This window comes from Martinezella lusitana (assembly GCF_900094565.1).
Lineage (GTDB): Bacteria > Pseudomonadota > Alphaproteobacteria > Rhizobiales > Rhizobiaceae > Rhizobium > Rhizobium lusitanum.
The window spans coordinates 1-56,709 of the sequence record NZ_FMAF01000034.1; the positions used below are offsets into that span (position 1 = coordinate 1).

The 56,709-nt window shown below is 58.6% G+C and carries 53 protein-coding genes and 4 pseudogenes (1 of these 57 only partly in view); 30 read left to right on the plus strand and 27 right to left on the minus strand.

Annotated features, from left to right (window positions below; all coding sequences use genetic code 11):
* Positions 1-241 (minus strand): IS5 family transposase (locus tag GA0061101_RS33635; RefSeq protein ID WP_047558138.1); only part of this gene is annotated, 241 nt, incomplete at its 3' end.
* Between the two features lie 342 nt (positions 242-583).
* On the opposite strand from GA0061101_RS33635, the gene ligA reads away from it, so the two are divergent.
* A complete protein-coding gene (gene ligA, locus GA0061101_RS33640; RefSeq protein WP_245297625.1) occupies positions 584-2,722 on the plus strand; it encodes an NAD-dependent DNA ligase LigA in 2,139 nt (712 codons plus the stop codon).
* A 217-nt stretch (positions 2,723-2,939) separates the two neighbouring features.
* Here ligA and GA0061101_RS33645 read toward each other — a convergent pair whose 3' ends face one another.
* Both GA0061101_RS33645 and GA0061101_RS33650 read right to left on the minus strand, forming a co-directional pair.
* Positions 2,940-3,272, minus strand: coding sequence for a hypothetical protein (locus GA0061101_RS33645; RefSeq protein ID WP_092576718.1), 333 nt, complete (start codon positions 3,270-3,272; stop codon positions 2,940-2,942).
* A 69-nt stretch (positions 3,273-3,341) separates the two neighbouring features.
* Complete coding sequence (locus GA0061101_RS33650) at positions 3,342-3,788, minus strand: pyridoxamine 5'-phosphate oxidase family protein (protein ID WP_037200539.1); 447 nt, start codon at positions 3,786-3,788, stop codon at positions 3,342-3,344.
* 732 nt (positions 3,789-4,520) lie between these two features.
* Between GA0061101_RS33650 and GA0061101_RS41190 the strand changes: the two are divergent.
* Together GA0061101_RS41190 and GA0061101_RS40540 are read left to right on the plus strand one after the other, a co-directional pair.
* A pseudogene (locus GA0061101_RS41190) lies at positions 4,521-4,658 on the plus strand (IS256 family transposase); the annotation flags it as partial.
* Positions 4,653-4,924, plus strand: a pseudogene (locus tag GA0061101_RS40540) (transposase); the annotation flags it as partial. The pseudogenes GA0061101_RS41190 and GA0061101_RS40540, both read left to right, overlap by 6 nt.
* Positions 4,925-4,996: 72 nt before the next feature.
* On the opposite strand, the gene GA0061101_RS33665 reads toward GA0061101_RS40540, so the two are convergent.
* The gene (locus GA0061101_RS33665; protein WP_245297626.1) at positions 4,997-7,588 is read right to left on the minus strand and encodes an erythromycin esterase family protein; all 2,592 of its coding nucleotides are present in this window, start codon (positions 7,586-7,588) and stop codon (positions 4,997-4,999) included.
* A gap of 424 nt (positions 7,589-8,012) precedes the next feature.
* On the opposite strand from GA0061101_RS33665, the gene GA0061101_RS33670 reads away from it, so the two are divergent.
* Together GA0061101_RS33670 and GA0061101_RS33675 are read left to right on the plus strand one after the other, a co-directional pair.
* On the plus strand, positions 8,013-8,336 hold the full coding sequence (locus tag GA0061101_RS33670) for a DUF5335 family protein (RefSeq protein WP_245297627.1): 324 nt from the start codon (positions 8,013-8,015) through the stop codon (positions 8,334-8,336).
* 66 nt (positions 8,337-8,402) lie between these two features.
* Positions 8,403-8,597, plus strand: a complete 195-nt coding sequence (locus GA0061101_RS33675) for a LysR substrate-binding domain-containing protein (protein ID WP_092576729.1) — start codon at positions 8,403-8,405, stop codon at positions 8,595-8,597.
* A gap of 241 nt (positions 8,598-8,838) precedes the next feature.
* Here the strand turns inward: GA0061101_RS33675 and GA0061101_RS33680 are convergent, their stop codons facing one another.
* Positions 8,839-9,969, minus strand: a complete 1,131-nt coding sequence (locus tag GA0061101_RS33680) for an alpha/beta fold hydrolase (protein ID WP_244655240.1) — start codon at positions 9,967-9,969, stop codon at positions 8,839-8,841.
* 511 nt (positions 9,970-10,480) lie between these two features.
* Between GA0061101_RS33680 and GA0061101_RS33685 the strand changes: the two genes are divergently transcribed.
* From GA0061101_RS33685 to GA0061101_RS33700, 4 genes are all read left to right on the plus strand, one after another.
* Positions 10,481-11,116: an NADPH-dependent F420 reductase gene (locus tag GA0061101_RS33685; protein WP_037200544.1), complete on the plus strand. Its 636-nt coding sequence runs from the start codon at positions 10,481-10,483 to the stop codon at positions 11,114-11,116.
* Between the two features lie 37 nt (positions 11,117-11,153).
* Complete coding sequence (locus GA0061101_RS33690) at positions 11,154-12,125, plus strand: SDR family oxidoreductase (RefSeq protein WP_047640280.1); 972 nt, start codon at positions 11,154-11,156, stop codon at positions 12,123-12,125.
* A gap of 116 nt (positions 12,126-12,241) precedes the next feature.
* The gene (locus GA0061101_RS33695) at positions 12,242-13,186 is read left to right on the plus strand and encodes an SDR family oxidoreductase (protein WP_047640281.1); all 945 of its coding nucleotides are present in this window, start codon (positions 12,242-12,244) and stop codon (positions 13,184-13,186) included.
* Positions 13,187-13,297: 111 nt separating this feature from the next.
* Positions 13,298-13,918 carry an NADPH-dependent F420 reductase gene (locus tag GA0061101_RS33700; protein WP_092576732.1) on the plus strand — a complete coding sequence of 207 codons (621 nt, stop codon included), beginning with the start codon at positions 13,298-13,300 and terminating at the stop codon, positions 13,916-13,918.
* A gap of 18 nt (positions 13,919-13,936) precedes the next feature.
* Here GA0061101_RS33700 and GA0061101_RS39655 read toward each other — a convergent pair whose 3' ends face one another.
* The 4 genes and pseudogenes from GA0061101_RS39655 to GA0061101_RS33715 form a co-directional block, all read right to left on the minus strand.
* The gene (locus GA0061101_RS39655; protein ID WP_156151555.1) at positions 13,937-14,104 is read right to left on the minus strand and encodes a hypothetical protein; all 168 of its coding nucleotides are present in this window, start codon (positions 14,102-14,104) and stop codon (positions 13,937-13,939) included.
* 66 nt (positions 14,105-14,170) lie between these two features.
* Positions 14,171-14,525: pseudogene (locus GA0061101_RS33705) on the minus strand (nuclear transport factor 2 family protein); the annotation flags it as partial.
* Positions 14,526-14,597: 72 nt separating this feature from the next.
* On the minus strand, positions 14,598-15,203 hold the full coding sequence (locus GA0061101_RS33710; RefSeq protein WP_280951448.1) for an NADPH-dependent F420 reductase: 606 nt from the start codon (positions 15,201-15,203) through the stop codon (positions 14,598-14,600).
* A gap of 72 nt (positions 15,204-15,275) precedes the next feature.
* Complete coding sequence (locus GA0061101_RS33715; RefSeq protein WP_037200552.1) at positions 15,276-16,010, minus strand: SDR family NAD(P)-dependent oxidoreductase; 735 nt, start codon at positions 16,008-16,010, stop codon at positions 15,276-15,278.
* A gap of 218 nt (positions 16,011-16,228) precedes the next feature.
* Here GA0061101_RS33715 and GA0061101_RS33720 point away from each other — a divergent pair, with 218 nt between their 5' ends.
* Entirely contained in the window at positions 16,229-17,182 is a 954-nt protein-coding gene (locus GA0061101_RS33720; RefSeq protein ID WP_047640284.1) for a LysR family transcriptional regulator, read from the plus strand.
* 21 nt (positions 17,183-17,203) lie between these two features.
* Here the strand turns inward: GA0061101_RS33720 and GA0061101_RS39660 are convergent, their stop codons facing one another.
* Positions 17,204-17,359, minus strand: coding sequence for a hypothetical protein (locus GA0061101_RS39660; protein ID WP_156151556.1), 156 nt, complete (start codon positions 17,357-17,359; stop codon positions 17,204-17,206).
* Positions 17,360-17,589: 230 nt separating this feature from the next.
* Between GA0061101_RS39660 and GA0061101_RS33725 the strand changes: the two genes are divergently transcribed.
* Both GA0061101_RS33725 and GA0061101_RS33730 read left to right on the plus strand, forming a co-directional pair.
* On the plus strand, positions 17,590-18,168 hold the full coding sequence (locus GA0061101_RS33725; protein WP_037200555.1) for a TetR/AcrR family transcriptional regulator: 579 nt from the start codon (positions 17,590-17,592) through the stop codon (positions 18,166-18,168).
* A 130-nt stretch (positions 18,169-18,298) separates the two neighbouring features.
* Entirely contained in the window at positions 18,299-18,721 is a 423-nt protein-coding gene (locus GA0061101_RS33730; protein WP_047640304.1) for a GFA family protein, read from the plus strand.
* 106 nt (positions 18,722-18,827) lie between these two features.
* Here GA0061101_RS33730 and GA0061101_RS40545 read toward each other — a convergent pair.
* A pseudogene (locus GA0061101_RS40545) lies at positions 18,828-18,932 on the minus strand (nuclear transport factor 2 family protein); the annotation flags it as partial.
* Between the two features lie 401 nt (positions 18,933-19,333).
* On the opposite strand from GA0061101_RS40545, the gene GA0061101_RS41195 reads away from it, so the two are divergent.
* Positions 19,334-19,714: a helix-turn-helix domain-containing protein gene (locus GA0061101_RS41195; RefSeq protein ID WP_162732698.1), complete on the plus strand. Its 381-nt coding sequence runs from the start codon at positions 19,334-19,336 to the stop codon at positions 19,712-19,714.
* 197 nt (positions 19,715-19,911) lie between these two features.
* Here the strand turns inward: GA0061101_RS41195 and GA0061101_RS33745 are convergent, their stop codons facing one another.
* The 4 genes from GA0061101_RS33745 to GA0061101_RS33760 all read right to left on the minus strand — a co-directional run bounded on the left by GA0061101_RS33745 (position 19,912) and on the right by GA0061101_RS33760 (position 25,609).
* Complete coding sequence (locus GA0061101_RS33745) at positions 19,912-20,280, minus strand: SPW repeat domain-containing protein (protein ID WP_037200560.1); 369 nt, start codon at positions 20,278-20,280, stop codon at positions 19,912-19,914.
* A 258-nt stretch (positions 20,281-20,538) separates the two neighbouring features.
* Positions 20,539-22,158, minus strand: a complete 1,620-nt coding sequence (groL, locus tag GA0061101_RS33750) for a chaperonin GroEL (protein ID WP_037200561.1) — start codon at positions 22,156-22,158, stop codon at positions 20,539-20,541.
* A 501-nt stretch (positions 22,159-22,659) separates the two neighbouring features.
* Positions 22,660-23,976, minus strand: coding sequence for an MgtC/SapB family protein (locus tag GA0061101_RS33755; protein WP_092576750.1), 1,317 nt, complete (start codon positions 23,974-23,976; stop codon positions 22,660-22,662).
* A 127-nt stretch (positions 23,977-24,103) separates the two neighbouring features.
* Positions 24,104-25,609: a trypsin-like peptidase domain-containing protein gene (locus tag GA0061101_RS33760; RefSeq protein WP_162693747.1), complete on the minus strand. Its 1,506-nt coding sequence runs from the start codon at positions 25,607-25,609 to the stop codon at positions 24,104-24,106.
* A gap of 136 nt (positions 25,610-25,745) precedes the next feature.
* On the opposite strand from GA0061101_RS33760, the gene GA0061101_RS33765 reads away from it, so the two are divergent.
* Positions 25,746-26,270: a universal stress protein gene (locus GA0061101_RS33765; protein WP_037200564.1), complete on the plus strand. Its 525-nt coding sequence runs from the start codon at positions 25,746-25,748 to the stop codon at positions 26,268-26,270.
* Positions 26,271-26,355: 85 nt separating this feature from the next.
* On the opposite strand, the gene GA0061101_RS33770 is transcribed toward GA0061101_RS33765, so the two are convergent.
* The 7 genes from GA0061101_RS33770 to GA0061101_RS33800 form a co-directional block, all read right to left on the minus strand.
* Positions 26,356-28,143 (minus strand): ABC transporter ATP-binding protein, encoded by a 1,788-nt coding sequence (locus tag GA0061101_RS33770; protein ID WP_037200565.1) that lies wholly within the window; start codon positions 28,141-28,143, stop codon positions 26,356-26,358.
* A gap of 6 nt (positions 28,144-28,149) precedes the next feature.
* Entirely contained in the window at positions 28,150-29,175 is a 1,026-nt protein-coding gene (locus tag GA0061101_RS33775) for a glycosyltransferase family 2 protein (RefSeq protein WP_092576734.1), read from the minus strand.
* A gap of 1 nt (position 29,176) precedes the next feature.
* Positions 29,177-30,280, minus strand: a complete 1,104-nt coding sequence (locus GA0061101_RS33780) for a glycosyltransferase family 2 protein (RefSeq protein ID WP_037200568.1) — start codon at positions 30,278-30,280, stop codon at positions 29,177-29,179.
* A gap of 16 nt (positions 30,281-30,296) precedes the next feature.
* Positions 30,297-31,478, minus strand: a complete 1,182-nt coding sequence (locus GA0061101_RS33785) for an acyltransferase family protein (protein WP_037200569.1) — start codon at positions 31,476-31,478, stop codon at positions 30,297-30,299.
* 531 nt (positions 31,479-32,009) lie between these two features.
* Positions 32,010-32,423 (minus strand): curlin, encoded by a 414-nt coding sequence (locus tag GA0061101_RS33790; protein WP_037200594.1) that lies wholly within the window; start codon positions 32,421-32,423, stop codon positions 32,010-32,012.
* Between the two features lie 172 nt (positions 32,424-32,595).
* Positions 32,596-32,994 carry a curli-like amyloid fiber formation chaperone CsgH gene (csgH, locus tag GA0061101_RS33795; protein ID WP_037200571.1) on the minus strand — a complete coding sequence of 133 codons (399 nt, stop codon included), beginning with the start codon at positions 32,992-32,994 and terminating at the stop codon, positions 32,596-32,598.
* 64 nt (positions 32,995-33,058) lie between these two features.
* Positions 33,059-33,496 (minus strand): curlin, encoded by a 438-nt coding sequence (locus GA0061101_RS33800; protein ID WP_037200572.1) that lies wholly within the window; start codon positions 33,494-33,496, stop codon positions 33,059-33,061.
* Between the two features lie 281 nt (positions 33,497-33,777).
* Here GA0061101_RS33800 and GA0061101_RS33805 point away from each other — a divergent pair, with 281 nt between their 5' ends.
* Positions 33,778-34,185 carry a transposase gene (locus GA0061101_RS33805; RefSeq protein WP_245297629.1) on the plus strand — a complete coding sequence of 136 codons (408 nt, stop codon included), beginning with the start codon at positions 33,778-33,780 and terminating at the stop codon, positions 34,183-34,185.
* On the opposite strand, the gene GA0061101_RS33810 is transcribed toward GA0061101_RS33805, so the two are convergent.
* A complete protein-coding gene (locus tag GA0061101_RS33810; protein WP_092576737.1) occupies positions 34,166-34,444 on the minus strand; it encodes a c-type cytochrome in 279 nt (92 codons plus the stop codon). The two genes, GA0061101_RS33805 and GA0061101_RS33810, sit on opposite strands and share 20 nt — an antisense overlap.
* A gap of 731 nt (positions 34,445-35,175) precedes the next feature.
* Here GA0061101_RS33810 and GA0061101_RS33815 point away from each other — a divergent pair.
* Both GA0061101_RS33815 and GA0061101_RS33820 read left to right on the plus strand, forming a co-directional pair.
* Positions 35,176-35,568 carry a hypothetical protein gene (locus GA0061101_RS33815; protein WP_037200574.1) on the plus strand — a complete coding sequence of 131 codons (393 nt, stop codon included), beginning with the start codon at positions 35,176-35,178 and terminating at the stop codon, positions 35,566-35,568.
* Between the two features lie 236 nt (positions 35,569-35,804).
* The gene (locus GA0061101_RS33820; RefSeq protein ID WP_037200596.1) at positions 35,805-36,740 is read left to right on the plus strand and encodes a bifunctional enoyl-CoA hydratase/phosphate acetyltransferase; all 936 of its coding nucleotides are present in this window, start codon (positions 35,805-35,807) and stop codon (positions 36,738-36,740) included.
* Between the two features lie 333 nt (positions 36,741-37,073).
* On the opposite strand, the gene GA0061101_RS33825 is transcribed toward GA0061101_RS33820, so the two are convergent.
* The gene (locus GA0061101_RS33825) at positions 37,074-38,630 is read right to left on the minus strand and encodes a bifunctional aminoglycoside phosphotransferase/ATP-binding protein (protein WP_037200575.1); all 1,557 of its coding nucleotides are present in this window, start codon (positions 38,628-38,630) and stop codon (positions 37,074-37,076) included.
* Between the two features lie 140 nt (positions 38,631-38,770).
* Between GA0061101_RS33825 and GA0061101_RS33830 the strand changes: the two genes are divergently transcribed.
* The 4 genes from GA0061101_RS33830 (at position 38,771) to GA0061101_RS33845 (ending at position 41,743) form a co-directional block, all read left to right on the plus strand.
* Positions 38,771-39,583 carry a 3'(2'),5'-bisphosphate nucleotidase CysQ family protein gene (locus GA0061101_RS33830; protein WP_037200577.1) on the plus strand — a complete coding sequence of 271 codons (813 nt, stop codon included), beginning with the start codon at positions 38,771-38,773 and terminating at the stop codon, positions 39,581-39,583.
* Between the two features lie 100 nt (positions 39,584-39,683).
* Positions 39,684-40,334, plus strand: a complete 651-nt coding sequence (locus tag GA0061101_RS33835) for a BON domain-containing protein (protein WP_037200578.1) — start codon at positions 39,684-39,686, stop codon at positions 40,332-40,334.
* Between the two features lie 76 nt (positions 40,335-40,410).
* Positions 40,411-40,848, plus strand: a complete 438-nt coding sequence (locus GA0061101_RS33840; protein WP_037200580.1) for a DUF3775 domain-containing protein — start codon at positions 40,411-40,413, stop codon at positions 40,846-40,848.
* 247 nt (positions 40,849-41,095) lie between these two features.
* Positions 41,096-41,743: a BON domain-containing protein gene (locus GA0061101_RS33845; RefSeq protein WP_037200582.1), complete on the plus strand. Its 648-nt coding sequence runs from the start codon at positions 41,096-41,098 to the stop codon at positions 41,741-41,743.
* A 98-nt stretch (positions 41,744-41,841) separates the two neighbouring features.
* Here GA0061101_RS33845 and GA0061101_RS33850 read toward each other — a convergent pair whose 3' ends face one another.
* A complete protein-coding gene (locus GA0061101_RS33850) occupies positions 41,842-42,348 on the minus strand; it encodes an Hsp20/alpha crystallin family protein (protein WP_037201058.1) in 507 nt (168 codons plus the stop codon).
* Positions 42,349-42,763: 415 nt separating this feature from the next.
* On the opposite strand from GA0061101_RS33850, the gene GA0061101_RS33855 reads away from it, so the two are divergent.
* Positions 42,764-43,912 (plus strand): GGDEF domain-containing protein, encoded by a 1,149-nt coding sequence (locus GA0061101_RS33855; protein ID WP_245297630.1) that lies wholly within the window; start codon positions 42,764-42,766, stop codon positions 43,910-43,912.
* A 478-nt stretch (positions 43,913-44,390) separates the two neighbouring features.
* Here the strand turns inward: GA0061101_RS33855 and GA0061101_RS33860 are convergent, their stop codons facing one another.
* Both GA0061101_RS33860 and GA0061101_RS33865 read right to left on the minus strand, forming a co-directional pair.
* On the minus strand, positions 44,391-45,383 hold the full coding sequence (locus GA0061101_RS33860; RefSeq protein ID WP_037201355.1) for an MDR family oxidoreductase: 993 nt from the start codon (positions 45,381-45,383) through the stop codon (positions 44,391-44,393).
* 48 nt (positions 45,384-45,431) lie between these two features.
* On the minus strand, positions 45,432-46,187 hold the full coding sequence (locus GA0061101_RS33865) for a FadR/GntR family transcriptional regulator (protein ID WP_037201354.1): 756 nt from the start codon (positions 46,185-46,187) through the stop codon (positions 45,432-45,434).
* Between the two features lie 132 nt (positions 46,188-46,319).
* Here GA0061101_RS33865 and GA0061101_RS33870 point away from each other — a divergent pair, with 132 nt between their 5' ends.
* From GA0061101_RS33870 to GA0061101_RS33905, 8 genes are all read left to right on the plus strand, one after another.
* Positions 46,320-47,777: an FAD-binding oxidoreductase gene (locus GA0061101_RS33870; RefSeq protein WP_092576743.1), complete on the plus strand. Its 1,458-nt coding sequence runs from the start codon at positions 46,320-46,322 to the stop codon at positions 47,775-47,777.
* Positions 47,778-51,296, plus strand: coding sequence for an indolepyruvate ferredoxin oxidoreductase family protein (locus GA0061101_RS33875; protein ID WP_092576745.1), 3,519 nt, complete (start codon positions 47,778-47,780; stop codon positions 51,294-51,296).
* Positions 51,293-52,114, plus strand: a complete 822-nt coding sequence (locus GA0061101_RS33880; RefSeq protein WP_037201350.1) for an enoyl-CoA hydratase/isomerase family protein — start codon at positions 51,293-51,295, stop codon at positions 52,112-52,114. The genes GA0061101_RS33875 and GA0061101_RS33880 overlap by 4 nt, the downstream gene beginning before the upstream one ends.
* Before the next feature lie 76 nt (positions 52,115-52,190).
* Positions 52,191-53,156: an isopenicillin N synthase family dioxygenase gene (locus tag GA0061101_RS33885; RefSeq protein ID WP_092576747.1), complete on the plus strand. Its 966-nt coding sequence runs from the start codon at positions 52,191-52,193 to the stop codon at positions 53,154-53,156.
* Positions 53,157-53,225: 69 nt separating this feature from the next.
* Positions 53,226-54,263 (plus strand): ABC transporter substrate-binding protein, encoded by a 1,038-nt coding sequence (locus GA0061101_RS33890; protein ID WP_037201347.1) that lies wholly within the window; start codon positions 53,226-53,228, stop codon positions 54,261-54,263.
* A 114-nt stretch (positions 54,264-54,377) separates the two neighbouring features.
* Positions 54,378-55,442 (plus strand): ABC transporter ATP-binding protein, encoded by a 1,065-nt coding sequence (locus GA0061101_RS33895; protein WP_037201344.1) that lies wholly within the window; start codon positions 54,378-54,380, stop codon positions 55,440-55,442.
* A complete protein-coding gene (locus GA0061101_RS33900; RefSeq protein WP_037201341.1) occupies positions 55,439-56,296 on the plus strand; it encodes an ABC transporter permease in 858 nt (285 codons plus the stop codon). Before GA0061101_RS33895 ends, GA0061101_RS33900 begins: the two co-directional genes overlap by 4 nt.
* A protein-coding gene (locus GA0061101_RS33905) for an ABC transporter permease (protein WP_037201338.1) crosses the window boundary here: on the plus strand, positions 56,296-56,709 show its 5' portion. The gene runs 369 nt beyond the window's last position; 414 of the gene's 783 nt are visible here — the first part of the coding sequence; its start codon is at positions 56,296-56,298; its stop codon lies off the right edge, out of view. The genes GA0061101_RS33900 and GA0061101_RS33905 overlap by 1 nt, the downstream gene beginning before the upstream one ends.

A 56,709-nucleotide genomic window follows, 5' to 3' on the forward strand; every position in this document is an offset into this window, starting at 1 on the left:
ATATTGCGTTGAGAATACGCTCCCAGTGCCCAGCATGGCGCCACCGGTTGAAGCGATTTACGCAGGTGGTATAGGGACCATATCGAGCCGGGATATCCGCCCAGGGCGCACCCGTTCTCAGTCGCCAGAAGATACCATTCAGCACCCGCCGATCATCAACCCTCGCCTTGCCGCGTACCTTCGTTGGAAGAAGCGGTTCAATCACCGACCATTCGAAATCCGTCAAATCAAAGCGAGCCATCACTGCCTCCAAATCAACGGAAGCAGTGAATCACAATCCATTAAAAACAAAAACTATTTTATGGGTATGTGACCTAAAGTATTCTGAACGAGCAGCCTTGGCAGCGCATTGCGCGCAATCAAACTGCGAAGACGGCGAATTTGGCGCCAGATCGACGGTGATTGATCAAGATCATCGTGTCGATTGCTCCAGCTGTTACAAATGAGGTGCGGCCTGGAGCCCCCCATGCCTTCGCGGATTTAAGCCTGAAGGCAAGAGTTGATGCCTCGGCGGCATCTACAACCGGGAATCGGATTGGGTCTGACATGCTTACCTCCGGCAACACCAGGGCTGAGTTCGACAGTGAAAAACACCAACGACATTGCTGCTGACGACCTCACCACCGCACAAGCCGCTGCTGAACTCGAACGGCTTGCAAAGGAAATCGCCGCTCACGATCAGCGCTATTATCAAGAGGATCGGCCAACAATCACCGACGCGGAATACGATGCGCTTCGCGCCCGCAACGCTGCGATCGAACAACGATTTCCACAATTGCTACGCGCCGACTCCCCGTCCTTGAGGGTTGGCGCCGCATCGGCGACCGAATTCCGCAAAGTCCACCATGTCGTGCCGGTTCTTTCCCTTGAAAATGCCATGTCCGATGAAGAAGTCAGCGATTTCTTCGACCGGATCTGCAGGTCGCTCAAAATTCGGGGAACGGAAGCCATCGCCTTCAGCGCGGAACCAAAGATCGATGGTCTTTCGATATCGCTGCGATACGAGAAGGGTGCCCTTGTCACTGGCGCCACACGTGGTGACGGCGCCGAAGGTGAAGATGTTACTGCCAACATCAAAACGGTGACAGAAATACCCCAGCGGCTGCGTGGCGGCAACGTGCCGGATATTTGTGAGGTGCGGGGAGAGGTTTATATGACCAAGACCGATTTCCTGAAACTCAACGCAGCTCAGGTGGCGGCCGGCAGGCAAACCTTCGCCAATCCGCGCAATTCGGCAGCCGGCTCCTTGCGCCAGAGGGATCCGCGGATTACCGCCTCTCGTCCCCTCGGTTTCTTCGCATATGCCTGGGGCGAAATGAGCCGGATGCCGGCGGCTACTCAATCCGACATGATGCGCTGGTTTGCTTCCTGCGGATTTAAAACGAACCCTCTGACCAGGACTTGTCATTCGGATCGAGAATTGCTCGCGTTTCATCAAGAAGTCGAGGAGATGCGGGCGAAACTCGACTACGATGTCGACGGCGTCGTCTATAAGGTGGACAGGATCGACTGGCAAAACAAGCTCGGTTCGATCGCACGTAGCCCACGCTGGGCGATCGCTCACAAATTTCCACCGGAACGCGCCGTAACCGTCCTGACGGATATAGAGATGCAGGTGGGGCGCACGGGCGTCCTGACGCCAGTTGCTAAACTTGAGCCAATCAATATTGGGGGCGTCGTCGTTAGAAGGGCCACGCTTCATAACAAGGATTACATCGCAGGCATCAGCGCAAACCGACAGGTTATTCGCGGGGGACGCGACATTCGCATCAATGATACAGTCGTCATCGAACGCGCCGGTGACGTGATCCCGCAAGTTGTTGACGTCTTGCCGGAAAAACGATCAAAAACCTCCCGACCCTACGATTTTCCAACGACATGCCCGTGCTTCCTGCGGACGGAGGTCGCACGAGAGCTGACACATTCCGGGGAGCAAGGCGCCCATCTGCGCTGTTCGGGAGAATTGGCCTGCCCCTACCAAAAGATCGAACATCTCAAGCTGCTGGCATCCCGTCACGCCTTCAATATCGAAGGTCTCGGAGAACAGAAAATCGAATTCCTCTTCAAACATGGTTGGATTTGCGAGCCCGCCGATATCTTCACATTGGCAGGGCGCGCCAGCGACATCGGACTCGCAGCCCAGCAGGGTTTCGGCAAAAAGTCCGCTCAAAATCTGTTTCGCGCGATTGAGATGCGCCGCCGTATTGCCCTTGATCGCTTCATCTATGCGCTGGGCATTCGCCATGTGGGCGAGACGACAGCCTTAGTCCTTGCCAGAACCTATCGCTCATGGAGCCAATTTGAAGCCGCATGTTTGAAAATCGCGGCGGGCGATGCGGGAGCGAGACAGGAAATGAATGCGCTCGACAAAATCGGCGACACCGTCATCGACAGCATCGCGTCCTATTTTGGCGAGACTCACAATCTCGACATCGTCCGGCGCCTCATCGGGCAAGTAGTTATCCTTGACATGCCTCAATCCGACATTCTGTCGCCCGTGGCAGGACGGATCGTCGTCTTTACAGGATCGCTGACATCGATGACGCGCGAAGAGGCGGAAGAGCAGGCGGAACGGCTTGGCGCCAGAGCCGCAACTTCGGTCTCGGGGAAAACCGACTTTGTCGTTGCCGGCCCAGGCGCCGGATCGAAGCTTGCCGAGGCAAAAAGGCTCGGGGTCACGGTTCTGTCTGAAGCGGAATGGCTGAGGATGGCGCGCGGGTAGGTGTCAGGGCTCAACAACGCAGCTTGTCAGCACACATATTCCTCCAATCGGTCCGACAATCATGCAAATCGTGATGAGTGTGTGAACCACCTGGATAGCAGTCCGCCCGCTTCGTACCTGTTTGACCATCTGCTGGCATCAATGCCCGCAAAGCATCGACCTGCATGTGATGCCGGACTCACCATAAAGCGATGGGGAGCCCACTACCCGCTAGCATTTACTCATCCCTATCTGATTTCAGGAATGCATGCTTAATGTCATCGAGACCGTCCGCTTGAGCTTGAGCGTCCCTCAATAAATCTTCGGCGTAGCTTTGCGCGTCGATTATATCTCGAAAATGAAGTCCACAATCGCGACCTTTAACTTCGATATCGTGCCGTATCTCTGCAATTAGGTCTGCTTTTTCCTGTTCGTCGTGGAGACGAAGCAATCTTGTCATGGAACTCAAAGCGACAAGCTCAAGAACAAGAAAACGACCTTCAATTTCCCCAATCGTTGGCGCTACTGCATTGCCTTTGTCACTTGAATTTTTACCGTCGATTTTTGGCATGGCGAAAATCCTTATGAGGAGACGAAAGCGACTTTTTGCTCTCCTCGCACCTTGGAAGTTCCTGGTTTCCTAGCTCGCCGTGGCGCGCCCACTTACGTCAATCATATCGAGAGCAAAGAAAGTGTGTGTTTTGGGGGTTGCATCCGCCAATCTGGAGGATGGTTTCAAAGCACCAGGCTCCCACCAATCAAGGTGTTGCGCTAGCAGGGACCAGGCCCGATGCTTTTCTTCGCGACTTTCATCGCCATCAAGCTCGACGAATCTCGCATCGATAATTACACTTTTCCAAGAGTGCTTGCTTTTAAGCTGGTCAATTTGAACGCATACATTGGGGTTCGCTCTCATGATATCCAGCTTCTTACCTGGCAAAGTAAATGCGTATAACCTGTCACCGGCGCACGCATATTGAACAGGGACGACATACGGGATATTTGCGTTCGCGCAGGCCAATCTCGCAAGCCATTGTTTTTTTACGAGGGCAATACAATCCTCGTATGCCATCTCTTGGATGTTCATTGCTACTCCTCACTGGTATAGCGGATCTTCCATCAACAACACGATAACGTCGCCGCACCTTCCATTTCGGCAATCGAATGCGCGCATGGAGATCACGAAGGCATGCCGCTGCGAATGCAAATAGTTGCCGAGGCGAAGGACCGTCGCTCTGGATCTCATTGCCCTATAACTGGAGTTTTCCCCGCCCGCTCCATTGCGTCTTTAAACAACTCTTGAGCATATTCCGACGCAGCCGCAATCTGAGCTTCGGGCAGGTTTGCCTCGCGACATTTCCTTTCGATTGCGCGCCGAAGTGCTTCTATGTGTTCGGTTTGACCATCTGCAGCACAGTGCCTCAAAAGCCTCGTTAAAGCGGTGGTCGCCACAGCTTCAAGAACGAAGACTCGCCCCCCAATTTCACCCAACGACGGCACAGCGTTACCAGCCGGGCCTCCGAAACTATCGCGCTTTACTCTCAGCATAGCATCGCTCCTGAATGAGCATACATTATCGAACAATCTTACGATAGTTCTGCTGTGGCGTTAGTGCATTGAGGCAAATCAATATGAGCGGCAAAAGGGCAAAAAATTCCGCCCGACTGTGCGCCGGCAGGTGCTGTACGCGACGGCAGACAGCAACGCTGAATGCCCGCGCGTTTCATGGTGAAGAGCGGGTGGTCGGCTTTGCGGGAGGCCTTCAGTGCTTTCCAGTAGGGTCATGTTGTCGAAGACCAAGCTGATGGAAAGATCACCAGTGAACAATGACATAATGAACCTGCGCTTGCTTGTTGGGAACGGCGTGCATGCAGATTTGTTGCGCGAGATGATCGGCTTTGCTGCTGGGCAGCTATGGAGCCGTAGGTCCGCCACGGTAGCCGGATTCGGCGAGAAAATCAGCCATGCGGTCGATAAAGGTTCTCACGCTGTGCTCATTCTCGATCAGGCGACCCGATCATCCTTCCACCGAGATCGCCGGAATTGAACCCGGTCGAGAATGGCTGGCGGCTTATGAGGGCAACTGGCTGTCAAACCGCACCTTAAGGACTGCGACGACATTGCCGCCCATTGCTGTGTCGCCTGAAACTTGTCGATCAGTCCTGGAGAATGATGTCCATCGCACTGCGCGAACGGGTGCAGGTGATGATCAGCGCTCGTTGATGCAAGATGGCAATGACCGCTGACCTATTCTGACATGCGGAACAACTTGGACAACGGTTGCGTGCTTCTGGATCAGAGGCCGAATGGATAAGTCTCATCCTCGCCGGTAGCCACCTGCGTCGGCAAGGGGACCACGGCACTTGTTTTGTCGAACCAGACGAAAGCATCGTACTGATCGGCCAGCGATGCGTAGCTGTAATGGCTCCAGCGCTCTGTTTCCGGGCGATAGACGACGCCGATGTAGCGCTCGAGTCGCGGCTCAGCCATGCCGCGACGGAGATCCTCGTGCTGTCCGGCGCGAAGGTCCAACAGGAAACGTTCAGTACCGACGTCGTGGCATAAGGCCTCGTAACTATCGGGACGAGATGGCCGTACCGCCTTGATCTCCATTGGCGCGTCCCATTCCGAGGCCGCCGCAACGGTCCCGGTATGGGTGCCGAAGCCGACCAGGGCAGCATCGTGTCCATAGGCCTGTCTGCACAACTGGCCAATGTTCAGTTCGCCGTGCTCCATGCCCATATCGGTGAATCGCGCGTCCCCGATATGGGAATTGTGAGCCCAGACGACAGCCTTTGTCTTTGGACCTGCCCATGCGAGGATATTCCGGAGGGTATTGAACATATGCTGGTCACGCTGATTCCACGATTCGTGAGCGCCGTAATACATGGCCCGATAGTAGCGTTCCGCATCGGCTACAAGACGAGCATTCTGCATGGCGTCGAAGAACTCAGCGCCATCCTTTTTGGCGTATTGGAACTCCTTTTGCAGGAGATCGACGAGAATGCGCGTCACCGGCCGCTCGCATAGCGCATAACCTTCAGTCAGTGATGCACGACCATAGGCGGCCGGCTCCCGCGACCACGGCGACAAACAGGCATAGCGCCCGCGCGCCACCGCCGCAGCCTCTGGATCGACGCGGTCAAGGTAGGCGAGCACCGCGGCGATCGATGCCGTCATGTTGTAGAGGTCGAGGCCATAGAAGCCGACCTTGTCGTTGGGCAATTTTGTGGCGTTGTGATTGCGCAGGAAGCTGACGAATGCATCGACGTCCTTGTTGCGCCACATCCAGGTCGGGAATCGGGCGAACGGCGTTGAATTCATCGGCTGATGTGGGCTTTGTCGCACATAACGGTCAACCGCGGCGGCATCTGGCCAATCGGCCTCGACTGCAACGATCGTGAAACCATGTTTCTCAATCAGCCGACGCGTAATAGCGGCGCGGGCCTGGTAAAATTCCGAGGTGCCGTGAGAGGCCTCGCCAAGCAACACCACGCGTGCATCAGCAAACCGGTCGAAGGCAGTGGGGAAGGCAGGGTCATCCAGCGAAGGCAACGGTTCAGCTGCGGCCCGCAGCAAGGCCGCCACCGACATCGGCGATATTGGCTGAACTCCTGCAGGCGTCGGCACGTGGCTTTGCACCGGCGGAGACAGATAATGCTGGAACCAGGCGCTTGCCATGTCGGTCACCGCCTCAAGTGCGCCAGGCTCCTCGAACAGATGGGTGGCGTTGGGGACGATCCTCAGCAGCTTGTCACATTTGAGGGCAGCCAGTGCCTTGCGGTTCAGTGCAAGAACCTGCTGGTCGTCGCCGCCGACAATGAACAGTGTCGGCGCTTCCACCTCGCCGAGCCGTGGGCTGGCCAGATCGGGGCGACCACCACGCGAGACCACCGCCGCCACGCGGCCCCGAAGCTCCGCTGCCGCCAACATTGCTGCCCCGGCCCCGGTGCTCGCGCCAAACAGGCCAAGCGGCAGATCGGCGATGTCCGGCTCCGCCCCGATCCAGATCGCGGCCTCAAGCAAACGCTCCGCGAGCAACGGAATGTCGAAGACATTGCGGCGGTCTCTTGCCTCATCCGCCGTCAGCAGATCCAGAAGAAGTGTCGCGAAGCCCTCGGCATTCAGCCGGTCGGCAACGGCAATATTGCGCGGACTGAGCCGGCTCGACCCGCTGCCATGGGCGAAAAGGATGATGCCTCGTGGATCCGGCGGTACGCTTAGATCGCCGACCAGACCGAGCGGGGGAACTGCGACCCGGCGCCTGGAGTGATCGGGCGCAGCATCAGCGCCTTCGGCCCACCCTTGTCTCAGCAGCCCGATCGTCTCTTCATCGGTGAGCTGGTGGAAATCGCGATAGAATCCGCCTACCCCTTGAAAATTCCTGGCGGGATTCAGACACACGACAACGTCGGCGTGCTGACGCATTTCGGCCAGCGTTTCTTCCGGTGCGACGGGGATGGCGAGGATGGTCTTGGCCGCACCTTGGCTCTTAATCGCGATGAGCGCGGCTTTGGCTGTAGCCCCTGTGGCAAGTCCATCATCGACGATGATAGCGGTATGTCCGGTCGGCTCCAGTCGCGCGCGGTTACCAAGGTAGAGTGCGCGGCGGCGCTCGAGTTCGGTGAGTTCCCGCTGCCGCGCGCGCTCGAGATAGGCGTCATCGACACCGGTCGCCAGTCGCACGTCCTCGTTGATGACTGTCTGAGGGCTTTCGCCTTCGACAACGGCACCGAGCGCCACTTCGGGAGCACCCGGCGCACCGATCTTGCGCACTAGAACGAGATCGAGCGGCGCACGAAGCGCGCATGCGATTTCCAGCGCCACCGGCACGCCACCGCGCGGCAAGGCGTAAACGACCGGACGATCAGGGGCGAGCGTGATCAATCTGGCCGCCAACTGACGGCCTGCATCGGACCTGTCGCTAAACTGGTAATGTGATTTGACCATAAAAACACTATGTCTAGTCAGTGATCTGCCACATTGATGCAGATCAAATCCTCGCTATGGCCGCATATAGAACGGCAACTAGATCACAGTTCATGGCCGCATTGGATCGGCTGTCGGAAGCTAAAAATGGGAACCGGTTATTTTCCCCGATCTATTTGCGACGAGGGGCTGGTTAGAGGGAGAACTCTAGAATGATCGCGCGGAATTCGCGTGTTTTCTACTGCGCACTTACGACGGCAGCCATGCAACAATCTCGTGGTTCTGACCATTTCTGAAGAAATAAGGATATCCTTGATTCAGATCATATCATTCCAGCGATACCTGGTCTTAGTTTAATGCTTTCAAAAGGACGAAGACCATGATGAGCAAGACCATCGCTCCAGCAGAATGGCAAGCCTATTTCAAAAGCCTTGTAAAGACCCTCAGCGGTAAGCACGTTCGGGTTGAAGTGGTCGGGATTACCTTGGGCGATCAGGTCCTTACCTCGTCATCGCCACTGTTGGGAATGACCTACGAACCGAAGAAGAATACGCTTGAGATCTCCTTGGACGGCCTCGAACACATCATCAATCGCCCCAAGACGATTTCCATCAGGGAAGATGATGGGACCTTGGTGGCGTTGGATATCGTCGATCAAGACGATCGGCATCAGATCGTGACGCTGCTGCCATCGCGGCAGCCGTAATGGGATTGGTGACAGCGAAGCGGATTAAGAGGCGCAACGGATAAATCGGATTTGGCTGCGCGATTGATGGCCTGGTTGCCCCATTGGCTCGTTCGGAAACGTATCGAGTCCGGAGAACTCGTAAGAGTAATGCGCCAGATGTCTTCTCACGCATCGGAAGTGTGGGCCGTCTGGCCCGAGGGACCTCATCTGCCCACCCGCGTGCGGTCCGCTATCGACGCACTTGCAGGGGCATTGCCCAAGGTCGCGTCACCTCTTTGAGTTCTGACGCCGTATGGCGTGTTATTGGAACGCCTGAATCCGCGAGGCTTCGAAAACTCTCGGTGGGTCAGCTCATCGGCGGTCAGTCTCGATGAAGGTTCGTATCCAACACAGGATAGACTTTATAGGTGGTTAAAGTCGCACTGCATCTTGATTGGCCTATTCAACGCGAAACCTGGCGTGGTTGATCCATCGTAGGCCGACCGCTCCACCTTGGAGACTCCCCTTTTCCATCCCGTCATCAGAGCTTCTTGCTCTGAAGCCAGCTGCGGATGACCTGGATAAGTTCCGCCTTGCATTCAAGCGGGAGCCAATGTCCGGCGGGCAGGCTCGTCACGGTAAGGTCTGTGCAGGCCGCGCGCATCGGGTCGCCTTGGCGATTTCCAGCGATGGTGCAGATTTGATCAAAATCGCCGTTAACGAAAAGGATCGGCTGCGAGAGGCGCCCGCCATTGGCCGCTTCGCGGGCGTAGGCGATGTTGGCGTCATCGTTTGTATACAGCGCGCAGGGGCCGCGGAAGCCATGAGCCTTGAACGACTGTACCAGCACCTCGAAGTCCGCTGGGAGCCACAGCGCGGGATTTGGTTTAGTCGGCGGGGCACGATGTGCAGCGCCGAAGCGTCCTCCGTTGCGCGTTACGATCGACATCGGCGAAACCTTTCCAACGACGTCAGGACTGCCGGGTTGATAGGCCGAGGCAAGATATGCTGCATGGTCTGCTTCAAGATCAGCGACTGCCCCATCAAAATTCGTCATGTAGTAGCGGACGTAGTCCCACTGGCCATCCGGATACTGGTCAGCCGGATAGATCGTTCGATCAACCAGCGACACGAGCGTGGGCAGGCTGTTCGCCTCAGGAAAATACGCCCACGACGCCAGCACAACGCCACGGCTGCGCTCAGGCTCATGCGCGGCCAATGCCCCAGCCACGATACTGCCCCAGTCGTGGCCAACCCAGATCGCAGGTTTGCCGCCAAGGTGGTCGTGAAGCTCCGTCATATCCGCCACGATTTCCTTTATGGAGTAAGCGTCTTTGGCTGCCGGGGCAGAAGAGCCGCCGAAGCCGCGCAGATCGGGAGCGACGCAGCGCCAGCCGCCGCCGGCGAACGCCTCCATCTGGGCCCGCCATATCAAACTGATGCTCGGGAACCCATGCAGGAAGAACATCAACGGTCCGTCGGCCGGTCCGCACTCGAGGTAGTGCGTTGTGTGACGCGGCGTATTGAAAATGCGCGACACCAGCGTTGGCGCGGAGCTAGGCGCACCCCATGCTGCGCTGGAGATCGCGTCCGCGGACATTCGCAGGAGAATGGAACGTCGGTCCGGCATTGGCCCGACAGCAACATCGATCGATTGAAGTACGGCTGTCATCGTCAAATACTCCGGTTGGTCCAATGGTCCTTTAGTGTGTGACCCGGAGCCGAAGATCGACCCCGCTGGAATCCGCGACAACGATCTGAAAACGTTGAAGATATTGAAAAAGTAGCGGGGGTCAAGACTTACGCCGGTCGTGGCCGACGCTACATCAATTTACGAATGAAAATCAATAAGTTGCGCCCTGTCGAAAAGGGGGCAAACTTCTCCTTCCACCTGTCATATCGATGCGCGCCGTCCCCTCGGCCTGAGCCGCGCATCGATACATCGGTCCCGTGCTCGGCAACGACGTCACGCGCGACTGCGAGGGGGTGGCTGTAATTTTTTTGCGTCGGCCCTCATGAAGCACCTTGATAAATGGATCGGCGGTCCGTATATTTGGATCAGTGATCCGAATAATAAATGGATCGGCGATCCAGTAGACGCAACGCTTGCGCGTGAACGGCAACGGACACCCCGCCCGACGCGTAACGAGATGTCATTAAGAAAACCGGCAAGGAACACGAACATGAGCACTGTCAGTATAATCGGCTCAGGCGGCATGGCTGCAGCGATCGCGAGCCTTGCCGTCAAGGCCGGACACACGGTCGAATTGATGGCTCGCGACACCGCCAAAGCGCGGACGTTGGCCGATGCGCTCGGCGCCGGTGCAACGACAGGAACGTTCGCCGCCATCCCGGCCGGGGACATCGTCATCCTCGCCGTTCCCTACACGACGGTTCTGGACATCGTGAAGCACTATGGCGAGAAGCTTTCTGACAAAATCCTCATCGACATCACCAACCCCATTAAATCCGATTTCTCGGGCTTCTTGACCCCTGACGACAGCTTTGGCGCGCAGGAGATCGCCAAGGCCGCGCCTGCCGATACGGAAATCGTAAAGGCGTTCAACACCCTGAATGCCCACGTCCTCGCCGCTGGCCCAGTCGAGGGCCACCCGTTGGACGTGTTCATTGCTGGAGACGGCGTGCAGGCGAAGGCCCGCGTCTCGGTCTTCGTCGAGAGCCTCGGACTGCGCTCGATGGATGCCGGGCCGCTATCCATGGCGCGGGCGCTGGAACACGCCTGCATGCTTGTGCTCGGGCTCGTTACCCATGCCGTCAAACACACCAACTTCTCGATCGGCGTCAAACTCCTCGACTGAGCGCCCTAATATCCCATTTTTCGCAAGGAGCATTGCCATGCACGTCTTCGTCACCGGCCCCTCCGGCCACGCCGGCTCGTACGTCGTCCCGGAACTTATCGCGGCCGGCCACGAGGTCACCGGTCTGGCGCGATCGGACGAGTCGGCCGCCGCAGTGTCCGCGCTCGGTGCCAAGGTGCGTCGTGGCGACCTCGCCGATCTCGATGTGCTGAAGGTGGCAGCAGCGGAGTCCGATGGCGTCATCCACCTCGGCTACAGGGCCGACCTCCTCCGGTCCGGAGGGCTAACCGCCCTGCGCGATTCTGAGCTCGCGATCGTGCTGGCATTGGGCGATGCGCTGGCCGGCACGAATAAGCCGCTGATCGTGGCGGGCAGCATCGGCGCGCCCTCGAACGCAGGCCGTGCTGGCCGCATCGGTGCGCCGATCAGCCTCGGCCGACCTGCGACGGAGGATGACCCTGCTTTGCCGAGCGGCCCCTTGGACGAAGGCACTCTGGTGTCTCGCAATATCGTGGAAACCATCGTGCTAAGCTTTGCCGAGAAGGGGGTGCGGTCTTCGGTCGTCCGGATTTCTCTCATCGTGCACAGCCCAACCGATCGTGCGGGCTTTCTCGTCGGGCTGACGGGGCTCGCGAAGCAGAAAGGCTTCGTCGCCTATCCTGGAGCCGGCGCGAACCGATGGCCTGCCGTACATGCGCGCGACCTGGCATCCTTGTTCCATCTTGCACTCGAAAAGGGCGCTGCGGGAAAGACCTGGCACGCGGTGGGCAACGAGGGCGTCCCGTTCCGGGAGATCGCCGAGGCCGTCGCCAAGCGCATCGGCCTGCCCGCCAAGAGCGTTCCCGCCGATGAGATGATGGTGCCGAGATATTTCGGCGGCCTGTCGGCGGTGGTCACCGGTGACTTCGTGGCATCGAGCGCCATCACGCGACAGGCACTCGGCTGGGCGCCTGTCCAGCCCGGCCTGATCGAGGACATGGACAACGGCCATTACTTCCCTGCCGCTTGAGTTGATGTGAGCCTCTCCTCATCAAGCACACCAACATCGCAATCGGCATCAGCCTTCTCGGCTGAGTGCACTCGCACCAACGCCCTCACCTCAAATCGCTCACAAGGAGCAGTTACATGCACGTATTTGTTACTGGCGGCACCGGCCATTCCGGTCCGTACATCATTTCCGATCTCATCGCCGCTGGCCACGCGGTCACCGCCTTGGCACGCTCTGACGCGGCCGCAGCGGCAGTGTCCGCGCTCGGCGCCAAGGTGCGTCGCGGCAGCCTCGAGGATATCGACGGTCTCATGGAGGCGGCCGCGGCCTCGGACGGCGTCATCCATGTCGCGCACCGGCAAGACCTGATTCCAACAGGTGGGATCAACGCTGTAGCCGCCGCCGAACTCCAGATCATGCTCGCCTATGGCGAGGCACTGGCGGGAAGCGGAAAGCCGCTGGTCGCGTCAGGAAGTATTGGCTCACCTGGGTGGGAAGGCTTGGGCCGGCCAGCCACCGAGAAGGATCCGCCCCTTCCTGGCGGCGATCCCTACAAGGGCACCCTGCGGGTTCGTAACATCGTGGAAACCACGGTGATTGGCCTCGCCGAGAAGGGCGTGCGGTCTTCAATCGTGCGGATTCCTGAAATCATGCACAGTTCGACCGACAAGGCCGGCTTCCTTCCGCTGCTGATCGGGCTGGCGAAGGAAAAGGGTGTCGTCGGTTATCCCGGAGACGGTACGAACCGGTGGGGGGCCGTGCACGCCCGCGACCTTGCCACCGTATTTCGCTTGGCGCTGGAGAAGGGGCCTGCCGGATGCAACTGGCACGCGGTTGCCGACGAGGCCGTTCCGTACCGCCAGATCGCCGAGGCCATTGGCGAGCGTTTGAAGCTGCCGGCTATGCCAATTCCTGCAGACGTGCTGATGCTGCCGGGATATTTTGGGTTCCTTGCGAATCTGGTCACGCTCGACACGCCGACCTCAAACGCCATCACCCGCCGGACCCTTGGCTGGGAACCAACTCAGCCCGGCCTGTTCGCCGACTTGGACGACGGCCATTACTTCCCCGCCGACCGATGAGGTGACGACAGGCCGGCTAGTCATGCCGCGCCTGGAGGACAGCAACGTCGTGATGGCGTGATCCGTCCAGGGAAGACGAGCAATACCCCACGATTCAAAAGGAGACTGCACATGAGCACTATCAGCATCATCGGCTCAGGAAAAATGGCGGCGGCAATCGCCGGCCGCACCGCAAAGGCTGGACACACCGTCGAGGTAATCAGCCGTACCGTGGCAAACGCGCAGGCGCTTGCCGACCAACTTGGAGCCGGAGCCACCACAGGAACTTACGGCGCAGCACCTGCGGGCGACATCGTCATCCTCGCCGTGCCATACGCCGGTGCGGCGGGAGCGGTGGCCGACTTCGGGCCAGCGCTGGACGGCAAGGTGATCATCGACATCGCCAACCCCGTCGCACCCGACCTCTCCGGCCTCGTAACGCCCCATGGCAGTTCAGGCGCACAGGAGACCGCCAACGGCCTGCCCGCAGGCGCGCATGTCGTGAAGGCCTTCAACACGATCTTCGGTCACGTCCTTGCGAAGGGTGGACGCCTCGACGCGTTCATCGCAGCCGATGACGCGGAGGCGAAGAGGCGCGTCTCGGCCTTCCTCGAGAGCCTCAGGCTGCGTCCGTTCGATGTCGGCGGCCTGCACATGGCCCAGACGCTCGAGGCACTTGGCCTGATGATGATTGGCCTCGCCAAAAATGGCGCCGGCACCTGGGACTTCGCCATGACCGTCGATATCGGCTGAATCACCGACACCACGTCCTCACGAGCCCGCGATCTCTCCGATGCGTTGGACGAGGTCGCGGCCGGTGATGCCATCGGGGAAGTCCGGATAGATCCTCGTTAGCGGGATCGATGCGGCCCGCCCCGCGCCTCGGTCGACCACCTGAACGGTCAGGCGGAACCGCGCCAGGTAGAGCGCGGCCGTCAATCCCCGCGGAACCGCCGCCGATCACGAGGCAGTCGATCCGCTGGTTGTGCTGCAATTGGCCTCGCTCTATCGCGAAGCCCAGGGTCTGAGGCTCACGGCCATTTCGGAGGCCCGCGCCAGTGCTTGTATGTCGAAATACTCCCGGATCTTCGTCACTTTGCCATCTCGAACGGTAATGGCGAAGACCCAATCGTCCTTGTAAGGTTTGTTCGTCGCGTCGATTTTTCCCGTAGCGACGCCTACCACCACTACCCGATACCCCTGCGCCACGAGTTCGGGGCTTCGGGTATGTTATTTCCACCTCTTCGACCGCCCTTTTAAGCACTGCTGCCAATTCCCCACGCCCGCGGTGGGTGTCTGCCAACGGCCAGTCCCCGCCCGGAATGATCCACTTAATATCGTCTGCAACCAAGACCAGCAGATCGTGCCCGATCTAGTCGGACACGTTGGGGTTCCACGAGGCGGGATCATATCGATATTTGCGTCCCGCCCATCAGTCGAACTTGACCAAGTCCTTGAAGATCAGCTGCCCCCAGCTTTTTCCGCGCGCCTGGACCAGCAGCCCACCTTCCGAAAGCCCGCCAAGTTTGATCGGCGCGAAACCGAGATTTTCCGCGAGCGCACCAATCTCGTCTGCGGCAGCGTCATCGTCGCTCGCCAGAAACACGACTCTCCTGCCGCCATGCACGGCTGGATCTTGGGCAAGGGAGGCAGCACCCAAATGGTTAAAGCCCTTGACCAGTCTCGCGCCAGTGAAGGCTTGCGCGACGAACTTGGACGAAGGCTGTCCCCCCAGTTCCTCAGGGGGCACGCCGTAGGCATTGGTCACATCGATGATCGTCTTCCCCTTCCATGTGGGAAGCGCTTTCGCGACATCCGGAAGCGACTCGAAACGGACAGCCAAGAAAAGGATATCCGCCTTGACGGCCTCGGCGAGTGTCTTGGGAATGATTGTGGGGCCGATCGCTGCCGCGGCAGAGGCAAAACTCTCCGGGTCGCGCGTGGTTGCGACGGATACTTCAACGCCCTTGCGGGCAAACGCCTTGGCCAGGGCCTGGCCGATATTGCCGAAGCCGATAATTGCGTAGCTCATATCTATTCTCCTTGTATCTATCCCGTCCCACGGCGCTCAGTACGATTAATAGAGCGCCGAAGGTCGTGGCGTGGTGCGTCAGAGCTGTGCCAAGCCGCCGTCGACGGCGACTTCGCTGGCGGTCATGAAGCTGCTGTCCGACGACGCGAGAAAGGCGGCCACGGCCCCGATCTCTGCCGGATCGGCCATGCGCTGGAGCGGAGTCATCGCACCGTAGGCCTTCTGACCCTCCTCGCCCAGCGCCTCCTTCGCGAGTTCGGTCGCCGTCGCCCCGGGCGACAGCACATTTATCCGGATGCCGGTGCCCTTCAGGTCCTCGGCCCAGGTCCGCGCGAGGTTGCGCACCGCCGCCTTGCTTGCGCTGTAGGCAGTGAATCCCGGAGCGCCCGTGGTGCCGGCGCTCGATCCGGTCAGGATGATCGAACCGCCCTTGCCCATCAGCGGCAGCGCCTTCTGGACCGTGAAGATCGTACCCTTCACGTTGGTGTCGAAAGTTTCGTCAATGTGCTTGGCGGTGATCTTACCGAGCGGAAGCGGGCTTCCGGCCCCGGCATTGGCGAAGACGATGTCGAGCGTTCCGCGCTCTGCCTTTACCGCTGCGTAGAGGCGATCAAGGTCAGCCTCATCCGAGACCGAGCCCTTCACCGCGCGGGCATTGGGTCCGAGCTCTGCCACCGCGGCGTCGAGCGCTTCCTGCCGGCGGCCGTAGATGAAGACGAAGGCGCCCTCCTCGATGAAGCGTTTTGCAGCGGCGCGGCCGATACCGGTAGCACCACCGGTGATCACGGCGGTCTTTCCATTCAGTCTAGTCATGTCATGCATCCTTCGTTGGGGTTGCGCGGAATAAAGAAACGTTTAGGGTCAGCGCGCCGACCCGCTTTGTTTGCTCCATTGAGGTAGGAGGCCGCGCTCCACGCTATCAGTGTGGAAAATTGCACAAGCGTGGTGCATAATCACACCGCCTGCATCGCGGGGAATTGTGCTAAAGCACCGCTTCAAGACATCAGCATTGCGATTTGGCCAGGAACACAATGACGATCGACTGGGATGATGTTCGATATTTTCTCGCCGTGGCCCGACATGGTTCCGTCCGTGCGGCCGCGGCCCAGCTTGAAGTCAATCACACGACGGTCCTGAGGCGCATCGCGCAGCTGGAGGCCCAGCTCCATTCGCAGTTGTTCGAAAAGTTGCCCGCAGGCTATCGCCTCACCGAAGCTGGCGAACAGGTCCAGGAACTGGCAGAACAGATGGAGGCTTCGTCTAATTTGCTGGTGAGCCGCGTGTCCGGCCGTGATCAGGCCGTGCGTGGTCCCCTGCGAGTCACAATGGCGCCCACCCTGGCGACCCACCTGTTGATGCCTGACTTTGCCGCCTTTACACGACAGCACCCAGAGATCGAAATGGAGATCCACTCTTCTTTAGAAAATGCCAACCTGACAAATCGCGAAGCCGACGTGGCCTTGAGAGTCGTTTTTGATCGCAACTCTTTGCCGCAAAACCTTCACGGCGTGAAAGGTCCCGACCTTTCCGTGGGTGTCTATATGTCTCAGGACCTTCTTGCGGCTTGGAAAGACGGCAAGTCTGGCAACATCAGATGGATATCGAAAAACATAGAGGGCGTGCCGGAGTGGGCCCAGGGCGATGTCGTCGAAATTACCGGAGCCCCGTTCCGGGTCCCGGAAGATGCAGCCCATCTCGAGGCGATGCGGCTGGGCCTGGGGATATCGGCGCTTCCAAGCTTCGTCGGAGATGCTGAACCGTTGCTCGTCCGAGTTCCCGGCACACGTCTCGGCCCTCATGGAACGCTGTGGGTGCTGACACAGGGCGAAACGCGAAAGACCAAGCGTGTCCGCCTGTTCACGGAGTTCATATCAGAGAGACTGCGTGCCCACGCAGGTGTTCTTGCAGGCGACACGTCTCGCCAGGATCAATCGTCCAAACTCGATAGCCACCGACGAACCGCGATCAGTCTGCAGAATGCGTGAGGTAGAAGATTAATCTGCCGGCTAAATGGTGCATCCCCCGTCGGTCACCAGGTTCGCAGCGGCACCCAGTGACGCGACGTAGAGGCGCGGCGGTACTGTCGGAAATTGTTCGGTGAAGGCCCGAAGCGCATCAAATATCTGAGGAATCGGATAAAGCGCGTCGAGCACGATTCTCAACTCGGCCTCCAGGCCGCTGGCTAGGCCGCGTGCTTGTTCGCGGAACGCTCCCGCTTCTTCAGCAATACGACGCGCTCAGGTCACTAGTGCGCAGGCGGCCGGTTGGTGCTTACCGTGGCTTCCACTTCCACGCTTTCCAACAGCGCCTCTGTTGCCATTTGCAAACATACACTATATCTATTGGACCACTGATCCAAATATAAGGATCACCGATCCTTTTAGGGCGAGATATGCGAGCCGACGCTAGGAAAAATTACGACCATATTCTCGCGGTCGCGCGTGACGTCGTCGCAGAGCAGGGCGTCAACGCATCCATGCGCGATATTGCCCGCCGCGCCGGCGTCGGGCTTGCCACGCTGCTTCGTCATTTCCCGACGCGGGAAGCCTTTTTTGAAGCGTTGGTGTGTACGAAGCTGGACGCACTGACGCAGAAGGCAGACGAGCTCGAAATGTCAGCCCGGCCTGACGAAGCACTCCTGTCTTGGTTTCGCGAATGGATAGCATTCGCCCAAGGCCAGAAGGGTGTTGTCGCAATGATGGCGGCCGCACATACGAACCCGGATTCCGCCCTTTATGCTTCATGCGCTGCGGTGCACTCAGCGGGCGCGCGATTACTGGCCCGTGCTCAGGGAGAAGGCAGGGCGCGCGCCGACATGAATGGGGACGATCTATTTGGCTTGATGTCGGCGCTCGGATGGCTCGTCGACTTACCTTCATTTGCGCCTCGGGCCGACCATCTCACTCACATTGTCGCGAGTGCCATCCTGGCAAATCCGTCGAGCAACGATGTTGAGAAGGCAGTGTATTGAACACCGTCCGCATCTAACGGTCGATGCTCGCCCTCAGCCAAACGGGAACAGGCCGCCCGCTGCGCAACCGTAGAAGATCTACCTTTGTTCCAGCCGTGGAGACTACTCAACGCGTACTGAGGAGAATATGATGACCAAGAAGACCTACCACGGCTCCTGTCATTGCGGTGCCGTCGCATTTGAAGCCGCGATTGATTTCGAAAAAGGAACGACGCGCTGCAACTGCTCAATATGCAGCAAGGCACGATTCTGGTTCGCGATCCTGCAGGCCGATGACTTCAAAATAGAAAAGGGCGAGGATAACCTGTCCGACTACACGTGGATTCCGCCCGGCAAATCGAAGGCAAATCTTCACTATCGGTTCTGCGAGACCTGTGGTGTCCGCACATTTGGACAGGGAGACAAGGAATCACTCGGCAGATTCTACGCAGTGTCTATCGCCGCGTTGGACGATATCGGGCAGGACACCGACCAAATTGCCAAGTCGATAAAACATGTCGATGGCCGCCACGATGACTATGAGCACGAGCCGGCCGACACGCGCCTCCTGTGAATGTTGTTGAGAGCAAAATAACTGCGACTGGAGATTGTGGAGATAGGCAACAGCGCGCTGCGCATCAGCAGCCGCTGCCGGTTGTGCTGCCTCGCCATCCTGAGGCTCAGGATCTGGGGCTCGCGGCCGTCTCGGAGGCCCGTGCCAGTGCCTGCGTATCGATATACTCACGGATTTTCGTCAGCTTGCCATCTCGAACGGTGATGGCATACTGCTGCTGTCGACCCCAACAGAATATCGGTGCATGGCTTTGCTGGAAGGTCGCGCTCCAACCTAGAACCTGGATGGGCCTCGACAAACGCTCGATCCGCAAAGACGGCCGGTAAGGACTGGGCGGAAGGCCTTCTCGAAACGCGAGAAAGTAATCTTATCGGCCCGAACAATCTCAAGCCCATCATTGGACACCCGTAGAGCATCGCCAAGTTCTGTTGCTTAGCTGCGCGAAACCTACCCACAGGCCAGCTGGCAGCGCGGATTTTCGGCGCACCTCCCCCGCGTAAGGCCCAATTCGTCCGGCATATTATTCTGGAGAAAACATTTAAATCGCGGAAAATGCAGCAGAGTCAGCGGCATGCAGTTTATCAGAAAATTGATAGTGTTGCCGGCAGGAACATGAAGCCTTTGAAAGTGTTTGCCTCGGATAACAAGTCCGTCGCGTCGCCGACTTTGGACCAGTTGGCCGGCGCCGTATGTTTGAGTGTCAATCACTTCATTCGTGCGTTCCACCAACAGACCGGGGTGACACCGCATCGTCACGTCGTTCTCCGCAGGCTTGAACGCGGGATCACACTCCTGAAGAAGCCAGGGAAGTCTGTCGCCGAGGTTCGACGGTGTCGGCTTCGCAACGTCGGCGCACTTCGTCGCAACATTCAGGCGGACAATGGGTGTAACGCCAGGCGCATTCCAGACTGCTCTCCCGAGCTAATCGTCGGCCCGGGCCGCCGGACGGTGACCGCGAGTTCAATGCTCCACCCACCACGAGACATCGGATGAACGTCGCTCATACGCACTGCGACGTCCCAATTGCTGCACGGTCGTCGTCCGTGCGCAGCAAGGCGTCGCTTAGCAGTAAATCGGGCTCTTCCTCATATGTGGAACGACCCGGTTAGCAAGGTGTTTATTGCGCAAATCGCCGTCGGATGGTGCAGTCATATGTCCGGCCTATTTGGCGCGGTCTATGCTCGAAGCCATCATTCTTGCCAGTCGCGTCCAATCTTCGGGCGCCTTGAGGCAAAGGCCAATCCACTTATTATGATGAGAACCATACCGGCCAGTACAAAGTTGTAGGTGAAAGTAATGTTGTCACTGAAATCAGCGACCCACGGAATTACAAGGAGCACCATGCCTAACAAGACCTTCACCCAATCGGTCCAGATCTCCGGATCAAAAATTCCGGACATTGAGACGATCGCAAGTGCCAGTCCGGCGATCGATCCGGCAACCTCTATCATCGTGGACGCCGAAGTCTGAGGTAGAAAAATGGGAACGACCCAAGGCGCTGCGACTATATAGATTCCAAGGATAAGACTTAGCCAGTTCTGCCAACGTGGTTCATTCATTGTAGTCTCCATTGCTAGAACTATGCCATCCTAATGCATCGGCTATTGGCGTTATTTGAGCTGAGTCAAATATTCAGTCGTCACGCTTTAATTTATCGAAGATAGACTGGTATCGAACTTTCTCGCTAGCGAACGGCGCTCAATCGTTCTGTCCACATTGTGACAAGGGTGTCATGCGGATGTGCCGTCACGACGCGCTCGCCTAACAGCCGGACACCAGCGCGCAGACGAAAGGGACACAATCGGCGACCCCTGCGTCTATATCTCCATCGGCGGCGGAGCCGGCTGTGGGAGTGGCTCGGGGATCTCCGTCATCGTCGCCTCGGTCAGCAGCAATATGCTGGCAACAGAGACTGCATTCTCAAGTGCGACGCGTATAACTTTGGTTGGATCGATAATGCCTTCCTGCAGGAGGTCGACGTAGCGATTGCGGGCGGCATCGAAGCCCACGACTCCCTCGCTTTCGAGCATCCTGGCAACAACGACTCCGCCGTCCACGGCCGAGTTTTCGGCGATCTGCCGCGCCGGAACTTCGAGCGAACGCTTCAGGATCTGAACGCCTGTTCGCTCATCCCCTTCGCAGGCCTCCTCTTCCTGGCTTATAGCTTTTATGCATCGCAGCAGCGCGAGCCCGCCACCGGGAACGATGCCTTCCTCGACCGCGGCCTTGGTGGCATTGATCGCATCGTCGAAGGCATCTTTCTTGGCTTTCACCTCCGCTTCCGATGGAGCGCCGACACGAATGACGGCCACGCCGCCCGAAAGCTTGGCAAGCCGTTCCTGCAGTTTTTCCTTGTCGTAGTCGCTGGTCGTCGTTTCAATCTCGTTGCGGATCTGGTCGCTGCGTCCCTTGATGGCCTGTTGCGTGCCGCCGCCGCCGATAATCGTCGTGGTGTCCTTGTCGACGACGATGCGCGTTGCCGTGCCGAGTTGCTCGAGGGTGACCTTGTCGAGCTTGAAGCCGAGATCTTCGGAGATAAGTTGAGCCCCGGTCAGGATCGCCAGATCCTGAAGCATTGCCTTGCGGCGATCGCCGAAGCCGGGAGCCTTGACTGCACAGTTGCGGAAGGTTCCGCGGATCTGATTGACAATGAGGGTAGCAAGCGCCTCTCCCTCAACATCCTCGGCTATGACGAGAAGCGGCCTGCCAGATTTGGCGATTTCCTCAAGCAAACCGACCAGGTCGCCGAGTGCCGAGATCTTCCGGTCGAAAATAAGGATACGGGCATCTTCCAGGATGGTCTCCATCTTTTCAGAATCCGTCGCGAAATAAGGTGAGATGTAGCCGCGATCGAACTGCATACCATCCACCAGGTCGAGGCGGGTTTCCATTGTCTTGGCTTCCTCGACGGTGATTACACCTTCCTTGCCGACCTTGGACATGGCCTCGGCGACGAGCTTGCCGATGGCTTCATCGTTGTGAGCCGAGATGGCCGCGACCTGCTGCATCTCCTTATCTGTCGTGACCGGCTTGGAGATATCGTGCAGCGCCTTGACGGTCCTGCTGACCGCGCGGTCAAGGCCGCGCTTGAGATCGATGGCGCTGGCGCCAGCCACCACATTTCGATGGCCGTCCGCCAGGATTGCATGGGCGAGTATAGTCGACGTACTCGTTCCATCTCCGACCATTTCCCCGGTTTTCTCGGCAGCGGCGCGCAGCATGCGCGCCCCGAGATTTTCCTCTGGCTCTTTCAGATCGAACTCTTTTGCGATTGTCACTCCATCGTTGCAGACGATTGGAGCGCCCCATTTCCTTTCGATCAGGACCGACTTGGAACGTGGACCGAGCGTGATGCGAACCGCATCCGCCAATCTGGTTGCACCTAGAAGAACCTTGCCCCTGGCTTCCGCATGGAAGAAAACTTGTTTGTGTGCCATTTCCCGTCTCCCGAAGTGGCCATGAGATCGCCTGACGGCTCATCAGTATTCGGTAACACACATTCGCCGGAATGAATTTGACCGACGTCAACGAGCACATGGGCAGGAAACGGGTAGGGCAGAGAAGATTGATCTTCCGCAATGCAGTCCAGTGCTTACGACTTTAGGCCTTTGGTTTATCGAAGATCGAGAAGGCCACAGTGAAGGCATTGTTCATGACTACAATTCTTTCTTCGGCAATGAGGAATTGCGCGGTATCGGGGCGATATGTTCATGTACCGGACCATCCGTTCCGGACAGGCCGCTATCGCGAACGCATGAAGCCGGTTGGAAAGTTCGACCCGTGGTGTGCAGACGCCAAACTCGGGTTTCGGGATTTCTCTCCGTCGCCGATGATCGACGGCGCCTAGGTCAGTTAGCCACGATATCAGCCGCCGGACTTTGGCTCTGCCTAACTCCCAGGCGTCATTGAGCTTCCGAATGCCGAGAAAACTTGGCGGCTCAATATAGGCCGAATACCGCAAGCTGTGCCTTGACCAATCCCAAAATCATTGACGGATAATACAGGGCGATGCTGATTATTCCCGCTGCCATGGCACCGAGGGTGACGAGGAGCAGGCGTAATGAATAGAGCCTTGTGCCGGCAAGTGTTGCCAGGGTGATTTTTGTTAGAAGATTGGCTGCGGCGGCAAGAGCAATCCCGTATGCAGCTGAAATGTCGCCGATTTGCGCCGGAACCAGCCTCGCCACAGTTAATGTGATTGCATCAAGATCGCCAAGGCCGGAGACGAAGGCTACCGCGAGGAAGGACCTCGAACCCAGTGTTGCGAGCGCGGCATGCGTTGCTAAGCTGATGATCATCAGAATGCCGGCGAATCGAAGGACAACCCATATTTCCAGCGGGTTAGCCGGAATGAAGTCGGGCAGTCCGACGTTATTGCGCCAGGCGCTGCCGAGACTGCCCGCCGCAAGGACCGCTGCTGCAGGTAAAAGGACGGTAACTAGTATCTGTGCGGTCTGTGGCGCAATTACAGCGCAAAGCAGTAGTGTGCGTGTCAGGGATACCGCACCTGCCGCCATGGCTCCTGAGGACAGAGTAGTCGACAGCTGCGGCGCTCGGCATGACTGCCGAGCAAAGGAGAGCGTAACTGCAGTAGAGGAAACAGCGCCTCCCGCGATGCCGGTCACAATGATACCAGCCCCGGAACTCATGAGCTTTATCAGGACGTAACCGACAAACGAGATGAGCGCGACCGATATCGTCATGACCCATAACTCGAAGGGATTGATCGCTCCCCAGGGATCGAGGGCTCTGTCGGGCAGAATGGGAAGGACGATAACGGTCATGGAGAGCAGGATCAGGGCGGCGCGAAGCTCGAGCCACGTCAGCCTTCGCAAGAATCCATGCAATGGCTCACGGGCGGCCAGTAAGACAGTAATGGCAACGGCCGCGGCCGCCGTTGCCGTCATGTCGGCGACAACCGCTCCCAGTCCAAGTGCGAATACGGCGAGCGCGGCAATGACACCTGTGGCACTATAGTCGCCTTCCTCCGCTGCCTGCATGTAGCTGAAGATGATCATCGCAACGCTGAAGGCGAGAAAGATCGCTATCGGCAAGAGGGAGCCAACAGCCGGATAGAGGAAGCCACAGAAGCCGCCCAGGAAGCCGGCGAGTCCGTAGGTCCTGATCCCGGCCGTTCGTTTGCCCGCGGGGGTCTCACGCTCTTGCCAACCGCGTTCGATGCCAACGAGAATGCCTATGGCGAGAGCCAAACTTAGGCGTTGGAATGCTTCTATTGTAGTCATTGTAGCAATCATGGTCGCTGACCTCATTTGGCATGGCCCGCTGTTAGCTTCCGTGCCGTTTCGTGGGGTAAGCCGGGGCCTGGAAAGAAAGCGGATCAGCGTTCCGGCCGCATCCGATGCATGCCAGAGTTTCGGATCGTCATTTTACGATGAGAAAACGCCGATGGCCGTCCCGAAATATTCCAAGCAGCAGGAGAGTTTTCTGTTTCTGGGCCAGGTCGGCAACCATCTGTGGTGTCGGGCTGAGCTGTTGATTGACACTGACGATTACATCGCCGGTTGTCAGTCCGGCTGCCGCCGCTTTGCTACCATCAATCAAGGCCGACACCAGCGCTCCCTCGACCTTGCCGTAAGCATCGGAATCGGATCCGAGCTTGTCGAGCGTGACACTCTCCAGCAATCCCTTTCCTTCGACTTCGGCCGGAACAGGCAACTGGTCTTCCGGAAGCGTCGCGCTGAGCGTTGCATCTAGGTCGACCCTACCGGCTGGACGAAGCAGTGACAGCCTCACAGATGTTTTCGGGACGTAAGACGATATCCTCGCATGCAGTTCGCTGGCATCTTTAATCGGGGAATCGTTAACGGCAATGATGACGTCGCCGGGTTTTATTCCCGCCGCTGCACCCGCCGATCCCGAAATGACATCGTTGACCAATGCGCCAATGGATACATTGATCCCCAGAGCTTTCTCGAAGTCTGTATTGTTGTCCTGCACTAGAACGCCGAGGTGGCCGCGGCGAATTTCACCATGGTCAATCAGTTGTTGCATGGTCCCTCTCACCGTGTTGATCGGGATGGCAAAACCGATGCCGATATTGCTGCCTGAGGGGCCGATGATGGCGCTGTTGATGCCGACAAGCTCTCCGTCGAGGTTGACAAGGGCGCCGCCGGAGTTGCCGGGATTGAGCGAAGCATCGGTTTGAATGATGTCCTGATCGCCTTCAACTCCAAGCTCGGCTCGGCCGAGCGCGCTGACGATTCCGAATGTGGCGGTCTGGCCGAGGCCGAAGGGGCTGCCGATGGCGGCGACGTAGTCGCCGACCCGCAGCTTACTGGAATCGCCGAAATGCACGGCGATCAGCCCCGGCGCGCTGATCTTTATGACGGCGATATCGGTCTCGGGATCGGTGCCCACCACCCTGCTGTCATATGTGGAGCCATCGGCAATCGTAACCTTGATATCGGCAGCGTTTTCAATCACGTGGTTGTTCGTCAGAATATATCCGTTGCCCGCGTCGACGATCACGCCAGCTCCCACGGTCTGGGAAATGTGCATCACCGCCGCTGCCTCCCGGGAGGCGCTCTTCGAGCGCTCTTCTTGAGGCACAATCAGCAAGCCTTCATCCCTCGACGTTTCTTTCGAGCGGACGGTTATGCTGACAACACTCGGCATGACCGTCTGCAGCATCGGTGCCAAGGAGGGCTGCAAGGGTGCAGCGCCGGCTTGATGAAAACCGACGAACAACGAAGCAGCTAGAATAGCTATGGTGAGGCCGCGGCTTCGGAAGTTCTGATGAAGACCGCCGATGGAGACGCATACCGTCCACGCTTGTGTTGCCGAAAACCCGGACATCCTTGCCGCCCCTCTTCCTGTAAAAATTGTAAAGTGACGTGAAGGAATGCGGCGTGCATTGATCAGGCGCAAATATCCTTCATTGCAAGCGAACGGGATAGTCGCCGCCTTTGATCTTCATCAATGCGTTTTGTGTGTTCCGATGCGCTACTCTTGGTATGGCTATGGTCCAATAAGCGTTGCCGCTAGATCACCAGGAGGAAGTGATATGTCGAGGAAGGTTTTGATCGCTACAGATGGTTCACCTCACGCGCAGAAGGCGGTTAAAATCGGATCGGAGCTCGCCAAGGGGCGGTATGCAGAAGTTCATTTGGTGCATGTCATGCTTTCTGGTGAGTTGGATGACGATCTCCAGCGCATGATCACAGTCGAACATCTCGATGGCCTGAGGATAGTTGATGACCCCACGATCCCACCCGTCGCTGCGCCCGGCTTTCCAATCGCTTTTCCAATCACAGATCCTGGTGCCTCGTATCGGGCCATAGAGGCGATTGGGACAGATATTCTCAAACGTGCCAAGTATGCGGTCAATGCGCATGGTGTCGATCGCGTCTCAACCCATCTTTTGGATGGGAACCCGGTCGAGGAAATCATGAAAGTGATCGAACGAGAACATCCCGACCTTGTCGTCTGTGGTGCAAGGGGCCTTTCCAGCCTGTCGCAACTCGTTCTCGGCAGCGTGTCCACCAAAATCGCCCAGCGTTGCTCTGCGACTTGCATCACCGTGCATTGATGCCGTGGTTATGGCACTAAACGACCTGCATGGTCCGGGTGACGGCGTATGCCAGGCTCTGGGAGACGTTTAGGGGAAAACAAGTTCAATGTTTGCCGAGCAGCTCATGCTCGTAAAGCTGGTCCATGCTGAGGGACGCGACCTGCGTAAACGAGGTCTGGTTGCGGACATGCCCGTCGCTAAGGATGACGATGTCGTCGCAGAACGAGATCGTGCTGCGATGATGGCTGATCACGATCGTCGTCCGGCGACCGGCACGCAATTTTAGCGTCTCGACGATGGCAGCTTCCGACAAACCATCCATGGCGTTGGTGGCCTCGTCCAGAATGAGGATATCAGGATCGCGCACAAGTGCCCTTGCCAGCGCGATCCGCTGCCGCTGTCCGGCCGACAGGCTGGCGCCCCGATAGCCGACGAGGGTTTTGTATCCATGGGGCAGCGTTTCGATGAACTCATGCGCCTCCGCAAGCCTGGCGGCATGCTCGGCCTCCGCGGGTGAGGCATGCAGTCCATAGGTGATATTTTCGAGGATGGTGCCATCAACCAGTTCAAGGTCCTGGCTGGCGAGTGCGAGCCGGCTTCGCCATTGCGCGGGATCGATACGGCTGAGTGGAAATCCGTCGATCAGAATCTCGCCCTCGTCGGGTTCGACAAAGCGGCAAAGAAGGTTGACGATCGTCGTCTTTCCCGCACCGGAGCGGCCAATGAGCGCGGTGGAGCGACCGTGGCAGATCTGGAAGCTGGCGGAGTGCAGCACCACCGGGCGCGCGGCAGAGCCCGGATATTTGAAGGTCACACGGTCGAATCTTATCTCCCGGTTCAGCCCCTCAGCCGGCGCGTCTCCCGTCGGCGGACGCGGCTTGTCGGAGGAATCCAGCAGCCAGCGGACTTCCTCCAGCGATCCACTCCAGCCTTGCACCTGGCTCCATGCCTGCTGCAAGGCGCGCACATGCGGCTGCAGTCGGTAGAGCAGGACCACGAAGGCCACAATGATCGGAAAGCTGACGCCCCAGGCCCAGGCGCTGACGACGACCGCGAGGAAAAGTGCGGAATGCAGTACCTCGGTCAGTGGAGGCAGCGCGCCCTGGCGGGTCTGCAGAATGAAGCCCGCCTTTCTGACGGCGTTCGATGCGCCGTCGAACACAGCTTTTTCGCGCGCCTCCTGGCCGAAGATGCGGATCAGCCGTCCGGCATGGACGAGGTGCAGCATTGTGCTGGCGAGTTCGTTGTTGAAGGAGGTGACGTTGCGGCTAGGCATCTTCAAGCTGGCGGAGAGGCCGGCATGCGCGACCTGGACAAGGATGAGGCCGACCGCGACGCAGAGTGTCATTTGCCACGACAACAGCAGCAGGAAGGTAAGCAGGATGATGCTCGCAGATGCGTTCACGATCGCAGCAAGCACCGTCTGTATAGCGTCCGATGCCCGCCAGGATTCATTGGAAATGATGTTCAGCAGCCGACCCGGACTTTCCTGCAGGAAGAAGGGATATCCGATCTTCAGGAGCTGGTCGGCGAGCGCGCTGCGGATCGCATGGCCCGCCTTGCCGTAAACAAAGTTAGTAAGCGCGGTATTTGCAAAGGCGATAATGTTTTTCAAGGTGATCAGCGCCAGGATGCAGGCGGCAATCGCCATCATCCGCTGCCGATCGTCCATGCTTGATCCAATCTGCTGGAAGAGAGCGGAAAGTCCACCCAGTCCCGTCGGGTCCTTTTGACCGCCGATGATGCTGAGCATCGGAATGATGAGGCCGATACCGGTGCCCTCAAGCACGGCGCTCATCAGGCCGAACATGACGACGACGGGTAGAAGGCGCATCTGTCGGCCGAGTGCTTGTCGCAGGAGTTGCAGACCCGGCAGGAGGAGTTTCAGCATAAAATCTCACCTCAACGAGCGGGTTGCCTGTTTGATTTGGTCCGGTTCCGGCGACCGGGGCAGCTTCATCACGGCATGTCGCGCGAATTCGACCGCTCCGAGCAAATTCATGTACACAATCGGCCAGTGGGACAAGGAAACTTCCGGATCGAAGCGCGATCCGCCCCACAATTCCCACCAGGCCGAGCGACAAGTCCAGCAGAAATGGCGCAGCAGCCACGGCGCCGTGAACAGGTGCTTCAGGCAAAGGCCGCCGTTTCCGAGGCTATAGCTGCGATGAAGCCCTTCGATCGCTTCGCGTGTACTACGCCCATGATTATGCAGGACCGTCATATCGGGCACATATTCGATCGGGATGCCAAGCTGAAAGGCGCGGACAAGGTAGTCGGTATCTTCCGCCGATTGCAGGGCGCTGCCGGCACCGAAGCGCTCGTCGAAGCGGCCAACCTGCATGGCGACTTCCCGGTGCATCGTCATGTTGCAGCCCAGGACGAAGCCGCCTGGATGGACATCGGGCGTAAAACGGGCTCGGTGCGGCGATCGCTTGATCGTAAATGGCAGATCGAGTGCGTTGCCCAGTTCGACGCGGCCACCTCGGACGACACAGCGCTCTCCGTTCGCGTAATGTCGCTCCAGGTCCCGCAAGTAGTGCAGGTCTATTTCGCAATCGTCATCGATGAAGATCAGAATGTGCCCGCGAGACCGCTCGATACCCGCGTTGCGGGCCGCGGCCAAGCCGCGGCGGTGTTCCACCAGCGGCGTAATCGTCATGCTCGACGTCGCAGCGATGCGGGCCAACCGCTCGGCGGTGTCGTCGGTCGAGCCATTGTCGACCACCACCAACTCACTTGTCATGGAGGCATGCGCGCGACAGGCCGCTTCGATCGCCCGGATGCAAGTCTGAAGCGCTTCGGCACGATTGTATGTGCAGACGATGAAGCTGGCCGTGGGATCTCGACCGGTGGACGGGTGAGGAGGCTTTGCGGACGGCTGCGCGCGCTCCCGCGTGATTTCTGAACGCTCTCCCGCCATGTCAGGTAAGCCCCTGCAGCGGCAGCACGCTCCTCGCCGGCACCGATTGTCGGTATCTTGCCAGGGCGTCGAGACGCAGGCTTGCGTCGCTCCAGAGGCGGCTGCACCAGGGCGCATGGGTGGCGGCGCGAAGCCCGTATCGCTCGCGACGCCGTATCCTGTGCCATTTGTCCGTCTGCGTAAGGAACTGATGCGTCAACCCGGGCTGCTTCTCGTCGGCGATGAGCTGGTAAAGAAAATAGAAGAAGCACATCAATCCTTCCTCATGGCTCGCGGACGACCGCATGCCGCGCGCGGTGATCCTCCCTTCGATGGAGAGGAGACAGTCGGCGACACGCCGAACCGTGTCCGGCGTCACTGTCGTGCCGATAGCAAGAAACGCATCGGGATCGTCGATCAGGGATTCCCGTTGGAGATTCTCGGCGGCGATCTTCAGATGTGTCCGGCGCATCGGCCGCCTGTGCTTGTTGGTGACGCTCTCGTCGTGAACGCGGTAGGCGACGAGGCTCTCATCAATCATGGCCGCAGGGAATTCGCGGGTAATACGTCGAAACAGATCGAAGTCTTCCGCATGCACATAAGTCGCATCGTAAGTCAGCATGTCCGCTGGAATGACGTTGCGATTGTACATCACGGTCGAATGCATGAAGACGGTGTAGAACATCGACAATACATGCCAGTCCGCCGATCGATGGATCGGATTGGGCGTGCCGCGCACGACACGATCGCCGATGAGCCGGTCGACGCTCGTGCCGCTGATTCCGAGCCGAGGCTGTTCCTGGAACAGAGCAATTTGGCGCGAAAAGCGGGTTGGATAGGCGATATCGTCGGCATCCATCCTGGCGATCAGCTCGCCTTTGGCCAGGGTCATGCCTTCGTTGAGGGTCGCAATAAGCCCGCGGTTCTCGCGCGAGACGACGCGGAGCCGGCCATCGGCCTCCTGATAGCGTCGCAGGATGTACAGCGATCGATCGGTGGAACCATCATCGATGGCAATGACCTCGAGACGCTCGTAATCCTGCCGCAGGACGCTTTCCAGGGCGGCGGCGAGATAGGGTTCGCCGTTGTAGACGGGCAGTAGGACAGAAACCAGTGGAACGGACATTCTTTAGCTCGCGCACCTATTGGAGATCGGAAGTTTGGACGGCGTCGCCGCGATAAAGCGCCGTTTCGAACGTCTTCGCGCCGTGCCGTTGTTCCCGCGGCTCGCCGGCTGTGGCGGTCGACGGAGCAAGCGACGGATGGCTGCGCGCGACATAGGGGAAATAGCGCTTGAGGTTGTTCAGCGGCTTTTCGAAAACGAACCATGAGATCGAGGCCAGCGCCAATGTGGCAACGCTTCCGACGATCAAGCGGCCGAAACCCTGCTCGGAGACACTGACCGGAATCCAGGATTGGGCCTTGACGATCAGCGAAAGGACGATCGGATGGAACAGGTAGATGCCGTAGCTTATCCGCCCGACGGCGGTGATTGGCGAGAGTTCGAGCAGCCGGCCAAAGGGAGATCGAAAGCCCGAAGAGCTGCAGCCGACCAGCATAACGAGCGGAACGAGCGGAAAGACCTCCGAGCCGATCCAGATCACCCAATCGAGGATCGGTGTTATCGGATCGGGTCTCAGCCACAGCGCCACGGTGGCTGCGGCCGCCAGGGGTATCCAGCTCATCCGCATCCATTGCGGCCAGGCCTGTGTTCTCTGGCGGTAGGCCGCAAGCAAGGCACCTCCCGCCAGCGCGTCCATCGAGGCCGAAGGGAGCAAGTCCCGCATCAGGGAGGGTGTCCCCGTCAGCGGCCAACAGAGGCGATAGGCAAGCGAACAGGCAATGACGGTGATACAGATCTGTTCAATAAACCGGCGCGGCGCCAGTAAGATCACCAGAGGCCAGACGATATAGAACTGTTCCTCGATGCTGAGGCTCCAGGTATGGCACAAAACCCAGGGCGTCCATTCGTTGTGCATGGCATACCAGTAGTTTGCCAAATAGAGCACGTGCCATTTCAGACTGCCGCGAGCACCTTCGAGATTGACGAACCACACCAGCGCCAGAACAGCGAAATAGGGAGGAAATATGCGCAGCGCGCGGCGGATGTAGAATGCTTTCAGCGCCGTCATAGGCTGGTAGCGGGCATCGGCTCGTGCTTCCAGCAGCAGGCGCGTGATCAGGAAACCGCTAAGCACAAAGAAGAGCCGGACGCCGAGATGACCCCAGATGGAGCCGTCTGCCGCAAAGAAATGTGCATATAGCACAGTGGCAACGGCAAGAGTTCTCAGGCCGTCCAATTGGCGGTCGCGTGCACTCGACATAGACACCCCCGGCTTTCAGCCTTTATCGGACCCTCTCCTCGACAGCGCTGACTCCCCGGTACTCTGCCGCTTGTGTGTACGGTTCTTTTTCCGCTGCGCATGGATCGATGAACTGCCAAGCAATCCGGCCAAACCTGGGCTGTTCTGAGCTGATAGGGCAGTGGTCGATCCTATGTTTGAAATAACGGCCAAGTTTTCTAAATTACGGAAATGTCCCTTCTCCTAGGGCCAAGACTTTGTCATTCACTATGCAGACCGGTCCGCCAGTGGCGGGGGCGGATCAGGGTGCCGCACTGTAATGTTGGGCGTGCCTTACTTCGGTCAACCCCGTGCCTGCATAATACAATTACTGAGGGATTTCAGAGGTATCAAACATTCCTGAGACTGTAGCCGCCGGCATATTTCTCGGCCCGTTCCGCCTTTTTTCCATTTCTGGTGGACTACGTTCGATCTATTCGTTTTAAGAGTTGTCTTTCCGATTGCTTATGGATTGATAACGTGACATCGCGTTCGGGACTGCCGTGAGCTGCCTTACCAGCCATAGCTGAAGGTAGCACCACTGCCGTTATCCCCATCCTGCACCACGTCAGTTTCAGTATTCCGTCCATACTGGAAGATGCCATAAGCATTGTTGTTGCCGTTTTGCCGCAAGGTTGCGGAATGACCATTGCCCCGCTGCTGGATGAAGCCGAGATTGCCTCGGCCGGCCTGGGCGATGCCGGCCGCGTTACCCCGGCCCAGCTGCCGGATGTCGGCGTCTTTCAGACCGCGGTAGAGCGAATAGACGCGCAGTCCGGTTGAGAAAAGACCCGCATCCTCGGCATTGTCCGGTGCGAGGTTGAACGAGATCCGGCCGCCGGCGTGGGCTGGCATAGACAAGGCTGCTTGCCCCAGGCTCCCGGCCAGAAGAGTGATGGTAAGGGTCCTAAACACGTTGCGGGTCATCCTGATCTCCATTTGCCGGCTGCCTTGGCCGATGATCAACTTTCGCATCTTTAAGCTGAACCCAGTCGAAATTGCCCGTTCAGTTGTCGTTCAGTCGTTTCGACCTGATCGAAAGCAAAAGGGCGCCAGAAACCGGCGCCCTTTTGAGGGATTTGCAGAGTGTAGAGGCCGATTAGTCGCCGCCGATCTGCTTCGTGCAGCTGAAACTCTTATCCCCGATCACGACATCCAGCGTCGCCTTGTACTCGTTTCCCTTGGAGTCGAGCGAGACGGAACCAAGGATTGCCGCATGTCCGGCTGTGGCATCAAAATCGCCACTCTGGTTGATCGTGGAACTTCCACCGTCTCCTGATTTATCGACATGGAAGGTGTAAGTTCCGCCGACATGCTTGTCGGCGTGGACGAGCGCATCTAGTCTCACCATACCTGCTCCAGGCGTTACTTTGATTTCGCAAAGCTGCGTCTCGTCAGATTGGTTGGCAGTCGTCATTGCCGCAATGGCGCCGACGGGAAGCAGGACCAGCGCGAGAATCGCCAGCAGGCGGCGTGGATGTTTGACGCAATTTGGCATGGGTCGTCTCCCCTAATGGTTTGCTGCTGCGATCTTGACCTCTTTCACGTCATCGCGCAGCTGCTTACGGGCAAGCCTGGACGAAGGCCGCAACATTGCCGTTGCCGCCCTGACTGACATTGGCGTTGCAGCCACGGCCGACCTGGACGCCAGCCGCGATGTTGCCATTGCCGTCTTGGGTAAGGATGGTCGTGTGGTTGGAGCCAAACTGGCCGATGCCGGCTATGTTGCGGTTGCCGTTCTGATAGGTGGCGCCGTAGTTGTCATTGCCTTCCTGACCGACTGCCGAAAGGTTGTGGCGACCATATTGATGGCCGACAATCCGGTTGTAGCCACCGTTCTGGTAGGTTCTGATGCGGTTTCCGTACCCTTCCTGCGCGCCACCGGCAGAGTTCGACCAGCCATATTGTTCGATACGCACATCGTTGGCCATGGCGGGGGCTGCGGCGGTGAGGCCAACAAGAGCGACGAGTGCGGTTGCAATGAAAGACGTGCGGATCATGACTGTGTCTCCTCAGGCGGATAGGACCGCGGTTGAACGTCCCTCTTTTAGACGCTCCCTTTGGAACGGAAGCTGAAGGCACCATTCAGTCGGGGTTCATTCGCAGAGATGGGATAGACGCTCGGCCATCCGCGGCAGCACGCTTCGCTCTGATGGTTATTGCCGATCTGATCGAAGCTTCAGCCAACCAGATCGACAGGCTCGAGCGCGCAATTCTCGTGGAGGCCAAGCGGGACGAGAACATGCATCGGTTGACCGCGATTCCCGGCCTAGGCGCCATTATGGCAGCGACCAGCAAAGCGCTTGTGCCGGATCCCGGCGAGTTCAAGTCGGCGCGCCGCTTTGCCGCCTGGCTCGGATTGACACTGCGGCCGCATTCAAGCGGAGGTAAGGAGAGGCTGGGACGAATATCGAAGATGGGAAATCCGGAACTCCGGACTCTTCGCGTCGTCGGGGGCAACCGCCGTCTTGCGGGTCGCCCGAAACGGCAATCGGACGCGGCCGTGGTTGAGGGCGCGTCTGAACCAGGGCAGACCCTATCCGCGGGCCATTCCACATATGGGGGCAAGGTCAATGCGGTATCGAGCGCGGTTTTGATCCATGTCAGTTCACGCAGGCTGAATGGCTTGAAGCGGCACAGGTCATCGATTTACGCAAACGCGCACCGCGTCAGCGCCCTTGACTCTTGATATATGCAACGAGATCGGAGATTTCGGAACGCGTGAGCGAAAGATTTATCATGCGTGAATGATGCGGGTCCATCAGGAAGGCTGAAAGCGACGCCCCGTCAAAACGTTTCGACTCGCCAATCTGGGCGAACGTCGGAACCCGGTCCGAGCCGTGCTGCTGTCCGGATGCCACGACGTGGCATTCAGCGCACCAGCGCTCGGCAATCCGCTGGCCATTAACGCGATCAGCCGCCGCGCACTCGCCAAAAAAGAATTCCATGAAGAGAATGGCTACAACGCCCCAACATGCCCGAAACGTAGGCTTTGATCGCATCTGCGCGCCCTTCCCGCTTGGTGCAACTGCAACTTGGTAGCAGCGCACGCCATTATGGCACCGGAGTCCGTATTAGAACAGTGAAAAGTGTTTGAGACGACAGTTGCTCCTCAATCCGCGCGGAACGAATTTGACGATTGGGCCAGAAAAATCATCCAGAATATTCCCCATCTGCGGAACGTATATGGGGCCCGCCCAATCGCAGCAGGTTTGGCAAGACAAGATTCCCGGTCAAAACTGCTGACGTATATCCAGCTTCCTGTCGCGGCGCGTACACCATCGTCGCGAGCCTCGATGGGTTTTCACCGCTTCCACTTCAATGCCCCGAAGACATCGACGCGACGACACATCAGGCTTGAAAAGCGACGGGAGTGACCGTTTTGCATCTCCTGCCGTTCGCTGCAATATTCAGATGTGTATTTCCATTTTTGATGTGCTCTCGTTAGGCAGCCTTTCCCACGGAACGCTGGATCTCATAACCGTCGTTCGCAGATGGCATAGCCCAGGTCGAGCGAGCCATCTTGTTGGCGCGGCCAATCGCCGTTTGCGCGCCAACATGCGTGCCAGCCATGAGGTCTGAGTTTTCGATTGCAGCGTTGAGCGGTCCTTGACCTTGATCAAAGCGTTTTGCCTTTCGACGCCGTAAGTTCCTGTGTGTTTAATGGAGAAAACGTGTCATGCAGAAACAGGTTCTACAGTCAGCGTTCGACCTTCCGATGGCGTCGTTCCTAGCATCGGGCGATAGTAAACAATTTGTCGATTCCGCATTGAAGATGCCGACAACTGTCATCAAAGCAATGCTTCGCTATCAGGTTGAAGGCCTATCCTTTCTTCAGCATCGTTTCCGGTGCGATATCAAGCTGCTGGATGACATTGTAGCTGCGGAAAAGACTAATGAAACCGCGGATGTCATCGGCGATTATTGGCGCAATGCGGCTTCGGACTATGCGAAGGAAGTCAACAAAACCGTCGCCATTAATGCACGATTTGCATCCGACGCCATCGGCGTTATCAGAGAAGAAGCCGAAAATCCCCTTGGAGCTGCGGCTGCGAAAACGGCCGTGCTTTAGCGGGAGCCTCAGGAGCGGCATCCGGCTTCTGTGACGACCCGTGCCGTATTCCTGAAGATTGGAAAGCCGCGGCGCCAGTTCGCGAAAGATCCTGGGGGCCGGGCTGAGAAGCAAGACCGTCGGCATAGACGAGCACCGAGCCCGTCGCGCCACCCGCTGGTGGATGATGCGGCCAGGAGCTACACGCCACTTTGCGATGAGCCCAGAAACCACGTGATACAACGATGATCCGGCCCATGACCGATTTCCTCCCACATAACCGTTACGAACACTTCATCGCTAGGGCCCGAGCCGCGCCTGCGCTGCGGACGGCCGTCGTGCACCCCTGTAGCCCGGAGGCGATCCTGGCGGCGGTGGAGGCGCGCGACGAGGGCCTGATCTCCCCGCTGCTGATAGGACCAGAGGCGAAGATTCGCGCCGCGGCGACCACCGCCGGCATATCGCTCGACGGTATCGAGATCGAGGCGACGGAACACAGCCATGCCGCTGCCGCGCGAGCAGTCGAACTTGCGGCGCAAGGTAAGGTCGATGCGCTGATGAAAGGTAGCTTACACAGCAATGAACTCCTGGGAGCTGTTGTCGCCACTTCATCCGGGCTCAGAACCGAGCGGCGTGTCAGCCATGTCTATGTACTTGACGTACCCTCCTATCATAAGCCGCTCGTCATCACCGACGCTGCGATCAACATCGCGCCGACCCTTACCGACAAGCGCGATATCACCCAAAACGCGATTGATTTTCTGCATCGTCTCGGCGTCGAGGAGCCGCTTGTGGCGGTGCTGGCCGCAGTGGAAACAGTGGAAGCTTGCATGCCGGCGACGCTCGATGCGGCCGCTCTTACCGTCATGGCCAGGCGTGGACAGATTACGGGCGCAAAGGTCGACGGTCCTCTTGCTTTCGACAACGCCATCAGCCTGGACTCGGCCCGCATCAAGGAGATCGTCTCGCCCGTTGCCGGTCGAGCGGATATCCTTGTCGTGCCCAACCTCGAAACGGGCAACATGCTAGCCAAGCAATTGATCTACCTGGCAGGAGCGGATGCAGCCGGCCTAGTGCTGGGCGCCCGCGTACCGATCATCCTGACCAGCCGCGCCGATTCCTTGAAGGTTCGGCTCGCCTCGGCCGCACTTGCCAAGCTCATCGGCCTCGAACGGCCCAAAGGCTTGGTTTGAGCCTATTCATTCTAACGAGCCAACCATTGCGGACGAATTCCGCGAGCCTGAATATTGCTGTCAAAAGCGGCCAGGGCCTCGGGCCAGATTGTCGTTCAAGTTAGTGAAATAAATATCACGTGCTCCCGTTCAGTAAGTGTCACGACAGGCACCGACACGGGTCGTGACCTAATAGACGGCAGCCCATCGGCGACGCGAATTTCAAGCTATCAACACGGAATGTGGCGACAAGGTCGCCGGCCTATCCGTCGGATTGAACGGCACCGGTGCAGGCGCGTTCGGCAAAAGGGCTCCTTCTCGTTTTCGGAGATGGCCGTTTGTTTGCCACCATCTTCAGATGCCTTCAGCTATGCCGACGAACTTTGCACTTCCGATCGCAACTTGGCGCAGAATTTCATCCGCCAGCTCGTCAGGCCGATGCGCCGCATCGAGCTTTGTCCAGTCGATCGCGCTTTTGCCCTTCGAAAGCTGATCTGCCAGCACTTCCACCGTCGCATCCGAAGATCCGCCTGTGCGTGCTTCGACACGCTGCCAAAGTAAGGCTGGATCCGCCTCCAGCCAGAAGCCGGAGAACGGGCACTTTTTCTCATCAGCGGCTCGCTCAATCAGCTCACGGTTACCGGCCTTGTCAAACACCGCATCGGCCACCACGGTACCGTCCCGCGCAAGAATGAGCCGCGTACGCCATGATATCTCCTGATAGACTCTGACTGAGACCTCGGGACGGTAGGCACTTTGAGGCAAGCGCGTTTCCGGAGGAACGCCATGCATGGACTTGCGGATGCGATCGCTCTCGATGATGCGCGCTCCCGGCGGCAGTCCAATGCGCGGTGCCAACGTCTCGGCAAGCGTAGACTTGCCTGCCCCACTGAGACCTCCAAGAGCAATGAGATTCGCTTGAGGCGGCTGCAGCAGGGAGTGAGCAAGCGCGAAATACGATCGCGCCTGGGATACGAGCACCGGCGCCAGGGCGCCGGCCTCCTCCGCCTGCGTGGCAATGACATGGGCACGCACGGCGGCTCGCATCGCCATGAAAAACGGCAGCGCGGCAAAACCGTCATCCTCACCAGTTTCGTCCAGGTATCGATTCATGACGAGATTGGCAAAATCGGCATGTCCACGATGCCAGAGATCCATCAGTAGGAACGCCAAATCATATAGGATATCGATTGTCGCAATCTCATCGTTGAATTCAATACAATCGAAAAGACAAGGGTGGCCATTGAGCAGAAAGATATTGCGCAGGTGCAGATCACCGTGGCAGCGTCTGATCTTTCCAGCCAATTCTCGTTTATCCAGCAACGCAGCAAGAGTAGTGAGCCGGCGGCGGAAGAGCGCTGTCAGTTCCGCGACGTCCTTTTGTGGGAAGGCGCGGCTTGTCGCGAAGCCCGCCTCGTTGATCTTAAGGACTGCCTCCACGTTTGCCGCTCCGCCGCGGTCGTGAATGACCGGCGCCTGATGATGGAACTGCACGATAGCACCAGCAAGTGCTGTCATTATTGCAGAGGTCAAACCACCCGACTGGGCAACCTGATCAAGCAGCTGCGACTGGTCAAAGCGTCGCATCTCGACCACCGCGTCGATGACCTGTCCCTCTCCGTCGAGAGCTAGGCTTCCGTCGGATGCCCGCGTGATTCTCAGAACGCCAAGATAGATTCCTGGGGCCGTCGGGCCGTTCAGTTCTACCTCCCTCAAGCACGCGGCCTGCCTCTTTTCTACGGTGGAGAAGTCCACGTAAGGCAAAAGGACCGCCCGTTTCATCTTGTAGGCGCGATCGCCTGACAGGAATATGCAGGAAATGTGCGTCTCCATCTTCTGCATCGGGCTGCCTTCCCGAGACAAGACACGCTCCAAAAAGGATGTGACCTCGGACTGGTCTTCGACAATCATTTACCAGCCTCATTTGCTATTTCGCTACGGGCCAATGTGACCTCATTTGGCTCTTTGCATCATTGATGTGCGTCAATGATGCAAAGACACGGGTCGCGCTAAAGGAGATGCTGCAGTCATGGCGCGCAAGGGCACGGTCAATGGATCTCACTTCACGACAACAACTTGTCGAAGCCCTGATACCGGTCATTCGAAGGGCTGGCGCGTTGGTACGCTCTCTTCAAAAAACTGGCGTCGCACCGAACTTCAAGCCGGATGGTTCCCCCGTTACACGCGCCGACCTTGCCAGTCATGAGATTCTGTGTGCCGGCTGCAAAGCCTTGGCAGCAGCGATTCCAATTATCAGCGAGGAGGACGAGAACTCCGCAACGCAAGCGTTGAAACCTCTTTCCTTTGTCATCGATCCTCTCGACGGAACGAAGGAATTTGTCCGCGGGCGGGATGAGTTTACCATTAATATCGCATTGGTCGAGAATGGCCACGCCACCGCCGGTTTGATCTATGCGCCCGCACGCGAGAGGCTGTTCTTTTCCTATGGCAATGGATACGTGTTCGAAGAGGCTCCCGATGGGCAGTGCCGCGACCTTTTCAACCGCATCGTCACCCCACGACGACCAATCGTGCTCGTAAGCCGTACGCACCTTGACCGTCAGACAGAGGGCCTGCTTAGCACGTTGCAACCCTGCACGATCCGCAAACTCGGCTCCTCTCTTAAGTTCGCCTTGATCGCGGCAGCGGAGGCTGACGCCTACGTCAGGCTCTCACCAACGATGCTATGGGATTGCGCTGCCGGGCTGGCGCTTGTCGAAGCCGCCGGAGGCACGGTGCTGCGGACCGACGGATCGCCACTACTCGACGAGAAGCGGCGCACGCTCAGGATTGACGGCTTCATTGCGGCTCGAACACCGCAGCTCGCGCAACGCATCAACACCGCACAAAAGCTATCCCTTTAAGAATGGACCCGGGAAACGTCCCTTGAGCTAGGTCAATGTCAAGGATTGCGCCGCCCCTTAGTCTTCCCTCGTTCGAGATATCAACAGAGGAGATCATCTCATGGACGACATCACACTTCGTCAACTCATTCTCGATGAACTGGAATTCGAACCGAGCATTGACGCAGCCAATATCGGCGTCGCCGCGGACAATGGCGTTATTACCCTCACGGGTCATGTCTCCACCTATGCCGAAAGGGAAGCCGCCGAGCGGGCAACACGCCGCATCAAGGGGGTGAAGGCCATCGCACAGGACATCGAAGTGCGGCCGGCGGGCACGCACAAGACTGCAGATGACGAAATTGCAAAACGCGCAGTCAATACGCTTGGCTGGCACGTCACCGTTCCGAAGGATGCGGTTCAGGTCAAGGTCCAGAACGGTTGGGTTACCCTGAACGGTCGAGTTGAGTGGCAATATCAAAAGACGGCGGCCGCCGACGCCATCCGCGATCTCTCCGGTGTCGTTGGCGTTTCCAACATGATCGAAGTGACTCCACGGGTCAGCTCGGCTGATGTCAAGAAGCGCATCGAAGACGCGTTCCGACGCGACGCCGAGATTGAGGCGAAGGGTATCAATATCAACGTCGCCGACGGCAAGGTCACGCTGCAAGGCAAGGTCAAGACATGGTCGGAGCGACAGGCCGCGGAACATGCCGCGTGGTCGGCTCCTGGCGTCCACAACGTCGAGGACCGCCTCTTGGTCGGTTACTAGGCCGATCGCCGGGCAGCTTATCCATCAGCTGCCCGGCGACTGCCGCGATGCTATGATAAACACCCGGAGAACCGCGATGAAGAAGATCGATGAGGATCGGCCTGCCTGGCCGATGACAATAGCGCCTGAAAAAGTCTGCTACTTTATCCTCAAAGCTCGCCAGTTCGACGCCAAGGAAGCCCCGAGCGACGAGGATTCCTCCTCCAATCCCACGGACGACCGTATGATCGACATACTGGAAGACAGCAGCGACGATCCAGTTCAAGAGGAACTTCGTAGCGCCATATGGGCGCTCAGCGTCGACGAGCAAATCGATCTCGTGACTCTTGTTTGGCTCGGTCGCGGTGATGGCACCGTGTCCGAGTGGTCGAGCATACGCCGTGCAGCAGCGGACGCGCATAACAACCGTACGGCTGCATATCTTCTGGGCACTCCATTACTCGGTGACTATCTCGAGGAAGCCCTGTCGATGTTTGGCGAATCCTGTCAGGCCGTGGAAAACGAGCATCTCTAACGATCGCGCAGAATAGTCAAATCGCAACTATGCCGCGGGCTCGCGACAACTCTTCATCTCCGGAGTCATTGCCGAAGCCATGGTGGGCAAAAGCTATGCCGTGCCAGCATCGATTGCGTCACGCCGCCGAACAGGATCACAAAATGACCCACCTCGACTTTGACCCAGCGCAATGACGTCACACGCCGGAATGCCGAGATTTGGTTCGAGGTGCGAGCCTCGATCAATTGTCTTCAAGGAGGAAATCATGAGTGATCTGAAGATACGTCGGGACATCCTCGACGAACTGGAATTTGATCCCAGTATTGACGCAGCCACGATCGGCGTCTCTGTAGAGAATGGTGTCGTGACACTATCTGGCCATGTAAAGAGCTACGCCGAAAAAACGGCGGCGGAAGCTGTTGCCCGGCGCGTGAAGGGTGTCCGGGCGATTGCTGAGGAGATCGACGTGCGTTGGCCCGAGCAGAAAAGGCATGCCGATGACGAGATCGCGGCGCGTGCACTCGATATCATTTCCTGGGATACTGCACTTCCCGACGGCGCCATTGATGTCAAGGTCCAGCACGGATGGGTAACACTCTCCGGCGAAGTGCGCTGGCACTTCCAGCGCATGGCGGCTGAAAATGCCGTCAAAAAGCTCGGCGGCATTGTAGGTGTGACGAATGCTCTAACCATCCGGCAACTTGTGGGCACGTCCGACATCAAGGATCGGATAGAGCGAGCTCTTCAGCGGAATGCCGAGATCGAGGCGGATAGGATAAGAGTTCGCGTATCCGACACCAAGGTCGTCCTCGAAGGCGACGTACATGCCTGGAATGAGCGGCAGGCGGCAGAGCAGGCCGCGTGGTCGGTTCCGGGCGTCGCCATCGTTGAAAATCACCTTCATGTGGGTTGACGCCAAAGGGAGGGGTGAACCCCTCCCTTCCTGTGCCGCCGGCCCCCTTGATAACCCACAGCTGAGCCGCGACGGACACGGGATTGAGGCCAGATGGGTTAGCCTGCCTTGATCGCAATTTTCCGGTCATTCTTCTGCGCGTTGGCTGTCTTTGGCAGAACGACCTTCAAAACACCATTTGCGAAGGAGGCATCGATCTTCTCGGCATCGACGCCGTCGGGAAGCTGGAGGCTGCGCTGGAACGAACCATAGCGCCGTTCGGAGAGGTAGTATTCCTTCTCCTTTTCCTCCTTGCTTTCATGCTTTTCGCCTTTGACCGTCAGGATGCCGTCCGCGAGCGTCAGTTCCACGTCCTTCGCATCGATACCTGGAAGCTCTGCCGTGAGCTCATAGGCCTTATCGGACTCGACGAAGTCGATGGCCGGCATGCCACGCGCGAAAGCATTCGGGAAACGTGCGAGTGTGCGATCGAAAAAGCCAGGGGTGAAGTCGTTGAAGACGCGATCAATTTCCGATCGCAGGCTCTCGAATGGCGCCCATCGCTCCATAGCGGGTGCCGCCTTCTTCTCCGTGCTCACAGGGAGCTTCCTTGCCATATCGGCCATATCATTTCTCCTCTTCGTTGCGAGGACCATTGGAGGACGACCTTGCCCCGGCCCTTTTCCAAATCGTCTTCGTAAGACGCGATATCATCAAAGACAGTGTTGCGACGTTGTTCATTGATCAGCATCAAAATGGCGCGCTGTCGCGCGTCCCGAGGCGATCGCGGTCGTCATCTTGCCGATCATGAAATCGATCGGCGCCCCCTTTGTTTTTGGTTAGGTGATCGGGGTCGTGGACCGATGCCTATCTTCAACTTGAAGGCTTGAACCTCTCCGCAGGCAAGCTCATACGTCAACGATTGCCGGCAAAAAATGAAGAAGTTCCGAGCGGTGTCAACCTTCACAAATTTTTCAACTATTCAAAGTATTGCCGCGGCGACATACATTAATTTGGTGCTTAATGATCAACCACTTGGATATGCCGACGGTCCTCTTCTTACAGAAGACATCTTATATCGCCGGAGCGTTGACCTTAGGGTATCTGCGGCTTACCTCGGCCGAAAGTCGCGGCGTAGGACTATTAGCAGCAAGCTTCATTATCCTAGCGACAGGTTCAACACTTGCAGGATATGCCGAAGTTCATCCCGCGCTTTATGGGCCTCTCAGCCTCATCAACATTGTTCTTGCCGTGCTGGGCTACTGCATGCTGGGATTGGCATTTATCGTGATCAGCAACCCCGATCGAAAGATATACACCACACATATACTCATCCCCGCCGCACTAACGCTGGCAACGGGACTGATTACAGCGTTCCATCTGAACAACACGTATCGGGCGACGACCTTCACTTTTCTCGGTTGCTTGACGATGGCCGCCACGGCGGTTGTCGTGTTTCTCGATGCACATCGCGAGCCGCTTCCAATTCGGAAACTGATTGCAGCAATACTTGCAGCAGCCAGTCTTCTCTCATTGGTCATGGGTCTGGAGTTCTCGTTCAATGCCTTTCCTCTGCTCGATGTGGCGAGCGGCTTTTTTCTGATGATCCTTTCCAAGTTCGTGCTTGCGATTGCAATCGTGATTTTCATCAGCGAGCGCCAGCATATCAAGATTAAACACCTGGCCGACCACGACGCTCTCACGGGTCTTTATAACCGTCGCTTTTTCAACGCGAACACGCCCAGTCAGCCCGGCCATGGCGACGCCATTCTCTATCTAGATATCGATCACTTCAAACAGTTGAACGATCGCTGGGGGCATGCCGCAGGCGACGAAGTTCTCGCGACGATGGCTCGGGCGATGAAATCGATCTTGCCACAGTCGGCATTGCTTGCACGTCAGGGGGGAGAGGAGTTCATAGTTTTTCTCCCTGCAAAAGCCGGAGACGCGTTACTCCATGCCGAGCGGATTCGCCAAGCCGTCGCTGAGCTTCGCTATCCCACACTTGGGGCCGAGATGACTGTGACGACGAGCATTGGTATCGCAAGAGCTGTGCAGGAACATGCGGAGCTCTCGGATCTTTGCCGGGAAGCCGACCGGGCCTTGTATTTGGCCAAAGCCGCAGGCCGAAACCGTGTTTGTGACGCCGAACTCAACTCCGTTCCGGAGCATTGTCGGCGCTTAGGATGATGCAGAACCACGACCAGCCGAGGCCGCTTACTAAGCGGCCGAAATGACGGCCTTTGAATATGGCAAGCGCTCCCCGACATATAGAAGGTTTGATGCCAGACATGGCTTGCAATTCTGCTTACGGCAGACCCCCTTCTTCACGGAACTGTTCTACCCCGGGACTGGAAGACCACAACTATTGAGCAGTTCATTCAGGTAGTGGATTCCTGTATCCGCTGGTACAAAGAAAAGCGGATAAAAATATCCCTCGGCTCTCTCAACCCCATCGCATGCCGAAAGAGGTTCGGACGAACGATATAAAACCAGTCCAAGTTTTTATCCGCATCCCCGAGGGGTCAAATCAAGCCGGAATTCAACAGCCAGACGGCACGCGCTACGATCTCGACCGAAAACAGATGGTTCTTGTAAATCAGGGCTGCCTCGCTCATGTTGCCAGCTATCGCAGCAATATTGATGAGAAATCAATGTGACAGCAACGTCAGCTGATCTCTACGACTACGCGACCACGGATGCGACCCGCAACGATATCTTCTGCTATTTTCGGCAACGCGGACATCGGCTCAATCCGCGTTAATGCCTGCAGGTGTAAAGGGTTTAGGTGCTGGCCAAGGATCTGCCAGGCACGTAGACGTTTCGCAACGGGCGCCATAACGGAATCGATGCCGAGCAGTGCCACATTGCGCAAGATATGCGGCAAGACCGTCGCCGGCAGATCTGCGCCGCCGGCAAGACCGCAAGCAGCCACCGCCCCTCCGTAGACCGTCTGGGACAGCACATTAGCAAGCGTCGTCGAGCCGACGGAATCGACTGCTCCCGCCCAGCGCTCTTTTTGCAGCGGGCCGCCCTTCTCGCTAAGCGCCGCGCGCTCGACGAATCCGGACGCTCCCAGCGAGGCGAGATAATCATGGGTTTCGGGCCGGCCGGTCGAAGCCGTAACCTTGTAGCCCTTGCTGGCAAGCAGGCTCACAGCCACCGAGCCGACGCCACCCGCCGCTCCGGTGACCAGCACTTCCCGATCGTCGACGCCGATCGTTCCCCAATCCTCCAGGGCATTGACGCAAAGGGCGGCGGTATAGCCAGCCGTTCCGATTGCCATCGCCTGCTCCAGGGAGAACTCCTGCGGCAGCGCAATCAACCATTCCGCCTTGACTCGCTGGTATCGGGAATAGCCGCCCCATTCGGTCTCGGAAAGACCCCAGCCGTTCAGCACAACCTTGTCGCCCGCAACCCATTTATCCGAGCGCGACTCGACGACAACGCCGGCAAGATCGATACCGCCAACCATCGGCGTGCGGCGCGCAATCCTTCCCTTGCCGGAAAGGGCGAGACCGTCCTTGTAGTTGACGGTGGAAAACGCAACTTCGACCAGAACGTCATGGTCGGGCAGATCGGCCAAGGTCAGTTGTCGGAAGCCGGCCTGCTGTTTGCCATCAACCGTATCGATCACCATTGCCGTAAAAGAATCTGACATGGAATTCCCTTGAACTTCAATGCTTCTGAGGATGTGAGCCGACTGGGTTCAGGACTGCGCCTGCTCGCTCGCCCGGCGGCCGCGCGCATCGAGCGCGGCGCTATAGCTGTCCCGAACATAGGCGAGGAGATTTGTGAGCGCTGCCGTTGCTTCACCGACATCGCGATTGCTGAGCGCCTCAAGGATCCGCTGGTGGAAGGCAACGACCTGGCGGCGCTCGCGCACCCTGAAGACAATCATGTTCGTGATCGGAATGAAGGATTCGATCACGATGTACATCATCAGCTTCAAGGGGCCATTGCCGGTCGAGTCGACCAGGGCGCGATGGAACCGTACATCGGAAGCGCAGAAATCTTCGTCGCTGATATCCTGATCCCGCTGCAAGGCGATCTCAGTGGCCATAGCCTGCAATCCCTCTTCGCTGCGGTTTTCGCAGGCAAGCCGGCAGCAGATGGTTTCCGTCTCAAGCCTTGCGGCAATGATCTCGTCGATATCGAAAGCACCGATACCGACGAGAAGCGTCGCGGCACCGGTAATCGCCTTCGACAACCCCTCGGGATCGGGTCGCATCACGAAATTGCCGCCTAGGGGGCCGCGGCGCGAATGAATGAGGTTCTGCGCCGCTAGACGCTTCAACGCCTCGCGCACCGTCGGGCGCGAAATTCCAAAACTCCGGGCAAGATCCTCCTCCGTCGGCAAGCGCTCGTCGATCTTCAGGCGCCCGTCCAGGATCGCGGACTTGATATTCTCGGCGACCTGCTTGGCGATACCAGATCTTACCACTTCGTCATATCTAAGATTCATAGAGCTCCATCCTTCGCTCGAAAGCATTGATGCCATGCCTTCGTCGAAAAGGCTATAGGTATTTAAATATAGGTTTGACAAATATCAGATAGGCGATAACCTGCCCTCGATCCAGATAACCAGGGGAACAGAATGGGCGGATCGATCGACCGGGCGCTCGTCGCACGTCCCTTATCTGCGACGTCTTTGCGGCTCTCAGAATTGTTGACCCGCCTCCACGGCAGGCTGGACAAGAACGCTGTTGTCACGGGTCCGGATGTCGGTGACGCCTATTGCGCGGACGCAACGGACGAGCGCGGCGTGCGGCCGGCCGTTCTGTTTCGCCCAAGGGATACCGCATCGGTGTCGGCCATTCTTTCCGTATGCGACGCCCTCGACCAGCCTATCGTCGTGCAAGGCGGACGGACCGGCCTTGCGGGCGCCGCGCGGCCCATGGCCGGCGAGGTAGCGCTGTCGCTGGAACGAATGAATGCAATCGAACCTGTCAACGAGGATGCCGGCACTGTGATCGCCCACGCCGGCGCGACCCTGCAGGCCGTTCAGGAGGTCGCAGATATCAATGGCTTCATGTTCGGCGTGGATATCGGCGCTCGGGGCACCTCCACAATTGGCGGCAACATCGCCACCAATGCCGGCGGCATTCGCGTCCTGCGCTATGGCATGTATCGCGCCCAGGTTCTCGGCCTGGAGGCCGTGATGGCAGACGGCTCCGTGCTGACCAGCCTCAAAGGCCTTTCGAAGAACAATTCGGGTTTCGATCTCAACCAGATATTCATCGGCAGCGAGGGCACACTTGGCGTCGTAACCCGTGCCTGCATGCGTCTTCATCCCAAGCCGCAGTCACTGGCAAACGCATTTTGCGCCCTCCCCTCGCTCGGTGCGGCAATCACGCTTCTGCGGCGTCTGCGCCAGAGGCTCGGACCGTCCCTCTCCGCTTTCGAAGTCATATTCCCGGCTGTTTATGCCGGCGTTCTCAAGCGTACCGCCGCGCCGCCGCCTGTGCCGGCGGGTGCCGGAATGTATGCGCTCATCGAGATGCAGGGACAGGACGAAGCAGGCGACGAGGATCGCTTTGCCGCTGCGCTGATGGAATGCTACGAGGAAGGCATTGTCAGCGATGTCGCGGTTTCCCGCTCGCTGCGCGACTACCATGCCATCTGGAATTTGCGCGATGCCGCGAGCGAATTCATTTTCAGCATGGACCATGTCGCGGGCTTCGACGTCAGCCTGCCCATTTCCGCAATGCAGCGGTTCCTGGACAGGGCCACAGCCAAAATCGCGCATGTCGATCCCGCCGCTTCCATCTACATTTTCGGTCATCTCGGTGACGGCAATCTGCATTTCCTCGTTCGTACGCACCACTATGACCGCGTCGCGGACGCGACCTTTTCCTGTGTCGCCAGCGAAGGCGGATCGATATCGGCCGAACACGGTATTGGCCTTGAAAAGAAGAAGTGGCTGCCGCTGGTTCGCAGCCCGGCCGAGATGGCTGCCATGCGCCGTCTCAAATCCGCGTTCGATCCCAATAACATCCTCAATCCCGGCCGCGTTTTCGACATGGAACCAACGGCACCGGGGGAGCGCGCATAAATGTCCACTCTGCCCGTCGCCGCACACTCCAAAGATCGGCCCACGGCCTCCGCCGTGAAGACGCCCAGCCTCGATGACCGCTACGTGCTCGATCGGGGCAACATCCTCGTTTCCGGCACGCAGGCGCTCGTACGCCTGCCGATGATCCAGCGTCAGCGCGACCTTGCGTGCGGGTTAAACACCGCCGGCTATGTCTCCGGATATCGCGGCTCGCCGCTTGCCAGCTTCGACCGCGAAATGGCGCGCGCGAGGAAATATCTCGACGACCATCACATCCGCTTCCAGCCCGGCCTCAATGAAGACATGGCCGCCACCGCCGTCTGGGGCACGCAGCAGACAGCGATGTTTCCGGGCGCCCGGTATGATGGCGTCTTCGCCATGTGGTACGGCAAGGGACCTGGCGTCGATCGCAGCATGGACGTGATCCGTCACGCCAACGCCGTCGGCACTAATCCGAATGGCGGCGTTCTGCTGCTCGTCGGAGACGATCACGGTGCCGTTTCGTCGACCCTACCGCACCAGAGCGAACATAATCTGATCTCCGCGATGGTGCCGCTCCTGTCGCCGGCCGGCGTGGGGGAATATATCGACTACGGATTGTTTGGCTGGGCGCTCAGTCGCTATTCCGGCGCCTGGGTCGGCTTTAAATGCCAGACTGAAATCGTCGAATGCACGGCGACGGTCGAACTCGATCCCGATCGGCCCGCCATCATCTATCCCGATGGTCATAGCGACCTCTCATTGCGATGGCCGGATGGCCCGCATGCGATGGAACGGCGGCTGGAAAACAAGATGGAGGCGATACACGTCTTCGCCCGCCAAAACAGCATCGACAGAGCGATCTGGGGTAGCACTGCCGGCAAAGCGAGGCTCGGTATCGTTTCGACCGGGAAATCATGGCTCGACCTCATGGGCGCGCTGGCAAGCCTTGGCATCGACGAGCGTCGGGCCGGCGAACTCGGCATCCGGCTTTACAAGATCGGCATGGTCTGGCCGATCGAACCAGAGGGTCTGCAACGGTTCGCCTCCGAGGTCGAAACCTTGTTGGTGGTCGAGGAAAAGCGCGCGGTCATCGAAGACCAGATCAAGGCTCAGCTTTTCAACCTCGCTTCAGATCGGCGCCCAAGGGTCTACGGCAAATTCGGCGTGGATGGTCGACCGCTCTTGTCTGCGGCCGGCGAGATCAATGCGGTCGCGGTCGCAAGAGCGATCGTCTATCTTATCGGTGAGGCTCACACCGATCTGCTGGCCAGATCGCGCGATATCGAGGCGCTCCTCGCGGCAAGTGCCACGGAAACGCCGGCGCTGAAACGCGACCCCTATTTCTGCTCAGGCTGTCCGCACAGCATTTCCACCCGCCTGCCCGAGGGAAGCCGGGCATCCACCGGCATTGGCTGTCATATGATGGTAATCGGGCTGGAAGAGCGCAACACCTCGACCTTTACTCAGATGGGCGGTGAAGGCGGGTCGTGGATTGGCCTTTCCCAATTCACCGACGAGAAGCATATCTTCGTCAACATGGGCGATGGCACCTATTTCCATTCCGGGCTGCTTGCGATCCGCGCCGCGATTGCTGCCAAGGTCAACGCCACCTACAAGATCCTCTATAACGATGCAGTCGCCATGACGGGCGGTCAGAAACATGACGGAGAAGTCTCCGTTCCCGGCATTGTCGGGCAGATGCTCGCCGAAGGAGCGGCCCGGGTCGCTGTCGTCGCCGAGCGGCCCGATGTCTGGCAAGGCAATCTGCCGCGCGGCGTTACGGTCAACCACCGCGACGAACTGGATGTGGTGCAGCGTGAACTGCGCGAGGTGCCGGGCGTTACCGTGCTCGTCTACGATCAGGTTTGTGCGGCCGAAAAGAGGCGCCGGCGCAAGCGGGGCGCTTTCGCCATCTCCGACAAACGCGCCTTCATCAACGAGCTCGTCTGCGAGGGTTGCGGCGACTGTTCTGCTGTTTCCAACTGCATCTCCATCGAGCCGCAGGAAACGGAGTTCGGGCGCAAGCGGCGGATCAACCAGTCGAGCTGCAACACCGATCTCTCCTGCATAAAAGGCTTCTGTCCAAGCTTCGTCACCATCGAGGGCGGGACTATCCGCAAGCCGGACGCCAAGGCAGGCAAGCCAAGCTTCGACGACCTCCCTCTTCCGGCCATCCGAAAGATCACCGACCGGTCCTACAACATGCTGCTCGCCGGCATCGGCGGGACGGGCGTCATTACCGTCAGCGCCATACTGTCGATGGCCGCGCACATTGACGGCCTTGCGGTCCAGACTCTCGACCAAACCGGCCTTGCCCAGAAAAATGGGGCCGTCATCTCGCACTTGCGGGTCGCAAGGGCGCGAGAGCAGATCACATCCGTACGGATCGGACCGGGGGAAAGCGATCTGGTCCTCGGCTTCGATATCGTCGTGTCAGCGGCCCAGAACGCCCTGTCCACATTCGCTGCCGGCCGTACCAAGGCCGTTCTCGACGATCATTTCGCGCCGACCGCCTCGTTTGTGCAGAACACCGCAATCGATTTTCGCCAGGAAGCGACGGTGAAGGCATTGCGCAGAGCGGCTGGGGACAATGCCATCAGCCTTATCGCCGCGACGAAACTGGGGGCGGCCCTGATCGGCGATGCGATCGCGGCCAACATGTTCCTGCTCGGCCACGCCTGGCAGCGTGGACTGGTTCCAATCAGTCTTGAGGCAATCGATGCGGCGATCGAACTCAATGGCACGGGCATTGCGATGAATCGCGCAGCCTTTGGCTGGGGCCGTCGCTCGGTGGTGGATCCGGAGGCTGTCAAACAGGCCGCCGCAATCGATCCGGACGAGGCGCCGGCCAGGCAGACGCTGGACGAGATTGTCGCCAAGCGCATCGAGTTCCTGACGCACTATCAAAGCGCCACCTATGCCGACAAATACAGCAAGCTGGTGACGACCGCCCGCACTGCCGAGGCCCAACTGAAGCTCGGAGAGGATTTTTCCGAGGCAGTGGCGCGCAACGCCTTCAAGCTGATGGCCTATAAGGACGAATATGAAGTGGCCCGGCTGCACAACGACCGGAGCTTCAAGGACAAGATCGCGGCGCAGTTCGAAGGTGATTTCGAGATCAAGCATCATCTGGCGCCGCCGTTCTTTTCCCGAAGGATCGACAAGCGCACGGGCAACCCGGCAAAGATTGCCATCAGCCACAAGCTCACTTTGCCGGCGTTTTCCGTGCTGGAGAAAATGCGCTTCGTTCGCGGCACGCCGCTTGATCCGTTCGGCTACACGCATGAGCGTCGCATGGAGCGAAAACTGGCCGCCGATTATGCGGCGTTGATCAACGACCTCGCAGCAAATCTATCACCGGAAAACCAGCAGCGCGCCATCGCGCTTGCCCAACTCCCCGATCAGATCAGGGGGTTTGGCCCTGTCAAATCAGCATCGATAGAGCGTTTCGAGAAGAATAAGGCGGCCCTGTTGATGCAGGCATCGAGCACGCCATCGCAACCGGGTGACACCAGCGTAAAAAGGAAAAGCATATGAGCATAGCCGAGGGCTTCGAGACCATCCTCTACGACAAGGATGAACAGGACAAGTTCGCGACGATCACCATCAATCGGCCGGACAAGCTCAATGCGATGAACAAGACGACCGTGCGCGAGATCGACCGCGCCGTTGCGCTGGCCGTCGCCGACAAGGACGTCAACGCACTGGTGATCACCGGTGCCGGCCGCGCGTTTTCTTCCGGTTATGACCTGCAAGGCGCAGACTATGACGTCAGCATCGAGGACTGGCATGCCGACATGTCGGAAAATGCCCAGGCGCTTCTGAATATCTGGAAGGCGCCGATCCCCGTCATCGCCTCGGTGAACGGCTATGCGCTTGCCGGCGCGCTCGAACTCGTCATGTCGTGCGATCTGGCGATCGCTGCCGATAACGCCAAGTTCGGCGAGCCGGAAGTCCGTCACAATTCCGGTCCGCCTGCCCTCTTCATGCCATGGCTGCTGGCCACCCGCGACGTGCGCTGGCTGATGTACACGGGCGATCTGGTGGACGCGGAAGAAGCGCTGCGGATGCACCTGATCAACAAGATCGTGCCTGCCGATCAGCTCAAGCAAAAGACCGAGAACCTGGCGCGCAAGCTGGCACGCATGCCAGTTCCGGCCATCAAGTTCGCCAAGTCCTCCATCAACAACCAGCAGATCGCCGCCGGCCTGATGACATCCTTCGATTACAACGTGCATGCCATCGCCGCCCTCCATGTCAGCAAGGACGGGCAGGAATGGATGCGCAATCTTCAGAAGATGTCGCTGAAGGAATATCTCGAATTTCGCGACGCACCCTTCAAGGGGCTCGACTGACATCATCTTCCTCGCTGGTTTGGCGATGCACAGCCACAACAACATGGCTGTATTTAACTCCGGAAAGGATCAGACAATGCAGATGGCCCCGTCCTCAACGCAGGATATGGACAGCATTCCGGTCATAGATATCTCGCCTTTCATCCATCGGACCGCCGGCAGCGATGCCGTGGTCAAGGCGATCGAGGCGGCCTGCCGCGAAACCGGCTTCTTCCTGATCACCGGACATGGTGTGTCCACGGAGGCAACCGCGCGGCTTTACAATCTTGCCCGCGATTTCTTCGACGAACCGCAGGAGTGGAAAAAGCAACAAGGCCGGGGAACTTCGCTAAAGGGGGGCGTCGCCTTCTCCCCCATCGCGGATGAGGCACTGAGCGCCACGCTTGGGATCAAGACGCCGGGTGACTACAAGGAAAGCCTGAATTTCGGGCCGCGCCTTCCGGGTGACGTCTGGCCCACGGTTCCACAAGGATTACAGGCCGCATTCAGCGCCTATTTTGCCGAGATGGAGGCGCTCGCTGGACATCTGCGGCGCGCATTCTGCCAGGCGATCGGGCTTGCGCCGGATTATTTCGAGCCGGCCTTTGCCGACCACCTTTCGGCACTCCGCGTCATCAACTATCCGGAACAACAGGAAAGCCCACTGCCCGGCCAGTTACGTGCGGGCGTCCATACCGATTACGGCTTCATGACCATTCTGCGCTCGGAGGCATCGCCGGGAGGGCTTCAGGTCCGCAGGCGCGATGGCGAATGGCTGGATGCGCCAAACGTCGAAGGCGCCTATGTCGTGAATATCGCCGATGCCTTCATGCGCTGGACCAATGACGAATGGCTCTCGACGCCGCATCGGGTTGCCAATCCACCCGGCGACTTCAAGGGAACGACACGGCGTCAGTCCATTCCCTTCTTTGTCAATCCGTCGAAAGAGACGCTCATCGAATGCCTGCCGCCCTTTGCGGCAAAGGCGCCGGCAAAATACACGCCGATTACCTACGGAGACTATATCGCGCTGAAGACAAGCCAGGCCTTCAGCAAGTCCTGAGCGCAAGAAGCGAAACATCGCCTAGCGCGCAGCAGCGACCGAAACATAACCATGACAAGGGGAACCGAAATGATGAACATGAACAGGCGGCAGCTTCTTGCCGGAATGGGCGGCCTTGCCGCAGCAAGCGTGATCAGCCTTCCTGCGCGCGCGCAAAGCAAGACACTCGTGGTGCCGACGCTCGGGGGTGCCTGGGAACAATTCTGGCGCTCGACGCTGGCACCCGCATTCACGGCAAAGAGCGGTGCCGCGGTGACACTCGATGCCGGCAACGGCCGTGTCTGGAGCGCCAACCTGCGGGCGGCGGGCGCTGAAAACCCGCCCTATTCTATCCTGATGACCAACGAGGCCTTCGCCTCCAGCCTGCGCAAGGAAGGCTTCTTCGAGAAGCTCGATCTGACGAAGCTGTCGAACTACAACGATCTCTACCCTCTTGCGAAGAAGACGGATGGCTGGGGTGCCGTGGCCATGGTCTCGCCGATCGGCATCGCCTACCGAACCGATATGGTCAAAACCCCGCCGAAGGGATGGAAGGATCTCTGGGAAAACCCGGAGTTCAAGGGTCGCATTGGCCTCTACAACTTCGCCAATACGGCCGGCAAGATGGAGCTGATGCTGGCATCGAAAATCTTCGGCAAGGATCAATACGACATCGATGCCGGCTTCAAGGCGCTGGAAAAGCTAGGGCCTGTCATACAGGCGGATTTCAATCTGTCGACGGGCCTTGCAGCCGGCGAATTCGTCGTTGCGCCCTTCGACTTCGGCGAGGTGGCGCGCTTGCGATCCCAGGGGCTGCCGATCGATGTCGTCGTTCCCGAAGAGGGCATGCTGATGTTCGACCAGACGCTGAATATCCTTGCCCATGCCCCGGAAAAGGAACTCGCCTACCAATATGCCGACTTCCTGCTTTCTCCGGAGGGGCAGATACCGCTCATGAAGCAGTTCTTCGTCTCCCCCACCAATTCCAAGGTGGTGGTCCCGGCCGACCTGCAAAAGGACGTGCCGATCTCGGGCGAGGCCATGGACAAGATCCTGACATGGGACTGGAACTTCATGAACCAAAAGCAGGCCGAGTTCTCGGAGACCTGGGCAAAGGTCATGCGCTAGGCGCGCCCTGACGATCCCCTCGCTATGTGCCGGCCCGCCTCTAGGCGGTCCGGCCCCTCTCCCGACATGGTGGCATGGACGCGGTCGCCGCCGACAGAATTTGGAAGATCGATCATGACAGAGGTGAGCATCGAAGCGCTGACCAAGCACTATGGAGCATCTCTTGCGGTCAACGGCATCTCCGTGAAAATCGCAAAGGGTGAGTTTATCTCCCTTCTTGGCCCTTCCGGCTGCGGCAAGACAACTACGCTGAAAATGATAGCCGGCTTCGAGGACGCCACATCGGGCGCGATCCGTTTCGATGGGCAGGACGTCGTGCATGTGCCTGCCGAAAAACGCGACATTGGCATGGTCTTCCAAAACTACGCCCTGTTTCCGCATATGACCGTAGCGCAGAACCTGGCGTTCGGACTGGAGATGCGCCGCAGACCGAAGCGCGAAATCGCCGAGCGCACGGCGCGTGTTCTCGACATGGTACAGCTCTCCGGATATGCCGACCGCTATCCGCGCCAGCTTTCCGGCGGACAGCAACAACGCGTCGCCCTTGCTCGAGCGCTGGTGATCGAGCCCCGAATTCTCCTTCTCGACGAGCCGCTAGCCAACCTCGACGCCAAGCTGCGCGAGGAGATGCGCATCTTTATCCGCGATCTTCAGAAGCGTGTTGGCATCACCACTGTTTACGTGACCCACGATCAGGCGGAGGCGATGACCATGTCGGATCGTGTCGTGATCATGTTTGGCGGGCAGATCGCCCAGTATGGCGCGCCGGCCGATATCTACGATCGGCCGGCCAGCCTCGAAGTCGCGCAATTCGTGGGGCAGGTCAACATCCTTTCCGGTCGGCTGCTCTCCACCGACGCCAACGATATCTCGGTCATCGATACAGCACTCGGTACGGTCAGGATCTTCAATGCTCCAAGGTCGCCCGGTGGGGCCGTGACGCTGGTGCTGCGGCCCGAGGCCGTCGAGCTGTTTCCCGAAAGTGCGGGGCAGGCAGGCGTCCCGGCCACCGTCACTGCGAGCTACTATTCGGGCAGCCTGATCGACTATCTGCTGACGCTCGACAGTGGCGACACCATCAATGTCCAGACCTTCCCTCGCAGCCGTTTCTCTCCGGGCGATCGTGTCACCGTCAAGGCCGATGGCGATCGCTTCTGGGCGCTCGGAGCTGCCGCATGAGCCTTCGAGCGAAATCTCTGAAGCCCTTTGCCCTGATCGCCCCAGCTGTTCTGCTGCTCGGTGTCTTCCTGGTATTGCCGTACATCAACATCGTGGTCATGAGCCTGCGCAATCCGGGGAGCGGCACGCCCTATGCGCCCGGCTTCACCCTCTCAAACTATCTCAGGCTCTTTGCCGACAGCTTTTATCTGGAGCAGACCGCAAACACGTTGGTGATCGGCTTCATCACCACCTTTGTCTGCCTTGTCCTCGGCTTCCCCGTCGCCTGGCAGCTTGCGAAGACCCAAATGCGTTTTCGCGGCCTGGCCTATGGCCTCGTGCTCTCACCGCTTCTCGTCGGCATCGTCATCCGCAGCTATGGCTGGACGATCCTACTCGGCAATAACGGCATGATAAACCGCACGCTGATCGGCTTCGGCCTGATCGATCGCCCGCTTGCCCTGATGTATAACTCCCTTGGGATCGTGATCGCGCTGGTGCACGTCTTCCTGCCCTTCATGATCCTGCCGCTCATGAGCGCGCTGCAGGGGATAGACCCTTCAATCGAAGCGGCCGCCCGGTCGCTTGGTGCCGGACGCATCACCGCCTTTCGAAGAATTGTTCTGCCGCTGGCGATGCCCGGCATACAGGCCGGCTGCATACTGGTCTTTGTCCTGTCGCTCAGCGCCTACGTCACTCCGTCCTTGATCGGCGGCCTGCGCGTAAAGACGATGGCCGTCAGCGTGGTCGACGCCCTTATCGATACGTTTCAATGGCCCTTCGGCTCGGCCATGGCACTGATGCTGTCTCTAACCGGGGCTATGGTGGTGATGCTGTTTGCCAGGCTCACCCGCATGAAATGGAAGGCGAACTGATGGCCAGGCACCTCCTCACCGGCTATTGCCTGCTGATCTATGCCTTTCTGTTGCTGCCGATCCTCGTGGTCGTCGGCGCCTCTTTCAATGCTGGCGCCTTCCTGACGTTCCCGCCACAGGGACTTTCATTTCGCTGGTATGTGGTGTTCTTTCACAACGAGGTCTTCCTCAACGCCATCAAGACATCGCTCTGGGTGGCCGCGGTCTCGACAGTGATCTCCTCGATCATCGGCACAATGGCGGCGATCTTCTATGTCCAGCACGCCGGACGCTGGAAGGAAAGCATCCGCCTCGCCATGCTCCTGCCGCTGCTGCTGCCGGAAGTGCTGACGGCCATCTCGCTGTTGTTCTTCGTCTATTCGATCGGCATGGGCACACGGACGATCGCAGCGATGATCATCGGCCATTGCCTC

Excerpts from the sequence above, each read along its gene's own strand:
- GA0061101_RS33890 (WP_037201347.1), top strand. The coding sequence starts at position 53,226 with ATGATGAACATGAACAGGCGGCAGCTTCTTGCCGGAATGGGCGGCCTT.
- GA0061101_RS33845 (WP_037200582.1), top strand. The coding sequence starts at position 41,096 with ATGAGTGATCTGAAGATACGTCGGGACATCCTCGACGAACTGGAATTT.
- GA0061101_RS33835 (WP_037200578.1), top strand. The coding sequence starts at position 39,684 with ATGGACGACATCACACTTCGTCAACTCATTCTCGATGAACTGGAATTC.
- GA0061101_RS33785 (WP_037200569.1), bottom strand. The coding sequence starts at position 31,478 with ATGTCGAGTGCACGCGACCGCCAATTGGACGGCCTGAGAACTCTTGCC.
- GA0061101_RS41195 (WP_162732698.1), top strand. The coding sequence starts at position 19,334 with ATGAAGCCTTTGAAAGTGTTTGCCTCGGATAACAAGTCCGTCGCGTCG.
- GA0061101_RS33865 (WP_037201354.1), bottom strand. The coding sequence starts at position 46,187 with ATGAATCTTAGATATGACGAAGTGGTAAGATCTGGTATCGCCAAGCAG.
- GA0061101_RS33770 (WP_037200565.1), bottom strand. The coding sequence starts at position 28,143 with ATGCTGAAACTCCTCCTGCCGGGTCTGCAACTCCTGCGACAAGCACTC.
- GA0061101_RS33670 (WP_245297627.1), top strand. The coding sequence starts at position 8,013 with ATGAGCAAGACCATCGCTCCAGCAGAATGGCAAGCCTATTTCAAAAGC.
- GA0061101_RS33790 (WP_037200594.1), bottom strand. The coding sequence starts at position 32,423 with ATGACCCGCAACGTGTTTAGGACCCTTACCATCACTCTTCTGGCCGGG.
- GA0061101_RS33880 (WP_037201350.1), top strand. The coding sequence starts at position 51,293 with ATGAGCATAGCCGAGGGCTTCGAGACCATCCTCTACGACAAGGATGAA.
- GA0061101_RS33755 (WP_092576750.1), bottom strand. The coding sequence starts at position 23,976 with ATGATTGCTACAATGACTACAATAGAAGCATTCCAACGCCTAAGTTTG.
- GA0061101_RS33645 (WP_092576718.1), bottom strand. The coding sequence starts at position 3,272 with ATGCCAAAAATCGACGGTAAAAATTCAAGTGACAAAGGCAATGCAGTA.
- csgH (WP_037200571.1), bottom strand. The coding sequence starts at position 32,994 with ATGCCAAATTGCGTCAAACATCCACGCCGCCTGCTGGCGATTCTCGCG.
- GA0061101_RS33765 (WP_037200564.1), top strand. The coding sequence starts at position 25,746 with ATGTCGAGGAAGGTTTTGATCGCTACAGATGGTTCACCTCACGCGCAG.
- GA0061101_RS33650 (WP_037200539.1), bottom strand. The coding sequence starts at position 3,788 with ATGAACATCCAAGAGATGGCATACGAGGATTGTATTGCCCTCGTAAAA.
- GA0061101_RS33815 (WP_037200574.1), top strand. The coding sequence starts at position 35,176 with ATGCAGAAACAGGTTCTACAGTCAGCGTTCGACCTTCCGATGGCGTCG.
- GA0061101_RS33685 (WP_037200544.1), top strand. The coding sequence starts at position 10,481 with ATGAGCACTGTCAGTATAATCGGCTCAGGCGGCATGGCTGCAGCGATC.
- GA0061101_RS33730 (WP_047640304.1), top strand. The coding sequence starts at position 18,299 with ATGACCAAGAAGACCTACCACGGCTCCTGTCATTGCGGTGCCGTCGCA.
- GA0061101_RS33860 (WP_037201355.1), bottom strand. The coding sequence starts at position 45,383 with ATGTCAGATTCTTTTACGGCAATGGTGATCGATACGGTTGATGGCAAA.
- GA0061101_RS33830 (WP_037200577.1), top strand. The coding sequence starts at position 38,771 with ATGGATCTCACTTCACGACAACAACTTGTCGAAGCCCTGATACCGGTC.
- GA0061101_RS33715 (WP_037200552.1), bottom strand. The coding sequence starts at position 16,010 with ATGACTAGACTGAATGGAAAGACCGCCGTGATCACCGGTGGTGCTACC.
- GA0061101_RS33810 (WP_092576737.1), bottom strand. The coding sequence starts at position 34,444 with ATGGAATTCTTTTTTGGCGAGTGCGCGGCGGCTGATCGCGTTAATGGC.
- GA0061101_RS33885 (WP_092576747.1), top strand. The coding sequence starts at position 52,191 with ATGCAGATGGCCCCGTCCTCAACGCAGGATATGGACAGCATTCCGGTC.
- GA0061101_RS33900 (WP_037201341.1), top strand. The coding sequence starts at position 55,439 with ATGAGCCTTCGAGCGAAATCTCTGAAGCCCTTTGCCCTGATCGCCCCA.
- GA0061101_RS33800 (WP_037200572.1), bottom strand. The coding sequence starts at position 33,496 with ATGATCCGCACGTCTTTCATTGCAACCGCACTCGTCGCTCTTGTTGGC.
- groL (WP_037200561.1), bottom strand. The coding sequence starts at position 22,158 with ATGGCACACAAACAAGTTTTCTTCCATGCGGAAGCCAGGGGCAAGGTT.
- GA0061101_RS33680 (WP_244655240.1), bottom strand. The coding sequence starts at position 9,969 with ATGACAGCCGTACTTCAATCGATCGATGTTGCTGTCGGGCCAATGCCG.
- GA0061101_RS33850 (WP_037201058.1), bottom strand. The coding sequence starts at position 42,348 with ATGGCCGATATGGCAAGGAAGCTCCCTGTGAGCACGGAGAAGAAGGCG.
- GA0061101_RS33820 (WP_037200596.1), top strand. The coding sequence starts at position 35,805 with ATGACCGATTTCCTCCCACATAACCGTTACGAACACTTCATCGCTAGG.
- GA0061101_RS33725 (WP_037200555.1), top strand. The coding sequence starts at position 17,590 with ATGCGAGCCGACGCTAGGAAAAATTACGACCATATTCTCGCGGTCGCG.
- GA0061101_RS33805 (WP_245297629.1), top strand. The coding sequence starts at position 33,778 with ATGGCAGCGACCAGCAAAGCGCTTGTGCCGGATCCCGGCGAGTTCAAG.
- GA0061101_RS33745 (WP_037200560.1), bottom strand. The coding sequence starts at position 20,280 with ATGAATGAACCACGTTGGCAGAACTGGCTAAGTCTTATCCTTGGAATC.
- GA0061101_RS33675 (WP_092576729.1), top strand. The coding sequence starts at position 8,403 with ATGGCCTGGTTGCCCCATTGGCTCGTTCGGAAACGTATCGAGTCCGGA.
- GA0061101_RS33775 (WP_092576734.1), bottom strand. The coding sequence starts at position 29,175 with ATGGCGGGAGAGCGTTCAGAAATCACGCGGGAGCGCGCGCAGCCGTCC.
- GA0061101_RS33870 (WP_092576743.1), top strand. The coding sequence starts at position 46,320 with ATGGGCGGATCGATCGACCGGGCGCTCGTCGCACGTCCCTTATCTGCG.
- GA0061101_RS33895 (WP_037201344.1), top strand. The coding sequence starts at position 54,378 with ATGACAGAGGTGAGCATCGAAGCGCTGACCAAGCACTATGGAGCATCT.
- GA0061101_RS33855 (WP_245297630.1), top strand. The coding sequence starts at position 42,764 with ATGCCGACGGTCCTCTTCTTACAGAAGACATCTTATATCGCCGGAGCG.
- GA0061101_RS33700 (WP_092576732.1), top strand. The coding sequence starts at position 13,298 with ATGAGCACTATCAGCATCATCGGCTCAGGAAAAATGGCGGCGGCAATC.
- GA0061101_RS33875 (WP_092576745.1), top strand. The coding sequence starts at position 47,778 with ATGTCCACTCTGCCCGTCGCCGCACACTCCAAAGATCGGCCCACGGCC.
- GA0061101_RS33780 (WP_037200568.1), bottom strand. The coding sequence starts at position 30,280 with ATGTCCGTTCCACTGGTTTCTGTCCTACTGCCCGTCTACAACGGCGAA.
- GA0061101_RS33840 (WP_037200580.1), top strand. The coding sequence starts at position 40,411 with ATGAAGAAGATCGATGAGGATCGGCCTGCCTGGCCGATGACAATAGCG.
- GA0061101_RS33720 (WP_047640284.1), top strand. The coding sequence starts at position 16,229 with ATGACGATCGACTGGGATGATGTTCGATATTTTCTCGCCGTGGCCCGA.
- GA0061101_RS33825 (WP_037200575.1), bottom strand. The coding sequence starts at position 38,630 with ATGATTGTCGAAGACCAGTCCGAGGTCACATCCTTTTTGGAGCGTGTC.
- GA0061101_RS33690 (WP_047640280.1), top strand. The coding sequence starts at position 11,154 with ATGCACGTCTTCGTCACCGGCCCCTCCGGCCACGCCGGCTCGTACGTC.
- GA0061101_RS33695 (WP_047640281.1), top strand. The coding sequence starts at position 12,242 with ATGCACGTATTTGTTACTGGCGGCACCGGCCATTCCGGTCCGTACATC.